The organism is Corynebacterium testudinoris (assembly GCF_001021045.1).
GTDB lineage: Bacteria > Actinomycetota > Actinomycetes > Mycobacteriales > Mycobacteriaceae > Corynebacterium > Corynebacterium testudinoris.
This window is the reverse complement of record NZ_CP011545.1, coordinates 1,661,357-1,719,027: the sequence shown is the minus strand read 5'-3', so window position 1 is coordinate 1,719,027 and position 57,671 is coordinate 1,661,357. Positions and strand designations below refer to the sequence as shown.

At 63.9% G+C, this 57,671-nt stretch carries 53 protein-coding genes and 1 pseudogene (2 of these 54 running past the window's edge); 38 read left to right on the top strand and 16 right to left on the bottom strand.

The window, feature by feature from the left end:
- Positions 1-406, top strand: partial view of a translation elongation factor Ts gene (gene tsf, locus CTEST_RS08230; protein ID WP_047253334.1) — the 3' portion only. It extends 422 nt beyond the left edge of the window; the window shows 406 of its 828 coding nt (coding positions 423-828); its start codon lies beyond the left edge, outside the window; the stop codon is at positions 404-406.
- Positions 407-478: 72 nt separating this feature from the next.
- Here tsf and CTEST_RS08225 read toward each other — a convergent pair whose 3' ends face one another.
- Genes CTEST_RS08225 through CTEST_RS08215 form a run of 3 tightly spaced genes read right to left on the bottom strand, consistent with a single transcriptional unit; the run spans position 479 to position 4,752 of the window.
- Positions 479-1,141 carry a TetR/AcrR family transcriptional regulator gene (locus tag CTEST_RS08225; protein ID WP_047253333.1) on the bottom strand — a complete coding sequence of 221 codons (663 nt, stop codon included), beginning with the start codon at positions 1,139-1,141 and terminating at the stop codon, positions 479-481.
- Between the two features lie 10 nt (positions 1,142-1,151).
- The gene (locus tag CTEST_RS08220; protein ID WP_047253332.1) at positions 1,152-2,987 is read right to left on the bottom strand and encodes an ABC transporter ATP-binding protein; all 1,836 of its coding nucleotides are present in this window, start codon (positions 2,985-2,987) and stop codon (positions 1,152-1,154) included.
- A complete protein-coding gene (locus tag CTEST_RS08215) occupies positions 2,980-4,752 on the bottom strand; it encodes an ABC transporter ATP-binding protein (RefSeq protein ID WP_047253331.1) in 1,773 nt (590 codons plus the stop codon). The genes CTEST_RS08220 and CTEST_RS08215 overlap by 8 nt, the downstream gene beginning before the upstream one ends.
- Before the next feature lie 445 nt (positions 4,753-5,197).
- Here CTEST_RS08215 and CTEST_RS08210 point away from each other — a divergent pair, with 445 nt between their 5' ends.
- Genes CTEST_RS08210 through CTEST_RS08195 form a run of 4 tightly spaced genes read left to right on the top strand, consistent with a single transcriptional unit; the run spans position 5,198 to position 9,607 of the window.
- Positions 5,198-6,643 carry an extracellular solute-binding protein gene (locus CTEST_RS08210; protein ID WP_144413317.1) on the top strand — a complete coding sequence of 482 codons (1,446 nt, stop codon included), beginning with the start codon at positions 5,198-5,200 and terminating at the stop codon, positions 6,641-6,643.
- 23 nt (positions 6,644-6,666) lie between these two features.
- Positions 6,667-7,584 carry a carbohydrate ABC transporter permease gene (locus CTEST_RS08205; protein WP_047254324.1) on the top strand — a complete coding sequence of 306 codons (918 nt, stop codon included), beginning with the start codon at positions 6,667-6,669 and terminating at the stop codon, positions 7,582-7,584.
- Positions 7,585-7,590: 6 nt separating this feature from the next.
- On the top strand, positions 7,591-8,424 hold the full coding sequence (locus CTEST_RS08200; protein WP_047253330.1) for a carbohydrate ABC transporter permease: 834 nt from the start codon (positions 7,591-7,593) through the stop codon (positions 8,422-8,424).
- A 7-nt stretch (positions 8,425-8,431) separates the two neighbouring features.
- Positions 8,432-9,607 carry an ABC transporter ATP-binding protein gene (locus tag CTEST_RS08195; RefSeq protein WP_047253329.1) on the top strand — a complete coding sequence of 392 codons (1,176 nt, stop codon included), beginning with the start codon at positions 8,432-8,434 and terminating at the stop codon, positions 9,605-9,607.
- 31 nt (positions 9,608-9,638) lie between these two features.
- Here CTEST_RS08195 and CTEST_RS08190 read toward each other — a convergent pair whose 3' ends face one another.
- Positions 9,639-10,487, bottom strand: coding sequence for a ParB N-terminal domain-containing protein (locus tag CTEST_RS08190; protein ID WP_047253328.1), 849 nt, complete (start codon positions 10,485-10,487; stop codon positions 9,639-9,641).
- Positions 10,488-10,489: 2 nt separating this feature from the next.
- Entirely contained in the window at positions 10,490-11,215 is a 726-nt protein-coding gene (locus CTEST_RS08185; protein WP_047253327.1) for a metallophosphoesterase family protein, read from the bottom strand.
- 143 nt (positions 11,216-11,358) lie between these two features.
- On the opposite strand from CTEST_RS08185, the gene pyrH reads away from it, so the two are divergent.
- The 3 genes from pyrH to CTEST_RS08170 are packed head-to-tail and all read left to right on the top strand — an operon-like array spanning position 11,359 to position 13,577.
- Positions 11,359-12,045, top strand: coding sequence for a UMP kinase (pyrH, locus tag CTEST_RS08180; RefSeq protein ID WP_047254323.1), 687 nt, complete (start codon positions 11,359-11,361; stop codon positions 12,043-12,045).
- A 55-nt stretch (positions 12,046-12,100) separates the two neighbouring features.
- Positions 12,101-12,658: a ribosome recycling factor gene (gene frr, locus CTEST_RS08175; RefSeq protein ID WP_047253326.1), complete on the top strand. Its 558-nt coding sequence runs from the start codon at positions 12,101-12,103 to the stop codon at positions 12,656-12,658.
- A 58-nt stretch (positions 12,659-12,716) separates the two neighbouring features.
- The gene (locus tag CTEST_RS08170; RefSeq protein ID WP_047253325.1) at positions 12,717-13,577 is read left to right on the top strand and encodes a phosphatidate cytidylyltransferase; all 861 of its coding nucleotides are present in this window, start codon (positions 12,717-12,719) and stop codon (positions 13,575-13,577) included.
- Between the two features lie 7 nt (positions 13,578-13,584).
- Here CTEST_RS08170 and CTEST_RS08165 read toward each other — a convergent pair whose 3' ends face one another.
- Positions 13,585-14,004: a LapA family protein gene (locus tag CTEST_RS08165; protein ID WP_083985508.1), complete on the bottom strand. Its 420-nt coding sequence runs from the start codon at positions 14,002-14,004 to the stop codon at positions 13,585-13,587.
- Positions 14,005-14,110: 106 nt separating this feature from the next.
- On the opposite strand from CTEST_RS08165, the gene rlmN reads away from it, so the two are divergent.
- From rlmN to CTEST_RS08150, 3 genes are read left to right on the top strand one after another with little or no spacing between them, the layout of a single operon-like run.
- Positions 14,111-15,208 carry a 23S rRNA (adenine(2503)-C(2))-methyltransferase RlmN gene (gene rlmN / locus CTEST_RS08160; protein WP_047253324.1) on the top strand — a complete coding sequence of 366 codons (1,098 nt, stop codon included), beginning with the start codon at positions 14,111-14,113 and terminating at the stop codon, positions 15,206-15,208.
- A gap of 19 nt (positions 15,209-15,227) precedes the next feature.
- Positions 15,228-15,986, top strand: a complete 759-nt coding sequence (locus CTEST_RS08155; protein WP_047253323.1) for an ABC transporter ATP-binding protein — start codon at positions 15,228-15,230, stop codon at positions 15,984-15,986.
- On the top strand, positions 15,983-17,500 hold the full coding sequence (locus CTEST_RS08150) for a hypothetical protein (RefSeq protein WP_052844338.1): 1,518 nt from the start codon (positions 15,983-15,985) through the stop codon (positions 17,498-17,500). Before CTEST_RS08155 ends, CTEST_RS08150 begins: the two co-directional genes overlap by 4 nt.
- An 841-nt stretch (positions 17,501-18,341) precedes the next feature.
- Here CTEST_RS08150 and CTEST_RS08145 read toward each other — a convergent pair.
- Positions 18,342-18,791, bottom strand: coding sequence for a DUF2631 domain-containing protein (locus CTEST_RS08145; protein WP_047253322.1), 450 nt, complete (start codon positions 18,789-18,791; stop codon positions 18,342-18,344).
- Between the two features lie 141 nt (positions 18,792-18,932).
- Here CTEST_RS08145 and dxr point away from each other — a divergent pair, with 141 nt between their 5' ends.
- Genes dxr through map form a run of 5 tightly spaced genes read left to right on the top strand, consistent with a single transcriptional unit; the run spans position 18,933 to position 25,234 of the window.
- Entirely contained in the window at positions 18,933-20,120 is a 1,188-nt protein-coding gene (dxr, locus tag CTEST_RS08140; RefSeq protein ID WP_047253321.1) for a 1-deoxy-D-xylulose-5-phosphate reductoisomerase, read from the top strand.
- A gap of 8 nt (positions 20,121-20,128) precedes the next feature.
- Positions 20,129-21,325, top strand: coding sequence for a M50 family metallopeptidase (locus tag CTEST_RS08135; protein ID WP_047253320.1), 1,197 nt, complete (start codon positions 20,129-20,131; stop codon positions 21,323-21,325).
- A gap of 58 nt (positions 21,326-21,383) precedes the next feature.
- Complete coding sequence (gene ispG, locus CTEST_RS08130; RefSeq protein WP_047253319.1) at positions 21,384-22,547, top strand: flavodoxin-dependent (E)-4-hydroxy-3-methylbut-2-enyl-diphosphate synthase; 1,164 nt, start codon at positions 21,384-21,386, stop codon at positions 22,545-22,547.
- Positions 22,548-22,550: 3 nt separating this feature from the next.
- Positions 22,551-24,365 carry a penicillin-binding transpeptidase domain-containing protein gene (locus tag CTEST_RS08125; RefSeq protein ID WP_047253318.1) on the top strand — a complete coding sequence of 605 codons (1,815 nt, stop codon included), beginning with the start codon at positions 22,551-22,553 and terminating at the stop codon, positions 24,363-24,365.
- 5 nt (positions 24,366-24,370) lie between these two features.
- Positions 24,371-25,234 carry a type I methionyl aminopeptidase gene (gene map, locus CTEST_RS08120; protein WP_047253317.1) on the top strand — a complete coding sequence of 288 codons (864 nt, stop codon included), beginning with the start codon at positions 24,371-24,373 and terminating at the stop codon, positions 25,232-25,234.
- A 7-nt stretch (positions 25,235-25,241) separates the two neighbouring features.
- Here the strand turns inward: map and mtr are convergent, their stop codons facing one another.
- Both mtr and CTEST_RS08110 read right to left on the bottom strand, forming a co-directional pair.
- On the bottom strand, positions 25,242-26,606 hold the full coding sequence (gene mtr, locus CTEST_RS08115) for a mycothione reductase (RefSeq protein WP_047253316.1): 1,365 nt from the start codon (positions 26,604-26,606) through the stop codon (positions 25,242-25,244).
- 19 nt (positions 26,607-26,625) lie between these two features.
- Positions 26,626-27,624 (bottom strand): alpha/beta fold hydrolase, encoded by a 999-nt coding sequence (locus tag CTEST_RS08110; RefSeq protein ID WP_047253315.1) that lies wholly within the window; start codon positions 27,622-27,624, stop codon positions 26,626-26,628.
- 254 nt (positions 27,625-27,878) lie between these two features.
- Between CTEST_RS08110 and mqo the strand changes: the two genes are divergently transcribed.
- Together mqo and CTEST_RS08100 are read left to right on the top strand one after the other, a co-directional pair.
- Positions 27,879-29,381, top strand: coding sequence for a malate dehydrogenase (quinone) (gene mqo / locus CTEST_RS08105; protein WP_269082317.1), 1,503 nt, complete (start codon positions 27,879-27,881; stop codon positions 29,379-29,381).
- A 55-nt stretch (positions 29,382-29,436) separates the two neighbouring features.
- Complete coding sequence (locus CTEST_RS08100) at positions 29,437-30,312, top strand: VOC family protein (protein ID WP_047253313.1); 876 nt, start codon at positions 29,437-29,439, stop codon at positions 30,310-30,312.
- Here the strand turns inward: CTEST_RS08100 and CTEST_RS08095 are convergent.
- Positions 30,309-31,724: a protein adenylyltransferase SelO gene (locus tag CTEST_RS08095; RefSeq protein ID WP_047253312.1), complete on the bottom strand. Its 1,416-nt coding sequence runs from the start codon at positions 31,722-31,724 to the stop codon at positions 30,309-30,311. The two genes, CTEST_RS08100 and CTEST_RS08095, sit on opposite strands and share 4 nt — an antisense overlap.
- Before the next feature lie 89 nt (positions 31,725-31,813).
- Here CTEST_RS08095 and cobA point away from each other — a divergent pair, with 89 nt between their 5' ends.
- Positions 31,814-32,554 carry a uroporphyrinogen-III C-methyltransferase gene (cobA, locus tag CTEST_RS08090; protein ID WP_083985714.1) on the top strand — a complete coding sequence of 247 codons (741 nt, stop codon included), beginning with the start codon at positions 31,814-31,816 and terminating at the stop codon, positions 32,552-32,554.
- A 7-nt stretch (positions 32,555-32,561) separates the two neighbouring features.
- Here cobA and CTEST_RS08085 read toward each other — a convergent pair whose 3' ends face one another.
- Positions 32,562-33,446, bottom strand: coding sequence for a helix-turn-helix transcriptional regulator (locus CTEST_RS08085; RefSeq protein ID WP_047253311.1), 885 nt, complete (start codon positions 33,444-33,446; stop codon positions 32,562-32,564).
- A gap of 191 nt (positions 33,447-33,637) precedes the next feature.
- On the opposite strand from CTEST_RS08085, the gene CTEST_RS08080 reads away from it, so the two are divergent.
- The 6 genes from CTEST_RS08080 to CTEST_RS08055 are packed head-to-tail and all read left to right on the top strand — an operon-like array spanning position 33,638 to position 39,043.
- The gene (locus CTEST_RS08080) at positions 33,638-34,855 is read left to right on the top strand and encodes an MFS transporter (RefSeq protein WP_052844336.1); all 1,218 of its coding nucleotides are present in this window, start codon (positions 33,638-33,640) and stop codon (positions 34,853-34,855) included.
- Between the two features lie 35 nt (positions 34,856-34,890).
- Positions 34,891-36,048: a sensor histidine kinase gene (locus CTEST_RS08075; RefSeq protein ID WP_052844335.1), complete on the top strand. Its 1,158-nt coding sequence runs from the start codon at positions 34,891-34,893 to the stop codon at positions 36,046-36,048.
- A complete protein-coding gene (locus tag CTEST_RS08070; protein ID WP_047253310.1) occupies positions 36,045-36,695 on the top strand; it encodes a response regulator in 651 nt (216 codons plus the stop codon). Before CTEST_RS08075 ends, CTEST_RS08070 begins: the two co-directional genes overlap by 4 nt.
- A 32-nt stretch (positions 36,696-36,727) precedes the next feature.
- Complete coding sequence (locus tag CTEST_RS08065) at positions 36,728-37,582, top strand: ABC transporter ATP-binding protein (protein ID WP_052844334.1); 855 nt, start codon at positions 36,728-36,730, stop codon at positions 37,580-37,582.
- Positions 37,579-38,304 (top strand): ABC transporter permease, encoded by a 726-nt coding sequence (locus CTEST_RS08060; protein ID WP_052844333.1) that lies wholly within the window; start codon positions 37,579-37,581, stop codon positions 38,302-38,304. The genes CTEST_RS08065 and CTEST_RS08060 overlap by 4 nt, the downstream gene beginning before the upstream one ends.
- Before the next feature lies 1 nt (position 38,305).
- Positions 38,306-39,043, top strand: a complete 738-nt coding sequence (locus CTEST_RS08055; protein WP_047253308.1) for an ABC transporter permease — start codon at positions 38,306-38,308, stop codon at positions 39,041-39,043.
- A gap of 53 nt (positions 39,044-39,096) precedes the next feature.
- Here the strand turns inward: CTEST_RS08055 and CTEST_RS13090 are convergent, their stop codons facing one another.
- Entirely contained in the window at positions 39,097-39,663 is a 567-nt protein-coding gene (locus tag CTEST_RS13090) for a TetR/AcrR family transcriptional regulator (protein WP_083985506.1), read from the bottom strand.
- A gap of 36 nt (positions 39,664-39,699) precedes the next feature.
- Between CTEST_RS13090 and CTEST_RS08045 the strand changes: the two genes are divergently transcribed.
- Both CTEST_RS08045 and CTEST_RS08040 read left to right on the top strand, forming a co-directional pair.
- Positions 39,700-40,680 carry an alpha/beta fold hydrolase gene (locus tag CTEST_RS08045; RefSeq protein WP_047253307.1) on the top strand — a complete coding sequence of 327 codons (981 nt, stop codon included), beginning with the start codon at positions 39,700-39,702 and terminating at the stop codon, positions 40,678-40,680.
- A gap of 86 nt (positions 40,681-40,766) precedes the next feature.
- Positions 40,767-41,495: pseudogene (locus CTEST_RS08040) on the top strand (IS481 family transposase); the annotation flags it as partial.
- On the opposite strand, the gene CTEST_RS08035 reads toward CTEST_RS08040, so the two are convergent.
- Positions 41,492-42,604, bottom strand: a complete 1,113-nt coding sequence (locus CTEST_RS08035; RefSeq protein WP_047253306.1) for an ATP-binding protein — start codon at positions 42,602-42,604, stop codon at positions 41,492-41,494. The pseudogene CTEST_RS08040 and the gene CTEST_RS08035 sit on opposite strands and share 4 nt — an antisense overlap.
- Before the next feature lie 55 nt (positions 42,605-42,659).
- On the bottom strand, positions 42,660-43,394 hold the full coding sequence (gene yaaA, locus CTEST_RS08030; protein ID WP_047253305.1) for a peroxide stress protein YaaA: 735 nt from the start codon (positions 43,392-43,394) through the stop codon (positions 42,660-42,662).
- Positions 43,395-43,426: 32 nt separating this feature from the next.
- On the opposite strand from yaaA, the gene CTEST_RS08025 reads away from it, so the two are divergent.
- On the top strand, positions 43,427-45,184 hold the full coding sequence (locus tag CTEST_RS08025; RefSeq protein WP_047253304.1) for a proline--tRNA ligase: 1,758 nt from the start codon (positions 43,427-43,429) through the stop codon (positions 45,182-45,184).
- Here the strand turns inward: CTEST_RS08025 and CTEST_RS08020 are convergent.
- Together CTEST_RS08020 and CTEST_RS08015 are read right to left on the bottom strand one after the other, a co-directional pair.
- A complete protein-coding gene (locus CTEST_RS08020; RefSeq protein ID WP_047253303.1) occupies positions 45,181-47,103 on the bottom strand; it encodes an MMPL family transporter in 1,923 nt (640 codons plus the stop codon). The two genes, CTEST_RS08025 and CTEST_RS08020, sit on opposite strands and share 4 nt — an antisense overlap.
- 32 nt (positions 47,104-47,135) lie before the next feature.
- The gene (locus CTEST_RS08015) at positions 47,136-47,879 is read right to left on the bottom strand and encodes a hypothetical protein (protein ID WP_144413251.1); all 744 of its coding nucleotides are present in this window, start codon (positions 47,877-47,879) and stop codon (positions 47,136-47,138) included.
- Positions 47,880-47,916: 37 nt separating this feature from the next.
- On the opposite strand from CTEST_RS08015, the gene rimP reads away from it, so the two are divergent.
- The 10 genes from rimP to CTEST_RS07965 form a co-directional block, all read left to right on the top strand.
- A complete protein-coding gene (gene rimP / locus CTEST_RS08010) occupies positions 47,917-48,459 on the top strand; it encodes a ribosome maturation factor RimP (RefSeq protein ID WP_047253301.1) in 543 nt (180 codons plus the stop codon).
- On the top strand, positions 48,456-49,454 hold the full coding sequence (gene nusA / locus CTEST_RS08005; RefSeq protein WP_047253300.1) for a transcription termination factor NusA: 999 nt from the start codon (positions 48,456-48,458) through the stop codon (positions 49,452-49,454). The genes rimP and nusA overlap by 4 nt, the downstream gene beginning before the upstream one ends.
- A gap of 125 nt (positions 49,455-49,579) precedes the next feature.
- Complete coding sequence (locus CTEST_RS08000; protein WP_047253299.1) at positions 49,580-49,903, top strand: YlxR family protein; 324 nt, start codon at positions 49,580-49,582, stop codon at positions 49,901-49,903.
- 107 nt (positions 49,904-50,010) lie between these two features.
- Entirely contained in the window at positions 50,011-52,872 is a 2,862-nt protein-coding gene (gene infB, locus CTEST_RS07995) for a translation initiation factor IF-2 (protein ID WP_047253298.1), read from the top strand.
- A gap of 1 nt (position 52,873) precedes the next feature.
- Positions 52,874-53,686, top strand: coding sequence for a metallophosphoesterase family protein (locus CTEST_RS07990; RefSeq protein WP_047253297.1), 813 nt, complete (start codon positions 52,874-52,876; stop codon positions 53,684-53,686).
- Positions 53,687-53,717: 31 nt separating this feature from the next.
- Positions 53,718-54,149, top strand: a complete 432-nt coding sequence (gene rbfA / locus CTEST_RS07985; protein ID WP_047253296.1) for a 30S ribosome-binding factor RbfA — start codon at positions 53,718-53,720, stop codon at positions 54,147-54,149.
- Positions 54,149-55,099 (top strand): DHH family phosphoesterase, encoded by a 951-nt coding sequence (locus CTEST_RS07980; RefSeq protein ID WP_047253295.1) that lies wholly within the window; start codon positions 54,149-54,151, stop codon positions 55,097-55,099. Before rbfA ends, CTEST_RS07980 begins: the two co-directional genes overlap by 1 nt.
- Positions 55,096-56,385: an MATE family efflux transporter gene (locus CTEST_RS07975; RefSeq protein ID WP_047253294.1), complete on the top strand. Its 1,290-nt coding sequence runs from the start codon at positions 55,096-55,098 to the stop codon at positions 56,383-56,385. Before CTEST_RS07980 ends, CTEST_RS07975 begins: the two co-directional genes overlap by 4 nt.
- A gap of 35 nt (positions 56,386-56,420) precedes the next feature.
- Positions 56,421-57,230, top strand: coding sequence for a metallophosphoesterase family protein (locus CTEST_RS07970; protein ID WP_047254315.1), 810 nt, complete (start codon positions 56,421-56,423; stop codon positions 57,228-57,230).
- On the top strand, positions 57,223-57,671 hold the 5' portion of the coding sequence (locus tag CTEST_RS07965) for a 4'-phosphopantetheinyl transferase family protein (protein WP_047253293.1). Its footprint extends 217 nt past the window's final position; the window shows 449 of its 666 coding nt (coding positions 1-449); it begins with the start codon at positions 57,223-57,225; its stop codon lies off the right edge, out of view. Before CTEST_RS07970 ends, CTEST_RS07965 begins: the two co-directional genes overlap by 8 nt.

Below are 57,671 nucleotides of genomic sequence, written 5' to 3'. Positions count from 1 at the left end.
GGGCGACAAGGTTGCCGTTTACCTGCACCACCGTTCCGCTGACCTGCCGCCGTCCGTCGGCGTGCTCGTCGCTTACACCGGTGAGGGCGCGGAGGCCGAGGCTGCTGCTAAGGCTGCTGCCATGCAGGTCGCCGCTCTCAAGGCTGGCTACCTCACCCGCGAGGATGTTCCGGCTGAGATCGTGGAGAAGGAGCGTTCCATCGCCGAGCAGATCACCCGCGAAGAGGGCAAGCCGGAGCAGGCTATCCCGAAGATCGTGGAGGGTCGCCTGGGCGGCTTCTACAAGGACGTCGTCCTGCTGGAGCAGGCCTCCGTCGCTGACTCCAAGAAGAACGTCAAGCAGCTCATGGATGAGGCTGGCGTCACCCTGACCGCTTTCAAGCGCTTCGAGGTTGGCCAGGCCTAATCGGCCCTGCTTTTCGACGACCGCCGTGCCCCGCGCACGGCGGTCGTCTTCTGCTATGCGGGTCCTACTCGCTCAGAGTCCTGCCTCGACCCCGGAGAGAATGAACTCGACTTTCGCGTCGAGGTGTCCCCGTTCCACCCAAGAGTTGTGGGGGGTGATGCGGGTGTCGCGGCCACTGGCTGCGGCTTCATCCTTGAGTTTGTCCCGTGCCTGTTCTAAGCCAGAGCGGCCCGGGGATACCTCGCGCCGCATGGCAACGATGGACAAGTGTGTGGCTATCACCGTGTCGCCGAGAAAGTCGATCACGAAATCAAGGCGCTCGACGCTGCCTGGGAAGCCGGCGGCAAGCACGGACTGGGAGAGGTCCCGGAGGTAGCCCTGCACCGCTGCATGGGCGCCGGGATAGTCCATGATGATGCGGTCGATGCCCGGGTGATTTTCCAAAGTCCCCCACATTGATTCGACATAGTCGCGCAGCTGCTCCTGCCATGACAGGTCGTTCGGGGGTGGGACCAGCGATGCCGCGACTCGGATGAGAGCTAGCTCGACGAGTTCGGCGCGCGAGGCGGCGATGCGGTACAACGATGGCGTGGATACCCCTAACTCCGCGGCTACGTCGCCGAGGGTGAAGGTGTCCAGTCCCAGTTTCAAGGCGGCGTCGACGGCGTCGTTGACCGTGAAGCGGGGCTTGGGCCCCGTGCGGCGCCCGCCGATCGCGGGGGAGGGAGTAGGCATGCCCTCAACCTTAACGTCGTTCATCCGTGCTCTCGCGTGTCGGTGCAGGTGCCAGGGCCCAGCCTGAGGCGGCGGCCCGACGATCCCAGAACCGCCGGTATGCGCCTCCGGCTGCGTGGAGTTGCTTGTGTGTCCCGCGTTCGGCGATGCGGCCGGAATCGTCGAGGACGATGATCTCGTCTGCGGCCTGCACAGTATCGAGCTTGTGCGCGATGACGAGGAAGGTCGACCGCGCGCGAAGTTTGTCGATTGACGCCACCACATTGGCCTCGTTTTCCGCATCGAGGGAGCTGGTCGCTTCGTCGAAAAGCACGATCGGCGAATCCTTAAGTAGCGCACGCGCGATGGACACCCGCTGCCGCTCACCGCCGGACAGCGACCTGCCGCCTTCGCCGACGCGGCTGGCCCAGCCGTCCGGAAGGCGCGCGGCGATCGAGGTGACGCCCGCCTGGTCTGCGGCGGCGCGAACGTCGGCGTCGGAGGCGCCTTCGCGTCCGACGCGGATGTTGGCCGCGAGGGAATCATCGAAGAGGTAGACGTCCTGGAAGACCATGGACAACTGCGCCATGAGCTGCTCGGTAGTTATCTCCCGTACGTCGGCACCACCGACCCGAACGGTGCCAGCATCGACATCCCAGAACCGGCTGATCAAGCGAGCGATGGTGGTCTTTCCTGAGCCTGAGGGGCCGACCAGCGCCGTCATGGTGCCCGGCGCGACGGTAAAGGAGATATCCGTGAGCACCGGGCGGGCCTCTTCGTAGCCGAAGGTGACCTCCTCGAACTCGATGCGGCCGGGGGAGGTGATGTCTGCGGCCAAATCTGGCGATGGCTCGGGCAGCGTGGGTGCCGAGAGGATGGACGTGATCTCTGCCAACGGCGCGCGGGCGGTATCGATGCCCAGGAATTCCGACCCGAGGTCGTCGAGAATCCGGGTGAACCGCAACGAAATTCCGATGAACGCGATGGTCTCGATGGGCCCCAGCGACCCGTCGGCGACGAGTCCCACGGCGACGGTGATCAGCACCACGATCACCGCCTGCACCACGATGCCGTTGAGCGCCAACGGCACGAGGCTCATCCACAGTTCCTTCACCCGGGCACGGTCGTTCGCCGCAGCCGCTTGCCGGAGCGGTGCGAAATCGCCGGCCCGGCCTGCCGCCCGCAACGCCGGCTGGCAGGCGGCGTATTCGACGATGCGGTTAGCCAGCTCGGTGTCCGAGGGGCGCACCCGCTCGGACGCCCTGCGCTTGAGCGACTGTGCGGCGACCATCACGGTCACGGCGACGGGTGCAGCGATGCTGAGGATCAGGCCGAGTCGGACATCCCACAACCACGTCCCGACCAGGATTACCGCCAACGCGGAAGCGTTGGCCACCACGTTGGACAAGATGTGGGCGAAGGAGGACGCCGCCGACATGAAACCGTCGGTGACCAGGCGGGAGAGACCTCCGGTGCGTTCGGGACGAAACCATCCCAGCGGCAGCGACGCCAGGGCGTCGCCGATCGCCCCATGGGCGCGCCTGATGAACACCAGCGTCGAGGCGTAGCCGTAGCCTGTGGCGAGGTAACGCGAGGTGGCGCCCACGATGGCCAACGCCGTCAGGACGATGAGCCACCCCCCGATGCCGAGGCCCCACACCGGGGTACCGGTGCCAAGAGAAGAGGTGGCGGGAAGCAGCACGATGAGCGCGCCGCCATCGCAGAGTCCCGATAGCGTAGTCCAAGCGACAGTTTTGGTGCGCAGCGAGCGACCTTGAGGCCCGAATAGCTCCGAACTGGCCTTCAGCAGGAGCGGATCCTTGAACGCAGAAAGTAGAGATGATGGTTGTAGGGTGCGCTCAGACATTTTCCGGGGCCTTTCGGTTCATCAGCTCGTGGACGGCGTCGGTCGTGACCTCGGCGCCGGCGATGGAATCGACGATCCGACCATCGACAAGGAGGACGACGTGGTCGGCGCCGCGAATGGACTCGGGCTTGTGGCCGATCACCAAGACGGTGCGGCCGACGACAAGTTGATTCAGCGCCGCCTGGATGTCGGCCTCGCAATCGGGGTCGGTGGCCGCAGTGGCCTCGTCGAGGACCAAGATCGGCGCGTCGGCCAGGAGAGCCCGGGCGATGGCGATGCGCTGACTTTGTCCGCCAGAGAGCTGGGCATCATCGCCGACGATGGCGTCGAAGCCTGCGGGCAGGTCCGCGATCTCATCGGCGATGCGGGCGGCCCGCGCGGCGGCGAGGATCTCGCCGTCGGTAGCGTCAGGCCGTGCGAGCGCAATGTTGTCCCGAATACTGATCCGTGGCAGCTGCGGGTTCTGCAGCACAAACGAGACCGTCCGGTAGAGCTCTTCGGGAGGAAGTGACCGGACATCGATGCCACCGATGGACACAGTTCCGGCATCGGGGTCTTGGAAGCGGGCGACCATCGTGGCCAACGTGGACTTGCCCGATCCCGAGGGCCCGACAAGCGCAGTGATTGACCCCGGCGCCAGGGTGAGCGTCACGTCAGACAATGCCACGTTATCGCCGTAGGCGAAGCTGACGCCCTGGAACTCGACCCCGTTGTCGCGGGGAATCGGCTCCTTCGTGGCCATTGTGGTCAATTCCGGCCCTTCGAGCATCTGCGTGATCCGCAACGCGGCGCTACCAGCCAGCTGATACGACCACGCGGTGGAACCGAGCCTCTGGATCGCGCCGGGTATGACGAGCGCGATGAGGGTGGTGGTGAGCACCTGCACCGGTGACACCACGTCCGCCCCCACCAGCGCTGCGCCGCCGGCGAGGTTGACCAGTACCAGCAGTGCCACGGAGATTGTTGACTCTGACAGCGCAGAAATCCGCAGCAGTGGTCCCACCCAGGCGTCGTAGAAATCGCTAAAGGTCCGGGCGGCGGTGCGGAAGCGACTATGCGCCTCGCCGGTGCGACCGAAGGCCTTGACCACGGCGATGCCGTCGGCGAACTCGACTGCGGTGGATGACACGTTGCCCAAGTGGGTGTCCATCTCCGATGTCTTGACCCCCATTCCCCGCATGCCGATGCCCTGGACCAGGCCGTAGATCGGCAGCGTGGCAAAGGATAGAAGCCCGAGCCGCCAATCGACGCTGAAGGCGTAACCCAGGAGCATCACCGGGGTGATGATGGCAACGGTCGTGTCCACCGGCGTATATGCCACGAGGATGTGGAGGGTGCGGGTGTCATCTTGAATGGCCTTACGCACCCGCCCCGAGGTCGTGTCTCCGAACCACGATAGCGGTGCCCGCGAAATCCGCTCGAGGATCCGACGGCGCAGGATTGACCCGAGCGCGAGGTCAGCGAAATGAGTCAGCGCGAGAGCGATGAACAGCAATACGAGCTGGCCGATGAACGTAGCTAGCAGCCATCTCACCACCGGTTCGGTCTCCGCGGCGGAGACGGGCAGGCCCGATTGGTAGGCATCGAGGAAAATCTCGCCGAGGCGCACGAGCGCGATGTATGGAGCAATGGACAGGAGTGCGGATGCGGCACCTATCACTCGGCCGGCCCACAGCCGACCCCGCACGGGCCGCAGCAGATCTCGCAGTGCGGCTTTCGCGGCACTGCGCTTGTCGACGGTGTCCGTTGGGTTGTCGTCTCTCATGATTCGTCCTTGTCCACGAGGTCGCCTATGACTGTGTGTTCTCGAATTGACATGCGTATTCCTTCCCGTTGCGGTGTCACTGGTCGTGGCCATGGAAGCGAATGGGCCAAGGTAAGGCGCGCCTAACACTGAAAGTGATTAATAGATATGGCGGATGGATCTCGGGGGCGTGGGGTCCGGGCAGCCCGCCCCAGGTGATGGCCAATGGAGAAACTGCCCGAGATAAGAAAAGCCTCAACAGACAGCTTTTCTTCTATCGAAATGTCCAGGTTGGGGCCGGTATTCATGGTGTTCGCGTAGATGCTCCATTTCGCATGTCCTCTCTCCGTGTGCCCGAGATCACGAAGTGGTTGCGTGAGAGACTTGTATCTACCGGAAAGTGAATTTACGTCGTACATTTAGGACAGGAAGTTCAACATCCACTCAAGGAGCTGATGGAATGATGATGGCTTCGCAAGGACGATCTCCCACAGGAGATTCAGAAAGGCGGGGCCCATCGCTCCGCCCGCGAACCGATTGGAAGAAAAAGACCGCCGCGCTTCTGGCGGCTCTCACAGTCGCTTCCCCGGCGCTGGTGGCCTGCGCCACCGATGACTCCGGCCCCACGGTATTGCAGTTCATGGGCCCCGCCGATGGTGTGGATCAGTACAGCGCGGCGGCGGAAAAGTGCACCGATCAGGCCAATGGCCGCTACGTCATCAACTACAGCGTGTCCGCCAAGCAGACCGATGATCAGCGTCTGCAGCTGGCCCGCCGCATTGTTGGTGGCGATGACTCCTTCGACATCATGGGCATGGACGTCACGTGGACGGCGGAGTTCGCCGAAGCCGGGTGGGCCGTCGAATTCCCCAGTGATGTCGCCGACAGGGTGAAGGAGGGCACGCTCTCCGGCCCGATGGAAACGGCCACGTGGAACGACAAGGTCTACGGTGCTCCCCTCAACACCAACACCCAGCTCATGTGGTACCGCAAGTCCTTCATGCCGCAGGGGCCCGACGGGCAGGAACAACCGCCGACCACCTGGCCGGAGATCGCCGAACTGGGCGCGTCGCTGGCGGATGAAGGCAAGCCGTCCTACATGGGCGTCCAAGGTGCGCAATATGAGGGCATCGTGGTCTGGTTCAACTCGATGTTGGAAGCGGCCGGTGGCACCATCGTCGACGAGTCTGGTCGCGAAGCCACCATCAACCAGGGTGACGCCGCACAGCGGGCACTGGAGGCCATGAAGGCTGTCGCCACCGCCAAGGGCGCCGATCCGTCGACGTCGCAACTCGACGAAAACATGGCCCGCCTGGCCTTCGACCGCGGGGCTGCGTTCGCCCAGGTCAACTACCCCTTCGTCTATGCAGGCCTGAAGGAGAAGGCTGAGGGCGGCGACGCCGCGGCGAAGGAAGCGTTCGACGACCTCGGATGGACGGTGTACCCGGGCATGGATAAGGGGCAGCCGTCACGGGCAACCATCGGCGGCCTCAACATCGCTGTTCCGTCGACCTCGAAGCATCAGGATCTCGCCTTCGAGGCGATTGAATGCCTGCGCAACGAGGAAAACCAGCGGCACAACGCACTCACGGGTGGTCTGCCGCCGACGCTGACCAGCATCTACACGGAGGCCACGCCCGAATTCATCGAGGAGTACCCGTTCTACCGGGAGATCTTCGAATCACTAAATACTCTCGATCCTGCTGACCTTGGTCCGGAGGAGCAAAGCCTCCTGCCGGCCGAACGCACCGTCTCTGTGGCGCTGCGCCCCGCCTCGCCGGCGTACCAGTCGGTATCCATTTTGCTCGCGTCGCGGCTGAGTCCACCGGCCGACATCGATCCGGATTCACTCGTCCCCGAGCTGGAGAAGGAAATCGGGCGGGCCATTAATTCTGAAGGGTTGGTGCCGTGATGAGCGAGCAACAAACCGAAACAATGGAAACGAAGAAGGAACCCGCGGCCGTCGTCAAGCACAAGTATTCCGACGGACGTAAGGCCGAGCGACGCCTGGGAATGATGCTGGTGGCACCCGCTGTCATCCTCATGCTCGCGGTGACGGCCTATCCCATCATCTACGCCGTGTGGCTGTCGATGCAGCGCTATGACCTGCGTTTCCCGGCTGATCGGGAATTCGTCGGCTTCGACAACTATGTGGCCGTTTTGTCCTCGGGCTACTGGTGGGAGTCGCTGTGGGTGACGGTTGTCATCACCGTGGTGTCCGTGGCCTTCGAGCTCGTGCTTGGCCTGGCCATCGCGATGGTGATGCACCGGGCGATGTTTGGCCGCGGGATCATCCGCACCGTCGTCCTGGTGCCCTACGGCATTGTCACCGTCGCTGCCGCCTACTCGTGGAATTACGCGTGGACGCCCGGCACGGGCTACCTGGCTAATTTGCTTCCCGACGGATCGGCACCGTTGACGGAACAGTGGCCGTCGATCTTCATCATCATTTTGGCCGAGGTCTGGAAGACCACGCCATTCATGGCTTTGCTGCTGCTCGCCGGACTGGCCCTCGTGCCCGATGACGTGCTCAAGGCCGCCTCCCTCGATGGTGCCGGATTCTGGCAGCGCCTGTTTAAGGTGACGCTGCCGCTGATGAAGCCATCGATCGTTGTTGCCCTGTTGTTCTGCACCCTCGACGCCTTCCGCGTCTTCGACAACATCTACATCCTGACGAGGGGTAACAACGGTACCGGCTCAGTGTCGATCTTGGGTTACAACAACCTGTTCAAAGCATTCAACCTGGGTATCGGCTCAGCGATCTCGGTCCTGATCTTCTTGTGCGTCGCCGTGATCGCATTCATCTTCGTCAAGGGTCTCGGCGCCTCGGCACCGGGCAATGGGAAGGGGTAAACAGCCATGAAACAAGGAACCAGTAAAGAAAAGGCGCTGTGGACCATCGCCCTCGTCCTCGTTGTCCTGTATGCGCTCGTGCCAGTGGCGTGGATCGCGTCCCTGTCTTTCAAAACCACCTCGACGCTCCACGACGGGCACTTCATTCCCCGTGAGTGGACGTTGGACAATTACAAGGGCATCTTCTCCACCTCGGAGTTCACCCGAGCCCTCATCAACTCGATTGGCATTGGCATCATCACCACGCTGATCGCCGTCATCGTTGGCACCATGGCCGCCTACGCCATCGCCCGATTGACGTTCCCCGGCAAGTCGCTGATCTTGGGAGTTTCGCTGCTCATCGCGATGTTCCCTCAGGTCTCGCTGGTCAGCCCGCTGTTCGACATTGAACGCAAGGTTGGCCTGTTCGATACCTGGCTCGGCCTGATCCTGCCGTACATCACGTTCGCGCTGCCCATGGCAATTTTCATCCTCTCCTCATTCTTCCGTGAAATCCCCTGGGAGCTGGAGAAGGCGGCGCAGATGGATGGCGCGACACCTCTCCAGGCCTTCCGCTTGGTTGTCGCCCCCTTGGCGGTGCCGGGCATCGTCACCGCGGCGATCCTGGTGTTCATTTTCGCCTGGAATGACTTCCTCCTGGCGGTGTCGTTGACATCGACGGAAGCGGCGCGCACCGCCCCGGCCGCCATGGCCAACTTCACGGGTTCGTCCCAGTTCGAAGAGCCGACGGGTTCGATCGCCGCGGCGGCGATCGTCATCACCATCCCGATCATCATCTTCGTCGTCATTTTCCAACGCCGCATCGTGGCCGGCCTGACCTCCGGCGCAGTGAAGGGATAGCACCATCATGGCTGAAATCGAACTCAAGAACCTGACCAAGCTGTTTCCCGATGGCTCGGTCGGCGTGGACAAAGCGAACCTGCACATCAAAGACGGCGAGTTCATCATCCTCGTCGGTCCCTCGGGTTCCGGAAAGTCCACCGCCCTGAACATGATCGCCGGACTGGAGGACATCTCCGACGGTGACCTCCTCATCGGCGGCACCCGCGTCAACGACGTGGCACCCAAGGATCGTGACATCGCGATGGTGTTCCAGTCCTACGCGCTGTACCCGCACATGACCGTGCGAGAGAACATCGAATTCCCCCTCAAGCTGGCGAAGACGCCGCAGAAGGAGATCGATGAGAAGGTCGCGGAAGCCGCTCGCATCCTCGACCTGGACCCGTACCTGGATCGCAAACCGTCCAACCTGTCGGGCGGCCAGCGCCAGCGCGTGGCCATGGGTCGCGCCATCGTGCGCCGGCCGAAGGTGTTCCTCATGGACGAGCCGCTGTCCAACTTGGACGCCAAGCTGCGCGTCCAGATGCGCGCGGAGATTTCGCGGCTGCAGGATCAGCTGGGCGTCACCACCGTGTACGTCACGCATGACCAGACCGAGGCGATGACCTTGGGTGACCGCGTCGTGGTGATGAAGAAGGGTGTCATCCAGCAAGTCGGCGAACCGCAGGAGCTCTACGATCACCCGCGGAACCTGTTTATCGCCGGTTTCATTGGCTCCCCGTCGATGAACTTCACCCCCGGCCAGCTCAACGCCGGCGTCGTCTCCACCGGCCTGGGCGACATCCCGCTGGTCGACGAGCTCGCGTCCGCGCTCGGTGGAACCAACGACCGCCGCGTCATCGTCGGCGTGCGGCCCGAGGCATTCGAGGATGCGTCCCTGGTTGATGTGGATCAACGCAGCAAGGGCGTGCTTGTCGACGTCGATGTCGAGGTCCTCGAGTCGATGGGGTCGGACAAGTTCGCGCACTTCCGCTCACCCCAACTGGGTGGAGGCGAAAGCGCTGGCGTCATCACCTCCGCTGCCGCGCTTGATGCCGGTTTGGGCGAGGCAGACACGGGCTCCATGGTCGCCCGACTGTCTGCGGAATCTCCCGCTCGCCGCGGCGAAAAGCTCACTCTGTGGTTTGATCCCGCGAAGGTGACGGTCTTTGACGCAGAGACCGGGGACAACCTGGGCCGCTAGCTGTCAGACCCCACCGGCCGCTTAACGGATATCACTCCGGTTCGCGGCCGGTGTCGCGTACCTGCTCAAAGACTTCGTCTGACCATTCGTGGCGGCGGATGAGCCGGTAGCGCTCCGCGGCGATCCACAGGTACAGCTCCGCGTCGGTGTGGTTGGGTGCCAGGCCGATGGCCCGGGCGGCGTCGACGACGGGCTGGAATTCGGTGGTGTACCAGCGGTTGGCTATCTCCTCACGGGGCAGGAATTCCCGCTCGGCCTGCATGATACGGAAACCCCAGGCCTCGACGTTTTCGGCGAGTTGGGCGTATTTCCACGGGTTGGACAGCGTGATCGTGGCGGCCTGGTCGGCGGGCAGCGGGACGCGCGAGAGGAAAATTCGCCGGTGATCCTTGAGCACCAAGTCCCGGTTGGACTGGATGCCCTCGGCGTCGACCTGCGTGAGAATCTCGGTGACGTAGGCCTCGATCGTGGGGGCTCCCCGGTCGCACGCTACGGAGACCCGGTGGTGGCCGTCGACGACGAAGTACATGCCACCGACCTTGCGCAGCGACACTGGGGGAACGGTCTCGCCCCGCCGCTGGGCGGCATTGAGTCGAGCCCAGCGCTCCCGCGACAGCGAGGTGGTGGGGCGGAAGCTGCGGTCGAATTGCCCGGTGCGATCCACGGAACCGACGATCGCCTCGATGGGTACGTCGATGAGGCCGAGTTCGCGGTGGCCGACCTCGCCGAGTGCCGCGACCACCTCGTCATACGGCAAGACCTGCGTGATGTCGTCGGGCTGGAGGCGGAGCCGGGCCACCGCCTTGTGGAAGAGGGCGCGGCGGCGGGCGCGCGAGAAATCGGCTTGTGCGTCGGCGTCGGGGAAACCGGTGTCTGCCATGGTCAGCGTCCTTCCAAAATAAGATCTGCGCGGGGATGGGGATCGCGCTGGATGCGCGTCAGCGTCCATCCCACCGTATTAACAATGAGAGTGCCCCCGGTAGTCCACTCGCGCCGCGACACACTTCGCCGGGCGCCGTGCGGGTGGACGTGTCCGTGGACGTGCATGGCTGGACGCAGGGCGTCGACAAGCTTATCGACGCCGGGCATCGCCCGGTGGACAGCATCATCACCGGCCCCCGCCTCGCCCGAGGCATGGGTGAGCAGAATGTCGACGGGGCTACGATGTGCCTTTTTCAGGACCCTTCGGGCCCGGCGCAGGGCCTGCCCGTCTGACCACTGATTCGGGCCGGAATTGTAGCGGGCGCACCCGCCCAAACCAGCGATCCGCAGGCCCGCGACCTCGACGATGTCCCGATCAGCGGGGAACGCGCCCTCGGGTCCCGGCCAGGCGCAGTGACGCCCGTCGCGCAACCAACCGATGGGGGAGAGCCGGAAACCCTCCAGCGAAGGATCATGGTTGCCGGGGACCATGACGCACGGCACCCCAAAGGCCTCCGCAACGGCGGCGACGTAAGCGAAATCAAGGTCGCCGGCTGAGAGCACAAGATCGGGACGGTTGCCCGGCCCGAAGTTAATGGCACCCGGAACCGTCAAGGCCGGGCGTTCCTCATCCGCGATCGACAGGACAGTGACCGGCGCTGCTGCTGAGCGACGCTGTTGTTCCATTGGTATCGACTTTAGGCGAATCTCGGGGCGCAAGACTGACCGTGGGAGAATGTAGGATGGATTCAATCTGTTACACCGACCCACAAGGAGATCTAACGGTGACCACCGCTGACAGCCCCCGGAGTCAAGGCTTCAAACGAGTGATGCTGAAGCTGGGGGGTGAGATGTTCGGAGGTGGCAACGTTGGAATTGATCCGGACGTGGTGGAAAACGTCGCCCGCCAGATCGCTGAGGTCGCCCGCACCGGCGCCGAAATCGCTGTTGTTATCGGTGGCGGCAACTTCTTCCGTGGCGCCCAGCTGCAACAACGCGGCATGGACCGCGCTCGCTCGGACTACATGGGCATGCTGGGCACGGTCATGAACTGCCTGGCCCTGCAGGATTTCCTGCAGCAGCAGGGCGTCGATTGTCGCGTGCAGACCGCCATCAACATGGCCCAGGTCGCAGAACCCTACCTCCCGCTTCGCGCCGAGCGCCACCTGGAAAAGGGCCGCGTGGTCATCTTCGGTGCGGGCATGGGCATGCCGTACTTCTCCACGGACACCACCGCCGCCCAGCGTGCCCTGGAAATCGGCTGCGATGTCCTCTTCCTGGCCAAGGGAGTCGACGGTGTGTACTCCGATGACCCGCGCACCAACCCCGAGGCGGAACTGTTCCACGAGATCTCCCCGCGCGAGGTCATTGAAAAGGGTCTCAAGGTCGCCGATGCCACGGCGTTCTCCCTCTGCATGGACAATGACATGCCGATTTTGGTGTTCAACCTGCTCACCGAGGGCAACATCGCCCGGGCGGTCGCGGGCGAGCAGATCGGGACGCTGGTCAAGTCCTAAGGGCCTGAGCTGGTAGGTTAATGCAGACAAAACTACTTAGAAAGGTGCCATGCAGATGATCGATGACATTCTCCTCGAGTCCGAGGACCGCATGACCAACTCCGTCGAGCACACCCGCGAAGACTTGATGACCATTCGCACCGGCCGCGCCAACCCGGCCATGTTTAACGGTGTGATCGCTGAGTATTACGGCGTTCCCACCCCGATTACCCAGATGGCTTCCATCTCCGTCCCGGAACCGCGGATGCTGCTGATCAAGCCCTACGAGATGTCGTCGATGGGCGCTATCGAAAACGCTATCCGCAACTCCGACCTGGGTGTCAACCCGACCAACGATGGTCAGGTCCTGCGCGTCACCATTCCTCAGCTGACGGAGGAACGCCGCCGTGACCTGGTGAAGGTGGCCAAGGCCAAGGGCGAGGACGGCAAGATCGCCATCCGCAACATCCGCCGCAAGGGGATGGAGCAGCTGAAGAAGCTGCAAAAGGACGGCGACGCTGGCGAGGACGAAGTGCAGGCAGCCGAGAAGGAACTGGACAAAGTCACCAAGACCTACGTCGAGCAGATCGATGAAGTGGTGACCAAGAAGGAAGCCGAGCTGATGGAGGTCTAGCCTCCGTTCGTTTATCCGTCTGTTCCCTCGTTCCCGAAACCACTCCAGGAGGCTCCCGGTGGGAGACCAGCGGCTGATTAAGCCGAAGAACTCCGCTGGCCGAAATCTACCGGCCGCCATTGGTGTCAGTTTGTTCCTTGGTGCCCTCGTCCTCATTGCCGTGTGGCTGGGGCCGAAGGGCTGGTACCCGCTCGTCGCGGCGGCCGTCGCCGTGGCCACGTGGGAGGTGGTCACCCGCCTCCGCGAGCACTCCTACCATCTGCCCCGACTGACCATGATCATTTTGGGCCAGGCCATGGTGTGGTTGTCGTGGCCCTTCGAAACAAAGGGCCTCGTGGCCGCGTACGTCACCGCCGTCTTGGTCATGATGTTTGGTCGGCTGTTCTACCACGGCCGCAACACTCCGCCGCAGCACTACCTCCGCGATGTCGCGGTGGCGATTTTCGTGCTTACCTGGATCCCACTGTTCGCCTCTTTCGCGGCGATGCTCTCGCTATTTTCTGCCGATGGCGTGCCGGGCTGGGCGTACATCATCACCTTCATGCTGTGCGTCATTGCGTCCGACACCGGCGGATTCATCGCCGGGGTCATGTTCGGCTCCCATCCCATGGCACCCGCCGTCAGCCCGAAGAAGTCGTGGGAGGGCTTCGCCGGTTCCGTCATTTTTGGCACGGTCACCGGCGCCCTCACCGTGCATTTTCTCTTGGGCCACGAGTGGTGGATGGGCGCCATCATGGGCGTGGGCCTCGTCTGCTGTGCGACGCTGGGTGACTTGGTGGAATCCCAGTTCAAGCGCGAACTGGGCATCAAGGACATGTCCACCCTGTTGCCCGGCCACGGCGGACTCATGGATCGCCTCGACGGGATGCTTCCCTCGGCGATGGTGACGTGGCTGGTGCTGGGAGTGCTGGTGGCCTAACCGGCCGCTAGCTGCGCTTCTTCAACTGTCGGCGCAGTTCCAGCATGCGCACGCCACCGACGAGGGCCATGATGAGCGCGCCGGTGATGGCGGAGAACAAATAGCCGATGCCCGCGGGGAAGCTAAAGCTCCACGCGAAGAGGTTGAGCTCCACAGCCTGCTGGTTTTGCAGAATGAACACGAGCAGCAGAATGAGCAACAAGGCACCGATGATGAGCGCGGCCCACGTGCTCCCGGCCAGGGAACTCTTCACCTTCTGCTTAGGCGCGTGGCCGGGGGCCGGGACTGTCTCTATCGCCGTGGCGTCGGCAGCGGTGGTTTCTTCTGCGTAGACATCTCGGTTCTCATCCAAGTGCTGGGGCAGCGGTTCGTTCTGCACGGCTGGTAGATCGTCGAAGTCATCGCGCGGCGGGTTCGGAGAAGTCATAGTTAGTATTCAACGCGTAGCGCGCATGTTTTGCCAACAATAACGAGCCCGTGGCATGTCAACAATTCGGTAACACCCGCCGTGGCATGCGAGAATGGGAGACATTATGGCTGAACCGATTGCTCTCCAGTTTTCCGCGCCCAAGCGCGGGATGCCGCCGACCCACTTTGCCGATCTCACCCCTGAGCAGCGCATCGAGCAGCTCAAGGACCTTGGCCTGCCTAAATTCCGCGCCGATCAGATCGCCCGCCACTACTACGGCCGCTTTGAAGCCGACCCCTCGACGATGACGGACCTGCCGGAGCAGGCTCGCGCGGACGTCGCCAAGCAGATGTTTCCCACCCTGCTCACACCGGTGCGCAGCATCGAAACCGATGAAGGCGACACGACGAAGTCGTTGTGGCGCCTCAACGATGGCACGCTGCTCGAGTCGGTGCTCATGCGCTACCCAGGTCGCGCGACACTGTGCATTTCCTCGCAGGCCGGTTGCGGCATGGCGTGTCCATTCTGCGCGACTGGCCAGGGCGGGCTCGACCGCAATCTCTCCACCGGCGAGATCGTCGACCAGGTACGCGCCGCGGCCGCGACGATGGAGGCGGAGGGTTCGCGCCTGAGCAACATCGTCTTCATGGGCATGGGTGAGCCGATGGCCAACTACAAGCGCGTCGTGTCGGCTGTTCGGCAGATCACGGAGCCCTCACCGCGGGGCTTCGGCATCTCTCAGCGCAACGTCGTCGTGTCCACGGTGGGGCTGGCCCCGGCCATTCGCAAGCTCGCCGACGAAGATATGTCTGTCACCCTGGCGGTCTCGCTGCATACGCCGGACGATGAACTGCGCGACACTCTCGTGCCCATCAACAATCGCTTCTCGGTCGACGAGGTCTTGGACGCGGCCCGCTACTACGCCGACAAGTCTGGCCGTCGCGTGTCCATCGAATACGCGCTCATCCGCGACATCAACGATCAAGGCTGGCGCGCGGACTTGTTGGGCAAGAAGCTGCACAAGGCGCTCGGCCCAAAGGTGCACGTCAACCTCATCCCGCTCAACCCGACGCCAGGCTCGAAGTGGGATGCCTCGCCGCGGGAGCGCCAGGACGAATTCGTTCGCCGCGTCATCGCCCAAGGTGTGACCTGTACGGTTCGCGATACTAAGGGCCAAGAAATCGCCGCGGCATGCGGCCAGCTTGCTGCAGAAGAGAAGTAGCTCGCCTAATCTCGAATGCATGACTTCGGCACTCCTCGCTCGTGATCTGACCAAACGTTTCGGCACTACCGTCGCCGTCGACCGCCTCACCCTCGAGATCCCACGTGGCTCGATTTACGGCATCGTCGGCCCGAACGGCGCCGGTAAAACAACGATGATCACCATGGCGGCCGGTTTGGCACGCCCGACGGCCGGCGAGGTTTTCATCTGCGGACACAACGTCTGGACCGATCCGCTGCCCGCCAAGCAAGCCATGGGCCTGCTCGTCGATGGCATCGCCGTCTTCGACCGACTCTCCGGCCCGGAATACCTCAGCTACCTCGGCGGCCTGCGTGGAATGGATCCGGTCCAGGTCAAGGAACGCTCCACCGAGCTTCTCGACGCCCTCGGCCTCGCCGAGGCCGGCAACAAGTACATCGTCGACTACTCCGCCGGCATGACAAAAAAGATCCTACTGGCCGGGGCCCTGCTCCACGGGCCGGAAGTGCTCATCCTCGACGAACCCCTCGAAGCCGTGGACCCCGTCTCGGGCCGCCTCATCCAGGAGATCCTGCGCAGTTTCGCTGCCCGCGGCGGCACCGTCATCCTCTCCTCGCACGTCATGGAGCTGGTGGAGGGCCTGTGCGATCACGTCGCGATCATCAACCACGGTCAGGTCGCCGTGTCCGGTCACGTGGACGAGATCCGCCAGGGACGCAGCCTCGTCGATGTCTTCATCGACGAAGTGGGCGGTGCTGCCCTGCAGGAGGGCTCCTTCGATTGGTTGAACCGCTCATGACCCAACTGATTTTCCGTCTCCAGCGCACCCTGCGTCGCCGGAATGCCGAAGCCAATCGCTCCGGGACCATCATGACCGTGCTGCTGTATGTCTACGCGGTCATCGGCATGGCCTCGATGTTCCTCTTTTCCCTAGGACAATGGACTGGGCTAGCAGGCATCACCGCCGTGGGCACCGTTGCCTTCTTGGCCGCCTCCCTCGTTCTCGCAGCGGGTGATGATGCCATCCGACCGTCCTCCCTGGCCTCGCTCCCGCTCACAGCACGGCAGGTTGTCCCAGGCTTCGCACTCTCCGCTCTGGTCTCCTCCCGAGGTATCCTCGTCATCATCTGCAGCCTCGCCACCGCGATCTTTGGCGCCATCATTCTCCCTGTTGTGTGGGCGGTTCCGTGGATCCTCGCCATGGTCCTCGCAGCACTGACCACCATCATGCTCTCCCGCATCCTGCTGGCCTTAGGTGGCGGAGGAGGGCGCCTCAAGCAGGATCGCGCCAACGTCTACGGCTCGTTCCTCATGATCGCCCTCATCCTGGGCTTCAACATGCTCAACACCATGAGCCCGGACGTGATTCGGCTTGACCTCTTGGGATCCGTGCTGGCCTGGACGCCGTTGGCAGCTGCACCCGGTGCGGTGGTGTCCGCTGCCGCGGGCAATTGGCTTGCTGCCCTCGCGCAGCTGTGCATTGCGGCCGTGACCTTGGTCGGTGGCAGTTGGCTGTGGACCCGCCAAATTGCCGGCCAAATGGACGCACCCCTCGACCAGAGTGGCACTCGGGAAGCCACCGCGAAGACCAAGGGAACGATCCTGCTCCCTGGACTCCCCGAACAGCCTTGGGCGTATGTCTACTCCCGGGCGATGCGGTATATCCGCCGCGACTCCCGACTCCTCGCCTCCCTGGTCACCATGCCAGTGTTCGTCGTCTTCTTCCTCTACCAGGGGTTCCGAGGCGACACGTTCCTCCTCACCATGGGTATCGTCGTCGCCTCACTGAGCGCCTCCATGATGGCGGTCAATGACTTCGGCTACGACGGCCCGTCGACCTGGACGCACATCACCACCGGCGTTGACGCCCGCACCCTCGTCATCGCCCGCCACGCCGCCTCCATGACCCCGCTGTCCCTCCTTCAGCTGGTCCTCGTCATCGGCGCGATCTCCCTCGGTGAGTGGAAAATCGCAGTACTGTCCATCGGACTACTCATCTCCGGCTCGGCGATCTCGCTCTTTCTCTCCACCTTCAACCCCTATCCCACCTCCCCTCCGGGGACGAATCCCTGGAACGACAAGTCGGGCTATTCTGCGGCGGCGTTCCTCGGCGTCTTCGGCATCCTGCTCATCGGCTGGATCCCCTCTCTCCCCGGCGGCCTCATTCTCTACCTGGTCAACCCCGCACTGGGCGCGATCCTTGCTATCGGTTTGCCCGTCGCCCTCTGGATCGGGTCGGCGGCACTGTCAGTGAAACGAGTGCGCGCGAATCTGCCCGAGATCTTCGACAAGGTTCGCCGCACAGTGAAGTAAGGGTTTGGGTCTTGGGTACTGATCGCGACGGGCTGATCGCGACCGGAAGACGATTTCGGCTTGGGCTTTCCGCAAAAGCCCAGGACGGTTGGCGCGGTTGGGGCTAGATATCGGGAGGAGTGGTGATCGCGACGGGCTGGTCGCGACCGGAAGACGATTTCGGCTCGGGCTGTCCGTAAAAGCCCAGGACGGTTGGCGCGGTTGGGGCTAGATGTCGGGAGGAGTCGTGATCGCGACGGGCTGATCGCGACCGGAACGCGATTTCGGCGGGGGCTGTCCGCAAAAGCCCAGGACGATTAGCGCGGTTGGCGCTGGATGTCGGGAGGAGTGGTGATCGCGACGGGCTGATCGCGACCGGAAGACGATTTCGGCTCGGGCTGTCCGTAAAAGCCCAGGACGGTTGGCGCGGTTGGGGCTAGATGTCGGGAGGAGTCGTGATCGCGACGGGCTGGTCGCGACCGGAACGCGATTTCGGCGGGGGCTTTCCGCAAAAGCCCAGGATGGCTGGCGCGATTTTGGCTAGATGTCGGGAGGAGTCGTGATCGCGACGGGCTGATCGCGACCGGAACGCGATTTCGGCTCTGGCTTTCCGCAAAAGCCCAGGACGGTTGGCGCGGTTGGGGCTAGATGTCGGGAGGAGTCGTGATCGCGACGGGCTGATCGCGACCGGAACGCGATTTCAGTCCGGAGTCGGCGAAAAAGCCCAGGACGTCCGCCGCATCAGCAGCTAGAAGTCGGGATCACACGATACAAAGCAACGCCTAGAATTAACCCCGTTACCGGGAAACGAAAAAATCGCCCGCTGAGAACAATCTCGGCGGGCGATCTCGATTCCAGCGGATTAGGCTTTTTCGACCTGACGCAGGTGAGCGACGCGGGAAGGATCGATGTTGAGCGCACGCAGCTCCGAGTCGGAGAGCTGAGCGTAGCTGCCGGACAGGGTGGCCTGGTCGTAGTCCCAGTCGGGCTCGACGTGGTTGGCTGGCTTGTTGTGGCCGGTGATGGTGCGGACCTGGGAGAGGTTCGGCTCGAAGAGGTGGATGAGCAGGCCGAGGGCGATGACGGCGGCGATGACCAGCAGCCAGATCGTCTCGACGTGGCCGGTGTGGTTACCGAAGTTGTAGGCAAGCAGGATGCCCACGGATACCCAACCGGATACCTGCACGGTGGTGCGGCTGAGCTCGCTCCAACCGAGGGCCGCGGACGGCACATCCAGGGTGGAGGTTCCCTTGTGAACCTCAGGCACGATCTCGTGGGAAGCAGCCACGTTCCTTCTCCTTCTCAAGAGCATGCCTCAACCTCGGCATGCTGAACTTTTCTCAGGTACTTGTCCAATATCTTTGCATACTCGCCCGCCTGTCGCGAGAAAACACCCCCAGCAGTGGTGGGGTCGTTCGTGGGGTTGCCCCCGTGGGGTGAAACAATAGGTGGTGTGACTACTCCCCAGCAGCCCCAGCAGCCTAAGCGCGTCCTCATTCTCGGTTCTACGGGTTCTATTGGTACCCAGGCTTTGGAGGTTATTGCGGATAATCCCGAGTTGTTCACGGTGGTGGGTATCGCTGCGGGGGGTTCGGATCCGGCGTTGGTGATTGCTCAGGCTCGGGCGTTGAAGTTGGGTCCGCAGCAGGTGTGCGTTGCGCAGCCGCAGGCCGCGGAGATGGTGGCGCGGGAGCTTGGTGGGCCGGTGGTGCGGGAGGCGGAGCAGCTGGTTCGTGATGTTCCGGCTGATACGGTGCTCAATGCTCTCGTTGGTTCTTTGGGGTTGGCGTCGACGTTGGCCACGATTGAGTTGGGTTCCACGTTGGCCTTGGCTAATAAGGAGTCCCTTGTGGCTGGCGGTGACCTGGTGATGGGTTTGGCGAAGCCGGGGCAGATTGTTCCGGTTGATTCGGAGCATTCGGCGATGGCGCAGTGTCTGCGGTCGGGGAGCAGTGAGGAGGTCGCGCGTTTGGTTCTTACTGCTAGCGGGGGTCCGTTCCGTGGTTGGACTCGGGAGCAGATGTGGGATGTGACGCCTCAGCAGGCGGCGGCGCATCCGACGTGGTCGATGGGGCAGATGAATACGTTGAATTCTGCGACGTTGGTGAACAAGGGGCTCGAGCTCATTGAGGCGACGTTGCTGTTTAACATGCCCTCCGAGCGTATCGACGTCACGGTGCATCCCCAATCGATCGTTCATTCCGCCGTCACGTTCGTGGATGGTGGCACTATCGCGCAGGCATCTCCGCCGTCGATGAAGCTGCCCATCGCCCACGCACTGCATTGGCCCCATCGCGTTGCGGGGGCGCAGCCGGCGCTCGATTTTGCGCAGGCGCATTCGTGGAGCTTTGAGCCGCTTGACGACGCCGCGTTCCCCGCGGTCCAGCTGGCGCGGGACGTCGCCACGCGACGGGGAACGTTCCCGGCCGTCTACAACGCCGCCAATGAGGAGGCCGCCGCGGCTTTCCTCGCCGGGCGCATTCGCTTCCCAAATATCGTGGATGCGGTGGCGGAGGTGCTGGCGGGCGCGGCGAGCTTTGCTGACGGTGTACCGTCAACGGTCGATGACATCCTCGAAGTAGAAGGGGAGGCCCGTAGGCGGGCCAACGCGATCGTCGATAAGCTCTCGTCGGCTTTATAAGGAGTCTCGTGGTTTCGTATTTCCTGGGCGTTTTTCTTTTTGCGCTGGGCATCGCGGTGACGATCGCGCTGCATGAGGCGGGGCACATGCTCACCGCGCGGGCCTTCGGCATGCGCGTGCGCCGGTTCTTCATCGGATTTGGGCCGACGATTTGGTCGAAAAAAATTGGGCAGACCACCTACGGTTTCGCCGCTCTGCCTTTTGGTGGTTTCTGTGACATTGCGGGGATGACGGCGCAGGATCCAGTGACGCCGGAGGAAGCTCCGCACGCCATGGTGACTAAGCCGTGGTGGCAGCGGGTCATCGTGCTCTCCGGCGGCGTGATCACCAACCTCATCATTGGGTTCATCGTCATCTATGGGGTGGCCGTGACCAGCGGAATCCCCAACCCGCACGCTGATACCCGGCCGCTGGTCGGGGAGCTGTCGTGTGTTTCTGATCAGGTCTCTGACACCACCCTCGCCCCCTGCACCGGCCCGGGACCCGCTGAGAAAGCTGGCCTGGAGGTCGGTGACCGCATCGTCGCCCTCAACGGCCAAGAAGTACAGGCGTTTACGCAGGTCCGCGACACGATTCTCACCATGCCCGGGCAGACCGTCACCTTGTCGGTGGAGCGCAATGGCAGCCCCAGGGAGATCACCATCGACGTGCCCACCGTCCTGCGCGGCGGGGTCGAGGCGGGAGCCATCGGTGTCACGAGCGCCCCGATTGCGGATGCCATCAAGACTTATGGGCCCGTCGAGGCCATCGGCGCCACTGGAGAATTCACGTGGCGGCTGCTCGACGGCACCGTCCGTGGCCTGGCGTCCTTCCCAGCCAAGATCCCCGGCGTCGTTGCCTCGATCTTCGGCGGCGAACGCGACCAAGAAGGTCCCATGAGCGTTGTCGGCGCCTCGCGGGTGGGCGGCGAGCTGGCAGAACGCTCCCTGTGGGACATTTTCTGGCTCATGCTCGCCTCGCTCAACTTCTTCCTGGCCCTGTTTAACTTGGTGCCGCTCCCGCCGCTCGACGGCGGACACATTGCGGTGGTGTTGTACGAGAAGATCCGCGACCTGTTCCGCCGCGCCCGCGGGCTGGCCCCGGGCGGACCCGCGAACTACGAAAAGCTCATGCCCATCACCTACGCCATGGCGGCGACGCTGTTGACCATTGGTGTCATCGTCATCGTGGCGGACGTGGTCAACCCGGTACGGATGTTTGGATGAGCGGGGTAGAGTTGGGACGAACTACATCCAGCATGAATTGTCAGGAGAATCTCTAACAGTGTCGACTTCCATTGGACTCGGTATCCCGGATGCTCCGCCGCCCACCCTGGCGCCTCGTCGAAAGACTCGCCAGTTGATGGTGGGCAATGTGGGCGTGGGATCTGACTACCCGATCTCGGTGCAGTCCATGACGACCACGAAGACCCACGACATCAACGCCACCTTGCAGCAGATCGCGCAGCTCACGGCCTCGGGGTGTGACATTGTGCGCGTGGCGTGCCCGAAGACGATTGACGCGGAAGCGCTGCCGATTATCGCGAAGAAGTCGCCGATCCCGGTCATCGCGGATATCCACTTCCAGCCGAAGTACATTTTCGCCGCCATCGACGCGGGGTGTGCGGCCGTGCGCGTCAACCCGGGCAACATCAAGGAATTCGATGGCCGCGTCAAAGAGGTGGCCAAGGCCGCGGGCGACGCCGGCATCCCGATTCGCATCGGCGTCAATGCCGGTTCCTTGGACAAGCGGCTCATGGAAAAGTACGGCAAGGCCACCCCGGAGGCCCTGGTCGAATCCGCTCTCTGGGAGGCCAGCCTGTTCGAGGAGCACGGCTTCGGCGATATCAAGATCTCGGTGAAGCACAATGACCCGGTCATCATGGTGGAGGCCTACCGCCAGCTGGCCGCGCAATCTGATTACCCCTTGCACCTTGGCGTCACCGAGGCCGGCCCTGCGTTCCAGGGCACCATCAAATCCTCGGTCGCGTTTGGTGCGCTGCTGTCTCAGGGGATCGGCGACACCATTCGCGTGTCCCTCTCGGCGGACCCGGTGGAGGAGATCAAGGTCGGCGACCAGATTCTGCAGTCGATGAACCTGCGCCCCCGCAAGCTGGAGATCGTCTCTTGCCCGTCCTGTGGCCGCGCTCAGGTCGACGTGTACACCCTCGCCGAGGAGGTCACCGCCGGGCTGGAGGGCATGGAATTCCCGCTGCGCGTCGCTGTGATGGGCTGTGTGGTTAATGGCCCGGGTGAGGCTCGCGACGCCGACCTCGGTGTCGCCTCGGGCAACGGCAAGGGCCAGATCTTTGTCAAGGGCGAAGTTATCAAGACGGTGCCGGAATCGAAGATCGTGGAAACTCTCATCGAAGAAGCCATGCGACTGGCCGAAGAGCAAGGTCTCGAAGAGGTCGAAGGCACTCGGGTAGAGGTCAAGGTCACCCGGTAGGACATGAAAAGGGCGACCGCGGCCTTCCTGGCCACGACATTGGTGTTCGGGCTGGCCGCATGCACGCCCAAGCCTCCCTCCGCCGAGCCCACGGCGGAGGATTTCCTCCAGGCGCTGTCCCACCGGGACGTCGATAAGCTCTCTGAATTGGTCGATGTCCCCTCCACTGCCACGGATATCATCACCACGACCTTTGATGGGCTGCAGGCCGAGGGACTCACGGCCACGCTCAACGAAGTTGATGCCCAGGACAACCTCGCCACCGCGCGGTACACCTTGGAATGGCAGCTTCCGCGCGAACGCACCCTGAGCTATGACACATCCCTCACGTTGACCAAGGCGGGGGAGGAGTGGACCGTCCGCTGGCAGCCCACGATTCTCCATCCGCGGTTGGGCGCGAACCAGCATTTGGAATTGCGTCCGGTGCCCGCGGTGAAGGCGAGCGTGGTCAGCTCTGATGGGGCGGATATTTTGCAACCCGGTGTGGCCTACCGCGTGCTCGTGGACACCGATGCGGTGAGCGATGTGCGGCCCCTGGCCGCCCAGATTGCCAGCGCCGTCAACGCCACCGAACCGCAGACCCCGGTGGATGCGTCAGCCCTGGCCAGCCGCCTCGATGGGGCACAGGGCAAGTATTCGGTGATGATGCTGGATTCGACGGTCGGCCCCATTGTGCGCGACCGGTTGGACAACGTCGAGGGCATCATCATCAACGAAGAGGCCGCGATGGTGACGGTTGATCCGGGTTTCGCCCCCGACATCATGTCGCGCGTGTCCACCATTATTGGTGATGAGCTTGATGGGGCCAACGGCTGGAAAGTCACCGCCGTGAACCAGTACGGTGCGACGATCGACGACCTTGAATACCACGCCGCCGCCCCCGCCCCGGCTGTGCGCGTGGGACTGGATTACAACATTCAACGCGCCGCCCAAGATGCGGTGAACTTACGCCCCGAATCTCAGGCGATGATTGTTGCCATCCGCCCCTCGACGGGCCAGGTCCTCGCCGTCGCGCAGACAAAGAAAGCCGACGAGGCCGGTGACCTCGCGCTGTCTGGCCAATTCCCGCCCGGCTCCGTGTTCAAGATCATCACCGCCGCCGCCGGAATCCAAGACGACGGCCTCAGCGCCGACACCATCGTGCCCTGCCCCGGCAGCATGGATATCTACGGCCGTCAGGTGGTCAACTACAACATGTTCGCCCTCGGCAATGTCCCCCTCGAACGCGCCTTCGCCAGCTCCTGCAACACCACCTTCGCCGATATTTCCACCAAGCTCGAACCCGGCCAGCTCAAGCACACGGCGAAACAATTCGGCCTCGGGGTTGACTACGATATCCCCGGCCTGGGCACCGTCACCGGCTCCGTCCCCGAGGGCGAGACCCCGCTCGAGCGCACCGAAGCCGGCTACGGCCAGGGCCTCGACCTGGCCAGCCCCTTCGGCCTGGCGTTGGTCGCCGCCACTGCCGCCCGCGGCGACACCCCGGTCCCCGTGCTTATCGACGGCCACGATACCGACGTCAGCGAGCACCTCCCGCCCCCCGACCCCGGTGCCATCAGCCAAGTGCAACGGATGATGCGCTCAGTGGTCACCTCCGGCACTGCCCGCGGCATGCAAGCCGGCGGTGAAATCTACGGCAAGACCGGCGAGGCCGAAATCAACGAGGGTTCGCACGCGTGGTTCGCAGGCTACCGCGACGACGACATTGCCTTCGCCACCCTCGTGGTCCTGGGCGGTGGTTCGGAAATCTCCGTGGCCATCACCGATCACTTCTTCCGGACCCTCGACGGCTATCGGGCCGAGCCCGGACTACGATGACCCCTATGTCTACTCGCGCACCCCTGACTCAAGGTAAAATTTCCCCGATCCGCACCGTCCCGGACGACATCGCCCGCCCCGAATACGTGTGGAAGGACGACGTCCAAGAAAACATCGGCGAGCCCTTCGTCCAGACGCCCGAGGTCATTGAGGCGATGCGCGAGGCATCCAAGATCGCCGCGAATGCCCTCAAGGTGGCGGGGGAGGCCGTAGTCCCGGGCAATACCACCGACGACCTGGACCGCATCGCCCACGAGTACATGGCCGATCACGGTGCCTACCCCTCGACGCTGGGCTACCGGGGCTTTCCCAAGTCCTCGTGCACCTCGATGAATGAGATCGTCTGCCACGGTATCCCCGACAGCACGGTGATCGAAGACGGCGACATCGTCAACATCGACGTCACCGCCTTCAAAAATGGCGTCCACGGCGACACCAACGCGACGTTCCTCGCCGGCAATGTCTCTGAGGAACACCGCCTGCTCGTCGAGCGCACCAAGGAAGCGATGATGCGCGGCATCAAGGCCGCCAAGCCCGGCCGCGAGATCAACGTCATTGGCCGAGTCATCGAGTCCTATGCCAACCGCTTCGGCTACAACGTCGTCCGCGACTTCACCGGCCACGGCGTGGGCCCCACCTTCCACAACGGACTCGTGGTGTTGCACTACGATTCCACCGTCTACCGCGACATCCTCGAGCCGGGCATGACCTTGACCGTGGAGCCGATGATCAACCTGGGCGGCCTGGATTACACCATTTGGGACAACGACTGGACGGTGCAAAACAACGATCGTCGTTTCACCGCCCAGTTCGAGCACACCATCGTCATCACCGCCGATGGCAATGAGATCCTGACGCTGGCGGACTAGCTATCAGTTAGAATTCCAGCCCCAGCAGCGCGTTCTCGGTCAGCTCCGGCAGGGCGGGGTGGATCCAGTACTGCTGGGTAGCCACCTCACGGACATCGAGGTCGAAGGCCATGACCGTGATCATCTGCTGGATAAGGGTGGCTGCCTGGGCGCCGAGGTAGTGGGCGCCCAGCAGCCGTCCGGTCTGCTTGTCGGCGATGAGCTTACAAATGCCCGTGTGGTCATCCATGGCCCAGCCGTAAGCGACGTCGCCGTAATTCTGGATCTTTACCGTGATGTCGTATCCGGCATCGATGGCCTGCTGCTCCGTCAACCCGACGGTGGCGATCTGCGGGTGGGTGAACACCGCGGACGGCACATTGGTGTGCGGCATGGCCTTGAGATCCTCGGGGTGAATGAGGTTGTGGCGCACCGCGCGCATCTCGGCGTTGGCGACGTGCTTGAGCATGTAGGGGGAGGACGCATCGCCCAATGCCCACACGCCGGGGGCGGTGGTGGAGCGGCCGAACTCATCGACCGCAACGCGGCCGTCGGCAAGCATCTCGATGCCCCCGGCGGCGAGGTCGAGGCGATCGCCGTTGGGGACGCGACCGGTGGCGACGAGGACGACGTCGGCGGTCACCGTCGAGGAGTCATCGAGGGTGACGGTCACGCCCTCAGCGCCTTCGGTGACAGCGCTGACCGTGCGGCCATAGCGGACATCGAAGCGCTCGGCGGCAATGGCGTTGACCCGGGAGGTCAGATCCGCGTCGAGCGTGCGCATGAGCGTGGTGCGCGGGACGAGGGTGACGTGCGTGCCCAAAGCGTCAAAGACATGCGCAAACTCCATGGCGATGAAGCCGCCACCGATGATGACGATCGACTGTGGCTGCTCAGGCAGGCGCATGATGTCTTCATTGGTGTAGTAGCGCGCACCCGACTCGCGGAAGACGGTGGGGACCTGCGGGCGGGATCCGGTAGCAATGACGATCTCATCGGCGCTGATCGTGTCGGCGCCGACCTGGATCGTCCGCTCGCCGACAAAGGTGGCGTGGCCACTATAGACGGTGATGTTCGGGGTCTCTGGGCCGCGGCGGTACGCCTCACCGCCGGCAGCAATCGGATCGATGCGCTGGACAAAAATCCGGTCCACAATCGCCGGCCAGTCAACGGAGTTGACCTGGGCGTTGATGCCAAGGTCTGCGGCATGCTTGGTATCAAAGGCGGTATCCGCAGCATAAACATACATTTTGGTGGGGATACAGCCGACGTTGAGGCAGGTGCCACCGAAGGTACCCTCTTCGACGATGGCGATCGACTTGTCGTTGAATTCTGGTCCCGGGATGGAGTTACCGGAGCCGGTGCCGATAATGATGAGGTCGAAATGGGTCATGCACGCATCTTAGCGCTTCTTAGAGCTTTCGAAGCCAACCCTTAGTCACGTCCAGCGCCTCCGCGAGGGGAGTGGGTGTGGAGAGGAAAACATCGTGCCGGGCCCCTTCAATCGGCCGGACCGTCACGTTCTCGCCCAGTTCCGGCGCCCACCGCTTAATCTGCTCGATGTCGAGGACGGTGTCAGCGGAATTCGAGGCGGGGGAGTACCCAGCCCCGAGGAGCGAGTGAGTCGAACACAAGGTGAGCACCGGCACCGCCACGTCTACCTCACCCTCCTGCACCTGCTTCTGGCGGCGCAGCACCTCCCGCAACCAGCCGAGATACTTGCGGTGCCCACCGACCGGCTTGAGCTCGGTGTCAAAGTCCCATTCCCCGAAGTGGTCTTTGTGCAAGGACACTCCGTAGGTACCGAGGTTGCCGCCGGGAACCTCCAGGTTCGGCAGCAGCCTGCCTGCGACGTTGATGATCGGCCGACCGATCCGCACCAGCGGGCGCGGGTACTGCATGTCTAGCCACGGGCTGTTTAACACGATGCCCTTGAGCTTGGCGTGGCGTGCGCTATCGTTGCGCGCCAAGTGATCCGCCCACAAGGGGGCGATGAGCCCGCCGGTGGAATGCGCGATGGGGGTCACGTCGGGGTGGGTTTCCGTAATAATATCCAGCGCCGCGGTGAGGTCAGGGAAGTAGTGGGCAAAGTCGAGGCTGAAGTGCCATCGCTGGCCTTCCATCCGAGCGCGACCAATCTTGCGCAGGTCCACGGCGTACACGGCGATACCCGCCTCATGCAGGTCCTTGGCCACGTGGCTGTGGAAGAAATAATCCGTCATGCCGGGCACCCACATCACCGCACTTCTGCCGGTCCACTCGTCATCGGCCGCGTCGAGGCCTTCAGGCAGGTAGCGCACCAGCGTCGCCTGCACTTCGCCTTCCCCTTCCGGGTCGGGGCCCAAAGGGATGTCGAGCGCCTGGAATCCAGGGCCGAGGATGTCGTCGTGCCAGGTTTCTGCAACAGTCATGCCGTCTAGGATATGACCTCTTGTCCAGCCACGTCGGGGGAGGGGTCAGGGGGTGGAGATTCGCCAATTGTCACATCGAAAATGGGAGTAGTGCCCACCCCCGATATGTGAAGGCGTAAGGTTGAATGGCACCGGATAATGGGCAATAGGGGTCAGGATGCAGCGCCGATGCCGATCACGCCTGACCCAGTTGCTTTGTTGAGGCAGAGACAAAGCAGCGCCCACCGCTTCGACGATGAATGAGGTACAACAAGGTGTCCACCGATAATAAGAACTCCGCACAGGTCACCGACGAGGTCGATATCGCCCTCGTCGGTGCTGGCATTATGAGCGCCACTCTCGGCGCCATGCTCCGCGAACTGGAGCCCAGCTGGTCGCAGATCATTTTCGAGCGGCTCGACGGACCCGCCCAGGAGTCTTCATCCCCGTGGAACAATGCGGGCACCGGCCACTCCGCGCTGTGCGAGCTCAACTACACCCCGGAGAAGAACGGCAAGATCGACCTCTCCAAGGCCGTCGACATCAACGAGAAGTTCCAGGTTTCCCGTCAGTTCTGGTCCCACCAGATTGACAATGGCGTGCTGGGGGATCCGACTGAGTTCATCAACCCGGTCCCGCACCTCGCCTTCGGTCAGGGCGAGGAGCAGATTGATTACCTGCGCCGCCGCTACGACGCCCTCTCCAGCAACATTTTGTTCCCCGGTATGGAGTTTGTGGAGGATGACGCGAAGTTCGCCGAGCGCCTCCCCGTCATGTCCCAGGGCCGGGACTTCGGCGCTGAGAAGGTGGCGTACTCGGGTACCGATATCGGCACCGACGTCAACTTCGGTGCGCTGACCAAGCAGTTCCTCACCGCCGCCAAGGCCTCTGGCACCGAGGTCCGTTACGGCCAGGAGGTTCGCAACCTCAAGCGCGAGGGCAACAAGTGGAAGATCACCGTTAAAAACGTTCACACCGGTGACGTCTTCGTGGTCAAGGCGAAGTTCGTCTTCGTCGGCGCCGGCGGTTACGCCCTCGACCTGCTGCGCAAGGCTGGCGTGCCTGAGGTCCGCGGCTACGCTGGCTTCCCGGTCTCCGGTATGTGGCTGCGCTGCACCAACGACGAGCTCATCGAGCAGCATTCCGCCAAGGTGTACGGCAAGGCCAAGGTCGGCGCCCCGCCGATGTCCGTCCCGCACCTGGATACCCGTGTCATTGATGGTGAGAAGGGCCTGCTGTTCGGCCCTTACGGTGGGTGGACCCCGAAGTTCCTCAAGAAGGGTTCCTACCTCGACCTGTTCAAGTCGATCCGCCCGGACAACATCCCCTCCTACCTCGGTGTCGCCGCTTCCGAGTTCGCGCTGACCAAGTACCTGGTCACCGAGGTGTTGAAGAACTTCGAGGATCGCCTCGTCGATCTGCGCGACTACGTCCCCTCCGCTAATGCTGAGGATTGGGAGACCGTCATTGCCGGTCAGCGCGTCCAGGTGATCAAGCCGACCGCCGCCCCGCGTTTCGGTTCCCTCGAGTTCGGTACCGCCTTGGTCAACTCCATCGACGGTTCCATCGCAGGTCTCCTCGGTGCGTCCCCGGGTGCCTCCATCGCCCCGGCTGCCATGGTTGAGCTCCTCGAGCGTTGCTTCGGCGAGAACCTCATCGAGTGGTCCCCGAAGCTGCACGAGATGATCCCCTCTTACGGCACCAAGCTCATCGACGATGAGACGATGTTCAACGAGCTGTGGGATTACACCCAGAAGACCCTCAAGCTGGAGCGCTAGAAACTCCGAGTTGCGGCCCCTATCCTTCGCGGATGGGGGCCGTTAGTATTTCCTCATGCAACGCATTGTGCCCAACCTCTGGTTCGATCGGAACGCCGACGAGGCCGCGTCTTTCTACGCCGCCACCTTCCCCAACACGCTTATCGACGCCCGCGTCACCTACCCGTCCGAAGGCCTGCCCGACTTTCAGTCGGACAGGGCCGGCGAGACCCTCACCGTCGATGTGGTCATCGACGGCTACCGCCTCACCCTCATCAACGGCGGCCCGATGTTCAGCCCCACTCCGGCGCTGAGCTTCTTCGTCAACTTTGATCCCTCCCGCATGGCGGATGCTAAGGAACAGCTCGACCAATTGTGGGGCAAGTTGGTCGAGGGCGGCGGGCAGATCCTCATGGATCTGGGCACCTACGATTTCTCCGAGCACTACGGCTGGATCGCCGACCAGTACGGCGTCAACTGGCAGCTCATGCTCACCGACCCGGCCGGTGAGCCCCGTCCGTTCATCATCCCCAACCTCATGTTCTGTGGACCCGCCCAGGGCAAGGCCCGGGAGGCCGTCGACCAGTACGTCGCCCTGTTCCCCGATGCCCACGTGGGCAACCGGGTGAGCTACCCGGATTCCGACGAGATCGTGTTCTCCGAATTCCAGCTCTACGGCGAATGGCTGACGGCCATGGACTCCGCCGTCCCGCAGCCGTTCACCTTCACCCCTGGCACCTCGCTCATGGTCAACGCCCACGGGCAAGCCGAGCTTGATCACCTGTGGGATGGCCTGACGGCCGTTGTTGAGGCAGAACAATGCGGCTGGCTCCAAGACCGCTTCGGTCTCAGCTGGCAGATCATTCCCGACAACATGGCCGAACTCATGGCACGCCCCGGCGCCTACGAAAAGATGATGGAGATGAAAAAGCTGGAGATAGACAAGTTCTAGGTGCCACAGAACGTGCGGTAGGGGCCAAAATCCTCCGGTGCCGGATGGGCGTAGCGCACCAGGGAGAGCTGCTCGTCGAAGGGGTTCGTCACGGCGCTGATGAGCTTGTGGAAGGGGTCGAGGTCGCCGTCGGTGGCTGCGTCGAGTGCTTCCTCGACGAGGTGATTGCGCGGGATGTAGAGGGGATGGATCTTGGCGAGAGTGGCGGCATCCGGGTGGTGGTCGCGCCAGCGGGCGAGCCACGGATCGAGATCCTCGGCCGGAATGAGCTCGCGCAGGATCGTCTCGTCGCCGTCGGCGGCGTTGACGAGGCCTCGGTGGAAACGGGTGAGGTCGGGGGAGTGGGCTAGCAGCAGGGACTCGTACCCCTCAATGACGTCGGTCGCGCTGGTGGGGATGTCGAGGGCTCGGCTCAGCTCCCGGGTTTTCGCCTTCTCCCAGCGCTCGGGAAACGTCTCCATCGCTTCGCGGGCGGCGGAAAGACCCGCGTCGTCGTCGCCATCCGGGGTGAATAGCGGGAGCATCGACTCCGCGAGTCGGGCGAAGTTCCACCCCAAGATGGCCGGTTGGTTGCGATAGGCGTAGCGGCCCTGGGTATCGATGGAGCTGTACACCGTCGCCGGATCGTAAGAGTCCATGAATGCGCAGGGGCCATAGTCGATGGTCTCGCCGCTCAGGGTGGTGTTGTCGGTGTTCATCACCCCGTGGATGAAACCGAGCCGCATCCACGCGGCGACGGTGGCGACCTGGCTATCCATGATGGCGGTGAACAGTTCAAGGGCGTTGTCGACCTCTGGGTAGTGCCGGAGTCGGACGTGCTCGGCGAGGCGGCCAGCAAGCCCCGGGGTGTCATCCTTAAGCCGGGTGTACTGCATCGTGCCAATGCGGATGTGGCTATCGGCGACCCGCACGAGCACCGCTCCTGGCACGACCCGGCCACGCTGAATTTTCCGGCCCGTGCTCAGCACTGCCAGCGAACGGGTCGTCGGCATGCCCAGGGCATGCATCGCCTCGGAGACGAGGTACTCCCGCAGCATTGGGCCGAGCGCACCGCGCCCATCGCCACCCCGGGAGAAGGGAGTGGGCCCGGAGCCTTTGATGTGGAGGTCCCGCCGGGACCCTCCTGGGGTGAGGATTTCGCCGAGTAGGAGGGCGCGACCGTCGCCAAGCTGGGGTGAGAATTGCCCGAATTGATGCCCCGAATATGCCATGGCGACAGTGCCCTCGCCGTGGCCGAGAAGGAACTCAATGCCCTCTGGACTGCGGAGCCAATCGACGTCGAGGCCGAGTTCAACAGCCAGTGGCTCATTGAGAACGAGCAGCTGGGGACTAGGTGATTCCTCGGCGGACCAGAGCATGACCAGCTCGGGGAGATCGGTGGCGAAGGTGTGCTCCAGGTGCGGGGTGCTCATGGTGCCACTGTACGTAGGGGTGGACGTGGAGAGGCGCCCCTGAATGGAATGGCATGTGGGACGCCACCCCAGTCGTAGAATCTCCGATCATGGAATCAAGCAATGTTGTGCCCGGAGTGACCTTGGTGGGCGGGGGCCCGGGAGCGTGGGACCTCATCACCGTGCGCGGGGCGAATGCGCTGCGGGAAGCAGATGTCATTCTCACCGACCACCTGGGACCGACGGATCAATTGGACCGGCTCATCGATGTGGCTGGCAAGGAGATCATCGACGTGTCCAAATTGCCGTATGAGCGGCAGGTCACGCAGGAGAGGACGAACGAGCTCATTGTTGAGCACGCGCGCGCCGGGAAAAAGGTCGTGCGGCTCAAGGGCGGTGATCCGTACGTATTTGGGCGCGGGTTCGAGGAGCTGCAGGTATGCCGCGAGGCGGGCATCCCCTGCGATGTGGTGCCTGGAGTGACCAGCGCGGTGTCCGTTCCCGGTGCCGCGGGTGTTCCCATCACCCAACGCGGGGTCGTGCATTCCTTCACTGTGGTGTCGGGGCACCTGCCACCCGGGCATCGGTCGTCGCTCGTGGACTGGTCCGCCCTCGCGCAGACCGGGGGCACGATCTCGGTGATCATGGGAGTGCGCCACGTCCGTGCCATTGCCGACGCGCTCATGGCCGCCGGACTTGGTGCGGGTACCCCGGCCGCGATCATTCAGGAAGGAACCACGGCCGGCCAGCGAAGCTTCCGCTGCACGTTGGGAACCTTGGCGGACACGATGGCGGCGGAAGACGTGCAGGCCCCGGCCGTGTACGTCATCGGCGAAGTCGCCGGGTTGTAGCCGCTGTTCAAGAGTTGAGAAGCAACTGCACGGCCGAGTGGGCGCTGCTACCGGGTTCCGCGTAATGGGTGAGGATGCGTTGGCCGTCCCCATCGGGCAGGTGGAGGACCTCGTAATCAAGATCGAGGTCGCCGACTTCGGGGTGATGCAGCCGCTTGACGCCGCTCGTGCACAGTTGGACCGTATGTTGTAGCCAGAGGCGGGCGAAGTCATCGCTGCGGACGTTGAGTTCCCCGATCAGTTCGTACATGCGACGGTCCTCCGGGAATTGCCCGGCGATATAGCGGAGGGACGCCACCGATAGCGCGGCTTCGGACTCCCAGTCGCGGTAGAGCTCGCGGGTATGGGGGTCGAGGAAGAGCATTTTCAACTGGTTGGGGCGATCGTCTTCGCAGTTGGGGGCGTTAACGTCGAGGTGCCCAGCTAAGAGGAGATGCCCGGCCCGATTCCAGGCGAGAATGTCATTCCGGCGGCCGAGGATCAGTGCAGGCACGGACTCCATGGCCTGGAGCAGCTTGGTGGCGCCTGGGGCGGGACGTTCGGGTTTGGCTGGGATGGGTCGGGTCTTCACCATGCCCGGCCGGGCGAGGGTGAAAAGATGGGCGGTCTCATCCGCATCAAGCCGCAGGGCGCGGGCCAACGACTCGATGACCGAATCGGAAGCGTTTTGGGACTGACCTTGCTCGAGCCGGGTGTAGTAGGTGACGGAGACCCCGGCGAGCTGGGCGAGTTCCTCGCGCCGCAGGCCCGCTACCCGGCGGCGACCGTAGGACGGAACTCCAACGTCGTCGGGGGTGAGCCGATCCCTCCGGGAACGGAGAAACTCTCCGAGGTCTTCGGCTCGTGATTCGTGGGTGCGTGCTGGATTGGTCACTTCTGGATAGTCCTCCATGGCTCTATGGTGCCGTGCTCGCCCGCGCTTAGCCTATCCCTGCGAGTGCTAGGCACGCCGATGCTAGGCACAACAGGGTGCTGGCTGCTTTTACTCCACGGGCTGATAGTGGCATGGCAATCGTGAACTGCTCCGGCAACCCAGCCCGGCGCAGGTCACTCACCGACCTATGGAAAGTGTGAAAACCACTCATGACCATCGACACAAAGGCAGTTGTGGGGGCCACCACCCCAGTCCGGGGCTCCCGGACCTCACTAGCCTTGCTTGCTCTCAGCGTGGGCGGCTTCGGTATCGGCTTGACCGAATTCGTCATCGCGGGCCTGCTCACGGAAGTTGCCACTGACCTCAACGTTTCTATCCCCGCCGCAGGACACCTCGTCGGCGCCTATGCCCTCGCCGTGGTGCCCGGCGCGCTCGTCCTCACCCCGTTTCTCATGCGCCGGGCGCCGAGAGTGGCCTTGGTGACACTGCTGGCGCTATTCGTCGTCGGCAATGTCCTCTCGGCGTGGTCACCTAACTACGAGGTGATGTTTGCCGGCCGGATCGTCGCAGCGCTCGCCCACGGCGGGTATTTCGGAATCGGCGCGGTCTTAGCCGGTTCGCTGGTCTCACCCGCCCGGCAGGCCTCGGCCATTTCGATCCTGTTCGCCGGGCTCACCGTCGCGAATGTGCTCGGTGTTCCTCTGGGCAGCTTCATCGGCCAGCAGTGGGGCTGGCGCGCGGTGTTCTGGCTCATCAGCGTCGTTGGCGTGATCGCCCTCATCGGCATGGCAACGCTCGTTCCCCATACGGATCCCGAGCAGAATCAACTGCCCGTCCGGCAGCAGTTTGCCTCCCTGGCCAAGCCTCAGGTGCTGTCGTCCTTGGTCACCACTGCTCTCATCTTTGGCGGCATGTTCGGGGTCTTTACCTACATCGAACCCCTCCTGCGCAATGTGACGGGCTACTCTGCCGCAGCCATCCCCTGGCTGCTGGTGCTCTTCGGTGGTGGCCTGTTCATCGGCAACGTCTTTGGTGGCCGGGCAGCCGATCGTGATCCCGATAAGGCGGTCTTGATGTTGTCGATCCTGCTTCCGATCGTCATCCTCGCCTTGGGGATTGGGGCGGAGAATCCGTGGGTGACGGCGGTCCTACTCACACTCATGGGTGCGGTTGGTTTTGCCACTGTCCCGGGGTTGCAAGCCCGCGTCATGCGCCACGCACGGGGAGCCACCACCTTGGCGTCGGCCGCGAATATTGCCGCCTTCAACCTGGGCAACACGGTGGGGGTGAGCCTCGCGGGCGCGGCTATCGGCGCTGGCTGGGGATTCCGTAGCCCCACCGTGGTGGGAGCGGGATTGACCGTCATCGGGCTCATCACTGTGAGCCTGGCCATCGCTCGGACGGTGCGCTCTCATCCCCAGGGATGAGGTGGCACGAGGGTTAGGGACTCTACGCTGGAGGTATGACCGGCAAGGCTTCTCACCTGGTGGGGCATCCCGCGCGGGTGCTCGGGATCATCGCGTGCGCCCTGCTCTTTTCCAACACGTTGGTCAGCCGGCTGGATGGGCAGATGCGGTGGTTGGCCGTGGCCCTGCTGCTGATCATCACAATCGCTGTGCTGTTTCATCCCCGGTGGGGTGACGCGTCCATTGCCGTGGTCGCGGTGTGCCTTGCTATCTGCCTCGGATTCACCGACCTTCGCCAGTCATTTGAAGTCGTTGTTCCCGTCCTCTACGTCTCCTATGTAGCCAGCGCGTATTCCCCGCCGACCTGGCGGCGGCTGTGGTTGTCACTGCTTCTGGTCGGCGTCGGGAGTGCCATGTTCACCGCCGTTTTCCGCGTGCCGGTGGAAGGGGGACTCCTCGGAGGGATGGCGGGAGTGCCCAAGGTTGGCGTGGCGATTGTCGCGACGGCGGGAACCTGGATCGTCCTCGGGTTCTTCTGGTTGTTGGGCAGGCGAACGCGCGACCGTTCCCGCGACATTGCGGTGCTCCAGGAACGCGCGGAGATGGCCCAGGTGATGGAGCGGACTCGCATTGCGCGGGAGATGCACGACATCGTCGCCCACAGCTTGTCGGGAATCATGGCGTTGTCGGATGGGGCGCGGTTTGCTGCCAAAAAGAACCCGGACGTAGCGGTGGAAATGCTCGAGGTCATCTCTGCGCAGTCGCGGGAAGCTCTCGGGCACATGCGCGGCCTGCTGACGGTCCTTCGCGCCGACTCCTCCCGCGCTGCCTTGGCCGCTCCGGGAACCGCGGACCTGCGGGCCCTGATCGCCGAGACGACCCGCGCCGGGCAGGAGATCAGCGTCCGCGGATTGGACGAAGCAGTCGAAAGCGCGGAGATGGGTGAGCTGGCTCAATTCACCGTCTACCGGGTGGTTCAGGAGATGCTGAGCAATCTCCTTCGCCACGCGGACGGCCCCGCAACGATGGAGTTCGAGGCCACGTCTCGGCGCCTGCGCATCGTCGCCTCCAATCCATCCCAGCCTTCCCCGGTGGAGGGAACCCCTGGCTACGGACTCATGGGCATGACCGAGCGCGTCCGCGCCCTCGGCGGGGTCGTCCGTGTGCAGGAAACAACGGACCATTTCACCGTCGCTGTGGAGGTGCCGTGGTGATCAGGGTCGGGCTGGTGGATGATCAGCCGTTGGTCCGGGCGGGGTTCGCCCTCCTCGTTAATTCTCAGGATGACTTGACGGTGGTGTGGCAGGCGGGCGACGGCGATGATCTGCCCACGGAACCGGCTGATGTCGTGCTCATGGACGTGCAGATGCCGCGCGTCGATGGGATCACCGCAGCCCGGGAGCTCCTCACCCGCGATGACCATGTTCGGGTCATCATGCTCACCACGTTCGACGACGAGGCGTTTGTCTCCGGGGCGATCGCCGCCGGTGCCTCCGGGTTTTTGCTCAAGGATTCCCAACCGGAGCAGTTGCTGCACGCCATCCGCACGGTCGCTGAGGGCAACGCGATTTTGTCCCCGAAGGTCACGGCGGGCGTGCTGCGCCAGCTCCAGGGCGACGTGAAACAGGAGGAGCTCGACCTCACTGCCCGCGAGCGCGACATTCTCCGGCTCATCGCCCTGGGATACAACAATGAGGAGATCGCCGCGCAGGAGTTCGTGTCTATGTCCACGGTGAAGACCCACGTGCGTCACATCTTGCTCAAAACCGGGTCGCGGGACCGCGTCCATGCCGTGCTGCGGGCGTATCGCAGCGGGTTGGTTCGCGTCGATGAGCTGCTGATTCATCCCCAGGGTGGATGAAAAGCAGGAATCCGGGCTGCGACATTGAGGGCATGAGAGACACTGCCATCGTGACGCAAGGATTGACCAAAACCTACGGGAGGGTGGGCGTCGTCAAGCATCTTGACCTCTGCGTGCCCACCGGATCGATTTATGGATTCCTCGGGCCGAACGGCTCGGGGAAAACGACGACCATGAAGATGATCCTCGGGTTGACCCGGCCGACGGCGGGGCAGGTGACGGTTATGGGCATGGAGATGAATGATGTCAATCGGGGAAAGATCCTGCCGCACGTGGGCTCGCTCATTGAGAACCCGGCTGGGTATGGGCATCTGACGGGCCAGGAAAACCTGGATATCCAGCGTCATCTGCTCGGCCTCGACGAGAAAGCGTGCGCGCGTGCGCTGGAGTTGGTTGGCCTGACTCGCCACCGGGACAAGGTGGTGCGCGGCTACTCCCTGGGCATGAAACAACGCTTGGGGATCGCGCTAGCGCTTGCCCGGCAGCCACAACTGCTCGTGCTTGATGAGCCGATCAACGGATTGGATCCGGCTGGGATCGAGGAGATCCGGCACCTCATTGTGAAGCTCGCGGCTGAGGGCGTGACCATCATGATTTCCTCGCACATCCTCGATGAAATCGAACGCATCGCCACCCGCATCGGCATCATCGCGCAAGGCACCCTCCTCTTCGAAGGATCACGCGAAGAACTCATGCGCCACAGCATCCCCGACACCGTCTTTGTCACCTCCCGCGGCACGACGACGGTTCCCGGTCTCACCGCCGAGGCGGTGGCCCGCCGCGTCACAGAGCTTGTCGACGCCCGTGAGGACATCTTCGAGGTCAGGCGCGAGGTCCAGCGGTTGGAAGACGTCTTCATGAACCTCACCAAGGGGGCACAGCTATGACCGTGGTGCGGGTGGAGTTGCAGAAAATGCGGCGGCTCAAGGTCGGCTGGCTCCTGGCACTCATGGTGCTCATCGTCGTCGGCTGGACCCAGGCAGCATCGGCGGCCTCCGCTCAGGAAGCAGATTCGGCGACCATTCTCCTGGGGTTGGGGATGATCGCCAGCCTCGTGGGCCCGCTGTTCATGGCGATCATCGCCAGCCGCGTCGTCGATATGGAGCACACTGCTGCGGGGTGGACCATGTATGGCACGATCGGCACCGGATTCAGCCGCCTGCTCCTGGCCAAGATGGCCGCTCTCGCCCCACTCGTGGCCGTGGCTGTCGTGGTCGAAGTGGCTTTCGTCGCTCTGTTGGTTCCGGGCGGTATTGGCGCGCCGGGCTATTGGCTTATGTACCTCGCGGGCTTGATCTTGGTCAATGGTGTCTTCCTGGCTGGTCACGTGGTGCTGGCCGCCGTGACCGACAACCAGCTGATCAGTATCGGAGCAGGCGCGCTCGGCTCTTTCATCGCCTTGTTCTGCCTATTCCTACCGGTGTGGATGGCCAGGCTTGTGCCGTGGGGCTACTACGCCATGATCATCCCGGCCACTATCTCGGAAGGCGACGAGGCCGGGATCCACTACGTCATGCCCGATTGGCTGACAATTCTCGGTGCCGCCGCCCTGTCGCTCGTGGTGCTCACTGTCGTCCTGTGGCGCCTGAATTCCACTAAGGAGAACTGACATGAAACATGCTCTTGCTGCCGAGCTGCTGAAGCTCAAGCGCTCCTCGACCTGGCTGGTCGCTGTCATCCTGCCGGTGCTCGCGGTCCTCACCGGCTCGATGAACTATCACAGCAACACAGAAGTATTGACCTCCGGTTGGCAATCCCTCGCCTCCCAGGTGGTGTTGTTCTACGGTCTCTTCTTCTATTCCGTGGGGGTGTCCTTGCTGGTGGCGGTGGCCTGGCGAGCGGAAACGACCTCCTGGAACCTCACAGCGACGTCGGTAAGCATGCGTCGGCTGCTGGTGGCCAAGACCCTGGCCGTTGTGCCACTACTGGCGACGATGCAGGCGATCATGTTCGCGGGCATCGTGGCCGCCGGGTTGCTCCTCCAGGTGCCGGGGACTGTTTCACCTTCGTTGGCGGTAGTGGCGGTGCTTGGTGTCTTGTGCGCGATTCCCCTAGTGGTGTTGCAGTCGGTCATCTCAGCCCTCATCCCCAGTTTCGCCGCCTCCGCCGCGCTCGGGTTTGTGGGCGTGTTCATTGCACTGGGGATTAGTTCGAGTCAGTCGGTATCCGCGTTGGCGTGGGTCGTCCCACAGGCGTTGATTACCCGGGCCGTGTCACTCGGTTCCACCGCGATCTCCACTGCCGGCGGACTAAGTGATGTGGTGCCGTTGACTGGTGCCGCCATTGCCGTGACGGTTGTTCTCACCCTTGTGGGGTCGTGGCTCATGCAGCGCCGCTTGTTCCGCTAGTTGTACTGACCGGAGACGTTGATCGAGGTGTGCTTCCTTGTGACACCCTGCTTCTATCCGTCCTGCGGCAGGCCACGTTCCTGCAGTGCCGATGCAATGATTTGGCGAGCTTTGTCGGCATCGAGTGCTCCGAGGAAGACTGCCTGAACGGCGCCGTCGGCAAGAAGGGCGAGTTCGCACGCGACGTCAGCAGGCTTCGACAGCTCGGGGAGCTGGGCGGAAAGGCACCGTTCGACCTGGCTGATGAGCGCGACCTTGGTCTCGGCGAGCATGTTCGCAATCCAGGGGTCAGCGACGCTGGCCGCGATGTAGGAGTAGTAGATGCTGGTGCCGGGGCGGGATGTGCCTGCCGGGCCAAGCCCATGTAGCAGCAGCGCCTGGAGGGTCTTGGGGTCACTCGCGTCTCCGGTCGCAGCCGGTGTTGCCTCCGCAGCTGCTTCGATCAGTTCGGCCGCGCTGGCACGGATGAGTTCTTGCTTGGACGCGAAATAGTGCTGCACGCGCCCCGCTGATACCCCCGCCGCGCCCGCGACCGACCGGAAGCTAACAGCCCCCAGCCCACTCTCGGCGATGACACGCCACACACCCCGAACGATCTGCTGTCTCTTGTCGTCATTCACCCCCTAATCGTACCGATACGCGTGTATCGTTTAAGTATGCGATACAAACGTATTGGACGAATGGTCTATCGGGCAGCTTTCGCGGTAGTACTTGTACTGGCCGCGTGGAAGGTCCTTGACGTAGCCACAACCGGACCCGGCGTGGGCCACTGGCGCGACGCCGGGGCGAAGCAGAGTTACACTCGCGCCTACGCGGACGTCATGGCCGGGCTGGCCAAGCCCACACAGACCAGCGACATTGCGACCTCGTTCGGGACCGTGCGGGTCCTCGGCTGGAGCGGGAGCCAAGATGACGTGCCGGTGCTGCTGCTGCCGGGGCACAGTAGCGGGGCGCCGATGTGGGCAGAGAACCTGCCCGACTGGATCGGCAAGCGCACGGTGTACGCGCTCGACCCGCTCGGCGATGCCGGATTCTCCCTGCAGGACACGCCGATGGCCAGCCCTCAGGAGCAGTCCCGCGTCATCTCCGAAGTCATCAATGGTCTGGGGTTGGGCAAAGTGCACGTCGTGGGGCACAGCTTCGGCGGCGCGGTCGCTGCCCAGTTCGCAGTTGACCATCCCGACCAGGTGGCGAGCCTAGCCCTGCTTGAGCCGGTCTTTGTGTTGAAGGGCGTGCCAGCCTCGGTGTACGCCTGGTCAGCCGTCCTAACACTACCCACCCCGCAAGCCTGGAAAGACCACGCGCTGGCGGCAATAGGGGGAACAAGCGTCGAGGACGTCCGCAAGCGAACCCCGATGTCAGCCATGATCGACGCTGCCAGCACGGGCTACTCCACCGCGCTGCCCACCCCGAAAACACTGACCGATGAGCAGTGGCAGTCGCTTCACATGCCGATCCGTCTCGATATCGGTGGCGAATCCAACCTCGCCGGCGGCCAGGAGGCCGCAGACCGGCTCAAATCCTTGCAGCCAAGCGCGGCTATCACCGTCTGGCCCGGCGGCACCCACTCCCTCCCCATGGACCGTCACGCCAACCTTGACCCTGACCTACTCCGCTTCTGGAACAGCGTGCACTGAACTCCCGCACACGCTCGATCGCAATCCTCGGGGCTGGCAGCATTCAAGTGATCAGCAGTGGACCCCAACCACACGACCCGGCGGGCGACCACGGGTGGCCGATCAGTGAGGTCGCCGCCCGAGTCCAGGTCTCCTGGCTCACCGTGAAGCGGTGGGTCGACCGCTACCTCGTAGGCGAAGCGATGCGTCAGCTTGAGAATGCGAGTGCGGGAAGGGCCGGTTCAGCACGCGACCCGACTCGGCATCGCCCCGTCAACGATCCACCGTGTCCCCACGACGGCACGCCGGAACCGGCTGTTGTACCTGGATCGGGCGACGGGTGAGGAGGTTTGCAGATATGAGTATCCCCGACGGTGGCGGCTGGCGTTTTGTCGGCCGCCGCGAAGGGAAGAAGAACCGCACAGCTACCCCAGCAAGCCGAAAAGCAGGTGGCACAACCCCTACTCCTGCGTGGCGTACGCCGAGATCCACGGTGACGAGACCGCCATCATCGCCGTCACCGTTCTGCACCGTGCAGTCGAGTGGTTCGGTGAGCGTGGCGTCTCCGTCGAGCTGGTTCTGACGGAAAACGGTGGGGGCGTACCGGTCCTATCCGTGGCGGGACACGTCCAGGGCCCTGTCGATTGCGCCGAAGCGGACCCGCCCGTACCACCGGGAAAGTCAAGCGCTTTCAGTGGGTGATGGCAGACGGGTGGGCCTACGCAAGCTACTACCGCAGCGAGCAGGAACGTCGCGACGCACTCAAGGACTGGCTGCATCACTACAACCAGCCACCGGTCTCACGATTGGCCAACGTGCCCGGTCAGTACAGTTAGTTCACCCGCACCGAGCGCGGGTGCGCCTGGAGATAGTCCGCGAAGTAGGGGAGGGTGAACGTCACTTTCCCCCAGGTGGGGGCCTCGATGAGCCCGCGTTCGAGTAGTTTGGCCCGCGTATCGGTGGCTTCGTTGGGTTTCTTGCCGACGGCCGCGGCCACCTCCGTCGAGGCGACATCCGCCTGTCCATCAATGAGGGAGGCCATCGCCCGGAGGTAGGCCACTTGAGCGGGAGGCACACCCATGAGCGAGGGGGCGTGCACCTGGGTTCCCATGGTGGCGATGGCATCGGCGTCGATTGTGCTCACGTCGGCGGCGGTGATCGTCCCGTCGGAGCTATTCCACGCGAGGTAACCCACGAGCTGCACCAGGTAGGGATAGCCCTGGGCGAGCTGCACGGCGGCGTCAACCCCGGCGTTGTCGAAGGGTCGGCCGGAGCCCTCGGCGGTAGCGAGGAGGGTGGCGCGGGCATCGTCGTCGGTGAGCGGGCCGAGCTCAAACCGGCGGGCCCGGCGCAGGAACGTAGTGCCCGGTAGATCGAGGAGCCGGTTGACCCCGTGGGTGAGGCCTGCCATAGCGAGTGAGACCTCGAGATTGTCGCGGATGAGATCTTGGTAGGCCACGGCTAGGTGGCTGAGGTTATCGGGATCGGCATCCTGGACCTCGTCGACGGTGATGAGGATGCCAGCGCCGCTGAGCAGCCCAAGCAGGTCGCGCAATCGGGAGGATAGCGTGGGAGTGGGATCGACGCCGGGGGTGAGTTCGGTGTCCACGCTGCCCAGGCCGGTGATGCTCACACCCGTGACTTTGCGGCCGGGTGGGGGAGCGAGCTCGCGGATTTTCATAGGGATGGTGGATTCGACGAGAGTGCGGACCATGTCGTGGCGGCCGGTGGCGCGCAGGACGATCCAGCCTTGTTGGGCGGCGATGTCCTCTAGCTCGGTGAGGAGGACCGTCTTGCCGATGCCGCGGGCGCCATCAATGATGAGGCTGCGGGTGGGGTCTCCGGGGTGGCCGTCGATGGCGCGGGCGAATTCATCGAGAATGACGCGGCGTCCGGCCCAGTAGTACGGGCTGGCGCCGAATGTTGGGCGGAAAGGGTTCTTCACAGCGACTCCTTGATAAATTGATAAATTCCACCCTAGCGGCACGCCGCGGCGAAGACTAGACCACGACGGTGAGCACCGTCGCCGAAGTGTGCTCCATCTCCATGCCAGCCGCCCGAACAATCGCCAGGATGTCGTCCACTGACTCCGGCTCCTCCGGCGCCAACGCCAACACCCGGGCCAGCTCGCCCTTGTAGTGCTTATTAAAGTGGCTGACCACCTTCCGCGAACCATCCGGCTGAGTCGATACCACCCGCACCGTCACCGCACCGGGAACTCGACCCAATTGCTGGTAAGCGCCTGACCTCAAGTCCACAAGCAAGTTTTCCGACGCGAGAGCCTCGGTGATCGCGGTGCCCCAGCGGGCTTTCATGGTGACGTCCCTGCCATTGGGGCCGGCCAACTTCGTGCCCGCCGACAAGCGATAATGCGGGATGAGATCACCTGCCCGGACGACCCCGAACAGTGCCGAGCCGACGGCGAGGCGCTGCCACGCGGAGGGTGGCAGGGACGGGGCATCGAGGGCGTCGAAAAGCACTCCGGTGTAGCGCTGCAGTGCCGGCATGGTGGGGGACGTGCGCAACGACCGGTTGGATTCGGCTTCCGGCCGAAGCTTCTCCGAGATGCCGAGCACGCGCATGGCTGTGTCAAGGTCACTGCACAGGTCTTCGAGGCGGGCGATGAGTTCGGGCCGTTGTGAATTCAAGCTCGGAAACGACAGAGAATCCAGGTTCAAAGGCGGATGGGACCCACCGTGAGCTTTGGTTTCCGAAGGGGGCAGCACAATCAGCATGACGATCAGGCTACCGGGTAGAGTTACCGTTCATGATCACACGCCTGTCCTCGCTGTTCCTGCGCACCCTGCGCGAAGATCCTTCCGACGCCGAGGTACCCAGCCACAAACTCCTCGTCCGGGCCGGATACGTTCGCCGCGCCGCCCCCGGCGTTTACTCCTGGCTGCCGCTGGGCCTGCGCACTCTGCGCAAGATCGAGAACGTCGTCCGCGAGGAAATGGACAATATTGGGGGCCAGGAGTTGCTGTTCCCCGCGCTCCTGCCGCGTGATCCTTATGAGAAGACGGGTCGGTGGACCGAGTATGGCCCCGCGCTGTTCCGCCTGCAGGATCGCAAGGGCAATGACATGCTCCTCGGCCCGACGCACGAGGAAATGTTCGCCACCGCGGTGAAGGATCTGTACAGCTCTTATAAGGATTTCCCCGTCACGCTGTACCAAATCCAAACCAAGTACCGCGATGAGGAACGTCCCCGCGCGGGCATTCTCCGCGGGCGCGAATTCATCATGAAGGATTCCTACTCCTTCGATATGACCGACTCCGGATTGGAGCAGTCCTACCAGGTGCATCGTGGTGCTTACCAGGCAATTTTTAACCGCCTGGGCATTGAGTACGCCATCTGCGAAGCAACCTCGGGTGCCATGGGCGGATCGGCCTCGGAGGAGTTCTTAGCGCTCAGCCCCAACGGCGAGGACACGTTCGTGCGCGCCACCGAGGGCGATTACGCCGCCAACGTGGAGGCCGTGGTGACCCAGCCGGGGATCGAGCGGCCCATTGAAGGCCTGGCTGAGGCAGTCGAACATGAGACCCCGGATTCGGAGACCATCGCCACCCTCGTGGACTGGGCTAACAGCATCGGCGTGGAGATTGAGGGCCGCCCGGTCACGGCCGCTGACACCCTCAAATGCCTGGTGGTGACCATCCTGGAGCCGGGCGCGGAGGAGCGCGAACTGCTCGGCGTCCTGGTCCCGGGCGATCGCGAAGTGGATATGAAGCGCCTCGAAGCCTCCCTGGAACCCGCGGAGGTGGCATTGGCCGAAGAAAAGGACTTCAAGCGCAATCCCTTCCTGGTCAAAGGCTACGTCGGGCCGCGCGGCCTCGCCGCCAACGGGGTCCGCGTGCTCGCCGATCCCCGCGTGGTCCATGGCACCGCCTGGATCACGGGCGCTGATGCGCCCAACCGCCACGTCGTTGGCCTCGTCGCCGGCCGCGATTTCGAGGTGGATGGCTTCATCGAGGCCGCCGAAATCCTCGAAGGTGATCCCGCCCCGAATGGTATGGGCACGCTGACCCTCGAGCGCGGCATTGAAATCGGCCACATTTTCCAGCTGGGCCGCAAGTACACCGAGGCGTTCGATGTGCAAATCCTCGACGAAAATGGCAAGCGCGCCATCCCGACCATGGGGTCCTACGGCATCGGCGTCTCCCGCCTCATGGCCGTGCTCGCCGAGCAGCGCCATGATGACAAGGGGCTGAACTGGCCCGTTGAAATTGCGCCGTACCAGGTCCATGTTGTTGTTGCGAACAAGGATTCCGCGGCCCTGGAGGCGGGCGATGCCATCGTCGCCGAACTCGACGCCGCTGGCCTCGAGGTGCTTTTCGACGACCGCCCCAAGGTCAGCCCCGGCGTCAAGTTCAAGGATGCCGAACTGCTGGGTATTCCCTTCGCCATCGTCCTCGGCCGTTCCTTCGCCGAGGGCATCGTCGAGGTGCGGGTCCGCGGTGGCGAGACCTTTGAGGTTCCCGCCACCGAGGCGGTTGCCCGCGTGGTGGAGCTGATTCGCGGCTAGCGGCTGGGCCACCAGAACTTGTCGCCCACCATCTGCACGATGGCGGGCAGCAAGATGGTGCGCACGATGAGGGTGTCCAGGAGGACGCCGATGAAGATGACGATGCCCACCTGAGCGAGTACCACCAGCGGCAGGACTCCCAAGGCCGCGAACACTGCGGCCAGGAGAATGCCGGCGGAGGTGATCACCCCACCGGTGGAGGACAGTGCCTTGAGCACTCCTTCCTTCGTGCCGTGGACCTTGGCCTCTTCCTGCGTGCGGGTGATGAGGAAGATGGAGTAATCAATGCCCAACGCCACGAGGAAGACGTAGGCGTAGAGGGGAGTGGCGCCGTCGAAACGCTCGAAGCCGAAGAGCCCGGTGGATACCCACCAACCCAGGCCCAGGGCCGCGATGTTGGTGAGCAACACCGACGCGGTCATGATGAGCGGGGCGAGGACCGAACGCAAGAGAACCATGAGCGCGACGAAAATGAGCGCCAGGATGAGCGGGAAGATGATCAGGCGATCGTCCGCCGCGGACTGCTCCTGGTCGTAGAGTTCAGCGTTTTGGCCGCCGACGAGGGTATCGGTGCCGGAGAGAATCTCGCGCAGCTCCGCGGTGTCCGGCCCGGACACCTGCAGGATGTCCCACCCGGCCACGGAGTCCTGCGGAGCCACGTTGGCGCCTGCGGACTCGAGCGCGGAGGTAGCCGCCGTCGCGTCGTGAGTAGCCACGATCGCCGGCGTGGCCTGCTGATCGGGGAATGCCTGCTCTAATTGTTCGGCCGCCGCAATGGACTCAGGCTTATCAATGAACTGATCCGACTGGGTCAAACCCGTTTGGATCTGCAGCGCACCCAGGCAGGCGATACCGAGCACGGCCAGCGCTCCCACCGCGACCGGCAGCGGCCGACGGCGCACCACACCACCGATCCGGTCCCAGAACTTGTGCTGGGTTTCCTCCCCGACCACCGGCGCTTTGGGCCAGAAAATCCACCGGTTGAACAGCACGAGGGCTCCGGGAAGAGCGAACATGGCAAAGAGCATGGCGATGGTCACGCCGATCATCGACGCCATTCCCAAGCCCCGGGTGGTGGGCACCGCGGACAGCAGCAGGCAGGCCACGCCGATAATGACGGTGGTGCCGGAGGCAAAGACCGTCTTCACGGTGGGCAGCCACGCCGCCGCCATGGCTTGGAAGCGATCGTCGGTCTTTGTCAGCTCATCCCGGTAGCGGGAGATGAGCAACAGCGCGTAGTTGGTGCCCGCGCCGAAAACGAGCACGGAGAGGATGCCGCCGGTGGATTCGTTCCAGCTGGCTCCCACGGCGTCGAGAATCCACGTGTAGGCGGTGGCCGCCACGCGGTCGGCGATGCCGATGACCAGGATCGGGATGAGCCACAGGATCGGGGAGCGGTAGGTGACGATGAGCAAGACGGCGACGATGATGCCGGTGACGGCCAGCAACATGACATTCGCGCCCTCGAACACCCCGGACAGGTCGGCGTCGATGGCAGCAGGCCCGGTGACCTGGGCACTGATGGAATCCGGCAGGCCCTCGGCGGCTGCCGCGCGCAGGTCGGTCACCGCGGCGACGTTGTCGAGCAAGCTGTCGGAGGAGACTTCCACCGGCACCAACGCGGCAGTGAGATCCTCATTGGGGATCAGGGGCCCGCCGAGCGCTTCCGCCTTCGGGGCGAGCTCCGCCAGATCGATGCGGGCGCCATCGGCGGCAGTGAAGACGACGATGGCCTCATTGCCGTTGTCGCCGGGACGTTCGGCGAGGATCTGGGCGACCTGCGTCGAATCGGCGTCGTCGGGAAGCATCGCCGTGGGGGAGGACGGTTGCTGTGCGGCCCCCAGGGCGATGACGCCCATTCCGAGGACGAGCAGGAGGAGGGTGAGCCAGCGGAAAGCGCGGGCAGTGGAAGAAGTCACCCTCGGGACTGTACCCGCGCACTACGGCGAACTTATGAATCCTGTACTGACAACCTCGTGCTGGCTGCGCCGCGAACTGCCCAGTCCCGCCACGCGTTCGTCTGAGCGTCCACAGCCGAGGCCATCCACTCGAGTTCGAGGTTGCGCTCGATGTCCTTGATCGACGGCAAGGACTCGCCATTGGCCAGCTCGTAGCCCGGCTCGGCGACGGGCACGACACTGTGGGGTGCCAGCAATTCTTGCAGGCGAAGGATCCTCAGCTGGTGGGCCTCGCGAAGCTTATCGACGTCCGCGGGGTCACCGAAGGCATTCGCCACCCCGATGGCGTATTCCGCGGCGTATTCCTGTTCGAGCATCTCCCGTACGAGGTCGACATCGGCCTTGATGTCCACGTCCACTGGAAACTCGTTCCCAGCCGGCTGCTCGATCGCCTGGTCAACGGCGAGCCCGACGAGGAGGGGGCGGGACTCGGCGGGGGCCTTCCCCGTTCCCTCAATGAGTACTGATAGGTCATCGCCGCCCGGTGCCTTCTCCGGCTCCGGTTCCCAGGCACAGGACTGCGGGGCCGATCCGTCGGCGTGGGTCCCGCAGAGACGGGCGATCTCAGCCTCTAGTGCTGCTAGTTCCTCCGTGCGGTGATCGGCGGCGGCGCGGTTGGCAATCTTCACCAACTCCGCATTGGGGGAGGGACCAAACGCCATCGCGATGTCATCGACGGTGCAGGAGGCGAGCAAGGGCACACTCATGACGAGGGCGAGAGTCAAGCGATGGTTCACATCCGACAACTTACCGCCTCGCGATAGGGTGTAGCTCATGGCATTCCCCGGTATTGATCAACTCCGCACTTTAATCACCCCGATTGCGCAGCGACACGGCCTCGACGTCGAGGACATCAAGGTCACGCGCGCCGGCAAGAAGTCGGTCGTGGGGATCCGTCTTGATGCCGACAACCACCCCGATCTCGACCTGTTGGAAGTGGTCTCGCAGGAAGTGTCGGTGCTTCTCGACGCCGCCGAGGACCGCGGCGAGATCAAGCTCGGCGCCGGTTACACGCTGGAGGTCTCGACGCCCGGTGTTGATACGCCGTTGACCGCACCGCGGCATTGGCGGCGCAACCGCCACCGCCTCGTCTCTCTCGAGGGTCAGACATGGCGCATTGGCGCGCTCAACGATGCCGAGGACGAAGTGGTTCTCGTCCGCACCGTGAAGAAGCAACCGGAGATGCGCGTGTGGCAATTGGATGAAACGGTGGCCGCGGTGGTAGAAATTGAATTCGCGAAAGCGCCGGAAGCCGAACTTGAGCTCACCGGTTTGGACAGTGAACAGGCCAACGCCTGGCGAGAGGATAACAAGTGAATATTGATCTGCGAGCACTCGAGGCCATCGAGAAGGACAAAGGCATTGCGGTCCAGGAATTGCTGCAGACCATCGGCGGAGCACTCATTCACGCCTACCGTGAATACCGCGGCGAGGACGAAAAGTCCCGCGCCCGCGTCGACATCGACACCGCCACCGGATCCGTCACCATCATCGTCAGCGAACTGGATGACAACGGTGACGTCGTTTCCGAGCACGACGACACCCCCGACAACTTTGCCCGATTGGGCGCACCTGCGGTGCGCGACGCGATCGTCGCAAAGCTGAGGGAGGCCGAAGCCGGACGAGTTTTTGACGAATACCAAGAGTTCGAAGGCCGCGTGGTCTCCGGAGTCGTTCAACGCGACGTCACCGCCAACTCCCGCGGCATCGTCATCGTCCAATTGGGCACCGACACCGACCCCCAGGACGGCATCCTCCTGCCCGCCGAACAGATCCCCGGCGAGAAGCTCGAGCACGGCGACCGCATCAAGGCCTACATCGTCGGCGTGAACAAGGGACCCCGCAACGTGCAGGTCAACCTGTCGCGCACCCACCCCGAGCTGGTCCGAGGCCTCTTCGAACTCGAAGTCCCCGAGGTTGCCGACGGCTCCGTCGAGATCATCAACATCGCCCGCGAAGCCGGACACCGCTCCAAGGTCGCCGTCTCCGGCACGGTCAAGGGCCTCAACGCCAAGGGTGCCTGCATCGGCCCGCGCGGCCAACGCGTGACCAACATCATGAACGAACTCGCCGGAGAAAAGATCGACATCATCGACTACTCCACGGACCCCGCCACCTACGTCGGGAATGCATTGGCCCCGTCGAAGGTTGTACGAGTCGAGGTCACCGATGAGGAGGCCCAAACGGCCAAGGTGACTGTTCCCGATTACCAACTGTCGCTGGCCATCGGCCGCGAAGGCCAAAACGCACGCCTCGCCGCCCGCCTCACGGGTTGGAAGATCGACATCCACTCCGACGCCGACATCGACTAACGGAGCCTCAAGGATCAAAGAGTTCAATTCCGGGAGAAAATGGCGTAAGCTACTCGTTGGCCTAAGTGCAGCCCTGAATGTCGACATCTGTCGACGGGGTACAGCCAGCGATGTGAAGGAGACGAATGACGGAGAACCGCGATCCCCGCGTGATCCGTATCCGTACCTGCATCGCTACCCGAGAGCGCAAGCCCGACACCGAATTGCTTCGCATCGTCCTCGATCCAGAGGATGAGAAACGGCGCCGGCTCGTGGCGGACCCCTCTCGTCGACTCCCCGGCCGGGGAGCCTGGATCACGCCCAGCGTGATCGCACTAGAGCTGGCGGAACAGCGTCGCGCTTTCGGGCGGGCGTTCCGGATGTCCACGGCCGTGGACACAGGTCACGTAAGTGCGTACCTCGCAGCAACCGCTGCCGGACCCGACATTGTAAGGAAGACCGAACACTGATGAGCACCCTGTAATGAAGCATCAGCGATGAACGTCACAGACATCATCTAGGGTTCGAGCTCACCCCCCGGGGCTTGCTCGTTCTCTAGAAAACCAAGAGGAGAGAAGTGCCCGGAAAGCTACGCGTACACGAGCTGGCAAAACAGCTCGGCGTAACCAGTAAGGAACTGCTTGCCACGCTCAAGGAGCAAGGCGAGTTCGTCAAAACCGCATCATCGACCATCGAACCCCCGGTGGTGAAGAAGATGCGCGCTCACTACGACAACAACAGTGGCGGCGCAGAAGCTGCCCCCAAGACATCGGCCGACGCCGCTCCCGCAGCCGCGCCGTCCGCACCCAAGCCGGGCACGAGCGGCCCCAAGCCCGGCGCCCCGAAGCCGGCTGCAGCTAAGCCTGCCGCTGCCAAGCCCGCAGCACCTGCCGCTAAGCCGGCTGCTCCGGAAGCACCGGCAGCCCAGGCTGCCCCCAAGCCGGCCACCAAGCCCGCTCAGCCGACCTTCAAGGAGGCCGGAACTCCGGCCGCCCAGAAGCCTGCCGCTCCCAAGCCTGCTTCCCCGAAGCCCGCGTCTCCGGCACCTGCCGAGGGCAGCGCTCCGAAGCCGGCCGCTCCGACCCCGGGTTCGGCCATGCCGCGCCCGATGCCGAAGCCGGGTGGCCGCCCCCGCGTGGCCAACAACCCGTTCTCGTCCGGCACCGACCGTCCCGCTCCCCGTCCGGGTGGCGGACGCAGCCAGGGCCCGGGCCAGGGTGGCCCCCGCCCCGGTGGCGGCGCCAAGGGCGGACAGCCCGGCGGCCGTGGCCAGCAAGGCGGCCGCGGTGGTCAGCAGGGCGCTGATCGCGCTGATCGTCCGGCACAGGGCGGCGGACGCCGTCCGAGCCCGGCCATGATGCCGAACCATCCGAGCCCCGGCCAGATGCCGCAGAAGTCTGCCGGCACCGGTGGCCGTGGCGGACGTGGTGGCGCTGGCGGCGGCCAGGGTGGCCAAGGTGGCGGTTTCCGTCCCGGTGGCGGCGGTGGCGGCGCAGGCCGTGGCGGTCGTCGCGGCGGTACCGCTGGTGCATTCGGCCGTCCGGGTGGCGCACCGCGTCGCGGACGTAAGTCGAAGCGTCAGAAGCGTTCCGAGTACGAGGCAATGCAGGCACCGAACGTCATTGGTGGCGTTCGTCTGCCCGACGGCAATGGTGCCACCGTGCGCCTGCGCCGCGGCGCCTCCCTGTCCGACTTCGCTGAGAAGATCAACGCCGATCCGGCCGCATTGGTCCAGGCATTGTTCAACCTCGGTGAGATGATCACCGCTACCGCGGCTGTGCCGGAGGAGACTCTGCAGCTGCTCGGCGCGGAGATCAACTACGTCGTGGACGTTGTCTCCCCCGAGGACGAGGACCGCGAGCTGCTCGAGTCCTTCGACCTGCAGTTCGGCGAGGATGACGGCGACGAGGACGATCTGGCCAAGCGCCCGCCGGTGGTCACCGTCATGGGTCACGTCGACCACGGTAAGACCCGCTTGCTCGACACCATCCGTAAGGCTGAGGTCGGCGCGGGCGAGGCCGGTGGCATCACCCAGGGCATCGGTGCGTACCAGATCAAGCGCGAGGTCGATGGCCGCGAACGTAAGATCACCTTCCTGGATACCCCGGGCCACGAGGCGTTTACCGCCATGCGTGCCCGTGGTGCCAAGTCCACGGATATTGCGATCCTCGTGGTCGCCGCCGACGACGGTGTCATGCCGCAGACGGTGGAGGCTATCAACCACGCGAAGGCCGCCGATGTGCCGATCGTGGTTGCCGTGAACAAGATCGATAAGCCGGAGGCTCAGCCGGACAAGATCCGCGGCCAGCTCACCGAGTACGGCCTCGTCGCCGAGGAGTACGGCGGAGAAACCATGTTCGTCGACATCTCCGCCAAGCAGGGCATCAACATTGATGAGCTGCTGGAGGCTGTCGTCCTCACCGCCGATGCTTCCCTGGATCTGCGGGCGAACCCGGACATGGACGCCCAGGGTGTGGCCATCGAAGCCCACCTTGACCGTGGTCGTGGCCCCGTGGCCACCGTCCTGGTTCAGCGCGGTACCCTCCGCGTCGGTGACTCCATCGTCGTCGGTGACACCTATGGTCGCGTGCGTCGCATGATCGACGAGATGGGTCACGATGTCGAAGAGGCGGGTCCGTCCCGTCCCGTCCAGATGCAGGGCCTCAATGGCGTCCCCGGCGCTGGCGACAACCTGCTCGTGGTTGAAGATGACCGTGTTGCCCGTCAGATCGCTGCTCAGCGTGACGCCCGTAAGCGTGCCGCCATGCAGGCCAAGACCCGCAAGCGCGTGTCCCTGGAGGATCTGGATGCTGTGCTCAAGGAGACCAGTGTTCTTAACCTCATCCTCAAGGGCGACAACGCTGGCTCCGTCGAGGCGCTGGAAGAGTCCTTGCTCAAGATCGAGATGGACGACGAGGTCGAGCTCAACATCATCGACCGCGGCGTCGGTGCGGTCACCCAGACCAACGTGTCGCTGGCTTCGGCCTCCGACGCGGTGATCATCGCCTTCAACGTTCGCGCTGAGGGCAAGGCGACTGAGGAAGCCAACGCTGAGGGCGTTGACATCCGCTACTACACCGTCATCTACCGCGCCATCGAAGAGGTGGAGGCTGCTCTCAAGGGCATGCTCAAGCCGATCTACGAGGAGCGCGAGGTCGGTACCGCCGAGATCCGTGCCATCTTCAAGGCTTCTTCCGTCGGCCTCATCGCAGGTTGCATGGTCGAAAGCGGGAAGGTGCGCCGTAACGCCACTGTCCGCATCACTCGTGATGGTGCAGTCGTGACCGATAGCGCCACGATCAACTCGCTGCGTCGTGAAAAGGACGACGTGACTGAGGTCGCGGCTGGTTACGAGTGCGGTATGGTCCTGTCCTACCCGAACATTGAGGTAGGGGACAAGATCACCGTCATCGAGCAGGTTGAGGTTCCGCGCGACTAATATGCCGCGCACCCTCTGGGTGGTCTCGGACCTCCATGTCACCTGGCCCGCCAACCGCGATCGCGTTGAGCGATTGCGGCCGGCGGAGCCCGGTGACTGGCTGATCGTCGCAGGAGATGTGGCAGAGGCTATCGACGTCGTCGTCGATACGCTTGTTGCCCTCCGGCGGCGATTTTCGCGTGTCATCTGGACCCCCGGCAACCACGAGCTATTCGCCCGTAGCTCCGACCGCTTCCGCGGGCGCGAGCGCTACCGGGTGCTGGTTGACCTGCTGCGGGAGGTGGGCGTCGACACGCCCGAGGACCCCTATCCCGTCTTCGGGGACGTCACCGTCGCACCATTATTTACCCTCTACGATTATTCTTTCCGCCCGCCGGGACTCACCGCCGAGCAGGCCCTCGCCGCTGCGGCCAAGGCGCGTGCCACGCTTGACGACGTCCTGTTCATCGCCCCCTACGTCAACATTCCGGAGTGGTGCCGCGAAAGGGTGGATTACTCCCGTCGGAGACTCGATGCCGTTGAAGGCAAGACCTTCCTCGTCAACCACTGGCCGCTTGCCGTCGAACCCACCCAAGCGATGTTCCACCCCGAGATGGCGTTGTGGTGCGGTACCACGTTGACCAGGGATTTCCCCCGGACCTACCAGGCGGTGGCCGTCGCCCACGGCCACCTGCACATGCCGCGGGAGCTAACAATTGACGGCGTCCCTCACTTCGACGTTTCCCTCGGCTATCCCTTTGAACAGGCGCATCACCCTCGACGTCCCTGGCCGCTGCCGGGCCTGAGGATCGCACAGGTAGACTCAAGTACCTAAAACATCCCTCGACTCAAGGAGCCAGATAACCATGGCCGATCACGCCCGCGCCGCCCGAATGGCCAAGCGCATTCAGACCATCGTGGCCTCCGCTATTGAGCGTGAAGTCAAAGATCGTCGCCTGGAACTGGTCACGGTCACTGACACCCGCGTTACCGGCGATCTGCATGATGCGACCGTCTTCTACACCGTCCGTGGCCGCACGCTGGACGAGAAGCCCGACCTCGACGCCGCCGCCGAGGCCCTTCACCGTGCCCGTGGCCAGCTGCGCAAGATCGTCGGCGACGAGCTCGGCGTCCGCTTCACCCCGACCCTGTCCTTCGAATACGACGCCGTTCCGGAGGCCTCGGCCCACATGGAGGAGCTGCTCGCCCGCGCCAAGGCCCGCGATGAGGAGTTGGCTCGTCTCAAGGAGAACGCTCAGCCCGCCGGCGATGCGAACCCGTACCGGACGGAAGATTAGTGTCCCTCTACGCCGAGTCCGCGGCGCTCATTGCACCGGCGCGCACCGTCGCCGTCGTCGGCCATATCCGCCCGGATGCCGATGCCATTGGTTCGGTATGCGCGACGGTCGCCGCCCTCCGCCAACTGGGTAAAGAGGCCACTGGCGTCATCGGCCAGCCGCATCCCTTCGCCGATAACCTGCTGAGCATCCCGGGCGCCGACGAGGTCGTGCTTGCTGGTGAGCTCCCCGACGTCGACCTCATCATCACCGTCGACTGCGGGGCGCTCGATCGCACCGGCGCCCTGGCCGAGGAGATTGGCCGCCGCGCGGAGACCACTTTGGTCATTGACCACCACTCGTCCAACGCCGGATTTGGGGCCGTCAACCTCATCGTCCGCGATGCCGAATCCACGACGACGATTCTTGGTCGGCTTTTTGATGAGCTCGAAGTGCAAATCGACAAGCACATCGCGCACTGCCTCTACGCCGGGTTGCTCACCGACACCGGAGGCTTCCGGTGGGGAAGCGCCGCCATGCACACGTTCGCGGCACAGCTGATGAGAACTGGCATTGACATCCGGGAGATCTCGACCGACCTCCTCGATTCAGGCTCCGTGCACGACCTACGCATGATCGGCCAGGCCCTGTCTCGCGTCGAGGTCCACCAGGCGGGCGAGCACCGCGTGGCGATCATCGTCGCCGATCATGCCCTCCTCTCCAGCGCGTCGATCTCCGCTGCTGAGGGGCTCGTCGACTTTGTTCGCTCCCTCGATGACACCGACCTCGGAGTCGTGTTCAAGGAATCCGCTCCTGGGCTCTGGCACGCCTCCCTGCGATCGAATACGGTCGACGTCTCCCACATCGCCGTGGCAATGGGCGGCGGCGGCCACATCCCCGCCGCCGGATACACCGCGCGCGGGAACGCTGAAGAGGTGGTCGCCGCCCTGCTGAACCAGGTGGGCCGGTGAAAGACGTTTCCGCCCGGCAAATCTTCGGGTTAGCGTTCCCCGCGCTCGGCGTGCTCGCGGCGACACCGCTGTATTTGCTTCTCGACACCGCCGTCATCGGCCGCCTCGGCGCCTTTGAGCTCGCAGCCCTCGCCGTGGGGACGACCGTGCAGTCGACCGTCACCACCCAACTGACGTTCCTCTCCTACGGCACGACTGCCCGCTCAGCCCGGTTGTACGGTGCGGGCAAGCGTGACGAGGCCGTCGCGGAAGGCGTCCAAGCCACCTGGGTAGGGCTCGGCGTCGGACTAGTCATCGCCTCACTGGTGTGGCTGTTCGCCGAACGCATCGCGCTCGCCATCACTGGCAACCCCGACACCGCCTCAGCCGCCGCAGCGTGGATGCACGTCGCAGCATTGGCCATTCCGCTCACGCTCATCGACATGGCCGGCAACGGCTGGCTACGAGGAGTACAAAACACCCGCTGGCCGTTGTACTTTACCCTCGCCGGGGTCATTCCTGGAGCGATCCTCATCCCGATCCTCGTGTCCCGCTACGGGCTCGTGGGATCCGCGTGGGCCAACGTCATCGGCATTGGCATCAGCTCCATCTGCTTCCTCGCCGCCCTGCGTCACGAGCACACCGGCAGCTGGGCCCCACGCTGGTCCATCATGCGCCGCCAGCTGGTCATGGGCCGCGACCTCATCCTCCGCTCCCTATCCTTCCAAGTGGCATTCGTCTCCGCCGCGGCCGTGGCAGCCCGCTTCGGCACCGCCTCCCTCGCCGCGCACCAAATCCTCCTCCAACTGTGGAACTTCATCACCCTCGTCCTCGACTCACTCGCCATCGCCGCGCAAGCCCTGACAGGGGCGGCGCTTGGCCGGGGAGCAGTGGACGTCGCCAAGCATGTAGGCAAACGTGTCACCCTCTACTCCATGATCTTCGCCATGGGCCTGGGCTTGGTGTTTGCCCTGCTCGCGGGCGTGATACCCCGGATCTTCACCACCGACCAGTCGGTGCTGGACGCCATCGCCGCGCCATGGTGGCTGATGATCTGCATGATCATCCTCGGCGGCGTCGTCTTCGCCCTCGACGGCGTCCTCCTCGGCGCCGGTGACGCCGCCTACCTGCGCACCATCACCATCGGAGCCGTCCTCCTCGGATTCCTGCCCGGCGTATGGATCTCCTACGCCATCGACGGCGGACTCACCGGAATCTGGATCGGACTACTCGCCTTCATCGTCCTGCGCATGCTGGCGGTGATCTGGCGTTTCCAATCAATGAAGTGGGCTGTGATAGACAATTGAGGACATAAGATGACGAAAGGAAGGAGGTGTCCACCGTGACCACCACGTTGTGGGCCGTCAGCGACCTGCACGCAGCCGTCAAGGCCAACGCCGTTCGCATCGACGAAATCCAGCCGACCGACCCCTCCGACTGGCTCATCGTCGCCGGCGACGTCGCCGAACGCACCGACCTCGTCCTGCGAATTCTCAAACAACTGCGCTCCCGCTTCGCCCACGTCATCTGGGTACCGGGCAACCACGAGCTCTTCTCCCGCTCAACCGAACGCTTCCAAGGGCGCGACAAATACACCGAACTTGTCGAAGGCTGCCGAGCCCTGGACATCTTCACCCCCGAAGACCCCTACCCGGTATTCCACGGAGTGACAGTCGTCCCGCTCTTCACCCTCTACGACTACAGCTTCCGCCGACCCGGCCTCACCGTCGAGCAAGCCATCGACGCAGCCCGGGCCAAGCAAATCATGATGACCGACGAATTCGCCATCGCCCCCTTCGTCGACATCCGCGCCTGGTGCTGGGACCGCCTCGCCTACTCAATCAAGCGACTCTCGCGCATCGAAGGCCCCACCATCCTCATCAACCACTGGCCGCTCGTCCAAGAACCCACCCTGGACATGCGCATCCCCGAAATCGGACTCTGGTGCGGCACCCGACACACCCGCACCTGGCCCGAACGCTACAACGCCCAAGCCGTCATCTACGGACACCTCCACATGCCCGGCGAACGCCAGGTCGACGGCGTCCCCCACGTCGAAGTCTCCCTCGGGTACCCCCGCGAATGGGAACGCCACGGACACCTCAACCCCTGGCCCTACCCAGTAATGACAGTGGGTGAGAACGATGCTTGATTCCTCACTCTTCCCCGACTCCGCCAAATACTGCTACGTCATCACCGACCGCGAACGCCCCGACCTCCAAAACTTCCAAGGCCTCCACCCACTTGAGCAAGCCCTGGTCTACCACTCCGTCGACCTGCGCAAAGCCGAATTCGGTGACGCCCGCTGGTGCGCCCACCAAGCCCTCCGCGACCTCGGCCTCGGCGAAGCCGAACCCATCCTCCGCGGCGAACGCGGCATGCCCCTCTGGCCCCCGCACATCACCGGCTCCATGACCCACACCGAGGGATTCCGCGCAGCCGTCGTCGCCCCCCAAACCCACGTCCGATCCATGGGCCTCGACGCCGAACCCGCCGAACCCCTTCCCTGCGAAGTCGTCAGCTCCATCGCCCGCCCCGGAGAAATGGCCCAACTCGACCGCCTCGCCGCCAACGGGATCGACTGCGCCGACCG

Coding starts and splice junctions, on each gene's coding strand:
- cobA (WP_083985714.1), top strand. CDS start 31,814: ATGGAATCAAGCAATGTTGTGCCCGGAGTGACCTTGGTGGGCGGGGGC.
- CTEST_RS08205 (WP_047254324.1), top strand. CDS start 6,667: ATGGAAACGAAGAAGGAACCCGCGGCCGTCGTCAAGCACAAGTATTCC.
- CTEST_RS08095 (WP_047253312.1), bottom strand. CDS start 31,724: ATGAGCACCCCGCACCTGGAGCACACCTTCGCCACCGATCTCCCCGAG.
- CTEST_RS08150 (WP_052844338.1), top strand. CDS start 15,983: ATGACCCAACTGATTTTCCGTCTCCAGCGCACCCTGCGTCGCCGGAAT.
- CTEST_RS08080 (WP_052844336.1), top strand. CDS start 33,638: ATGACCATCGACACAAAGGCAGTTGTGGGGGCCACCACCCCAGTCCGG.
- CTEST_RS08100 (WP_047253313.1), top strand. CDS start 29,437: ATGCAACGCATTGTGCCCAACCTCTGGTTCGATCGGAACGCCGACGAG.
- CTEST_RS08125 (WP_047253318.1), top strand. CDS start 22,551: ATGAAAAGGGCGACCGCGGCCTTCCTGGCCACGACATTGGTGTTCGGG.
- CTEST_RS08195 (WP_047253329.1), top strand. CDS start 8,432: ATGGCTGAAATCGAACTCAAGAACCTGACCAAGCTGTTTCCCGATGGC.
- CTEST_RS08225 (WP_047253333.1), bottom strand. CDS start 1,141: ATGCCTACTCCCTCCCCCGCGATCGGCGGGCGCCGCACGGGGCCCAAG.
- pyrH (WP_047254323.1), top strand. CDS start 11,359: ATGCTGAAGCTGGGGGGTGAGATGTTCGGAGGTGGCAACGTTGGAATT.
- rlmN (WP_047253324.1), top strand. CDS start 14,111: ATGGCTGAACCGATTGCTCTCCAGTTTTCCGCGCCCAAGCGCGGGATG.
- CTEST_RS08200 (WP_047253330.1), top strand. CDS start 7,591: ATGAAACAAGGAACCAGTAAAGAAAAGGCGCTGTGGACCATCGCCCTC.
- CTEST_RS07990 (WP_047253297.1), top strand. CDS start 52,874: ATGCCGCGCACCCTCTGGGTGGTCTCGGACCTCCATGTCACCTGGCCC.
- CTEST_RS08085 (WP_047253311.1), bottom strand. CDS start 33,446: ATGGAGGACTATCCAGAAGTGACCAATCCAGCACGCACCCACGAATCA.
- CTEST_RS08075 (WP_052844335.1), top strand. CDS start 34,891: ATGACCGGCAAGGCTTCTCACCTGGTGGGGCATCCCGCGCGGGTGCTC.
- CTEST_RS08220 (WP_047253332.1), bottom strand. CDS start 2,987: ATGTCTGAGCGCACCCTACAACCATCATCTCTACTTTCTGCGTTCAAG.
- CTEST_RS08110 (WP_047253315.1), bottom strand. CDS start 27,624: ATGACTGTTGCAGAAACCTGGCACGACGACATCCTCGGCCCTGGATTC.
- CTEST_RS08045 (WP_047253307.1), top strand. CDS start 39,700: ATGCGATACAAACGTATTGGACGAATGGTCTATCGGGCAGCTTTCGCG.
- map (WP_047253317.1), top strand. CDS start 24,371: ATGTCTACTCGCGCACCCCTGACTCAAGGTAAAATTTCCCCGATCCGC.
- frr (WP_047253326.1), top strand. CDS start 12,101: ATGATCGATGACATTCTCCTCGAGTCCGAGGACCGCATGACCAACTCC.
- CTEST_RS08025 (WP_047253304.1), top strand. CDS start 43,427: ATGATCACACGCCTGTCCTCGCTGTTCCTGCGCACCCTGCGCGAAGAT.
- CTEST_RS08210 (WP_144413317.1), top strand. CDS start 5,198: ATGGCTTCGCAAGGACGATCTCCCACAGGAGATTCAGAAAGGCGGGGC.
- CTEST_RS08065 (WP_052844334.1), top strand. CDS start 36,728: ATGAGAGACACTGCCATCGTGACGCAAGGATTGACCAAAACCTACGGG.
- CTEST_RS08215 (WP_047253331.1), bottom strand. CDS start 4,752: ATGAGAGACGACAACCCAACGGACACCGTCGACAAGCGCAGTGCCGCG.
- CTEST_RS08155 (WP_047253323.1), top strand. CDS start 15,228: ATGACTTCGGCACTCCTCGCTCGTGATCTGACCAAACGTTTCGGCACT.
- CTEST_RS08185 (WP_047253327.1), bottom strand. CDS start 11,215: ATGGAACAACAGCGTCGCTCAGCAGCAGCGCCGGTCACTGTCCTGTCG.
- rbfA (WP_047253296.1), top strand. CDS start 53,718: ATGGCCGATCACGCCCGCGCCGCCCGAATGGCCAAGCGCATTCAGACC.
- yaaA (WP_047253305.1), bottom strand. CDS start 43,394: ATGCTGATTGTGCTGCCCCCTTCGGAAACCAAAGCTCACGGTGGGTCC.
- rimP (WP_047253301.1), top strand. CDS start 47,917: ATGGCATTCCCCGGTATTGATCAACTCCGCACTTTAATCACCCCGATT.
- CTEST_RS08055 (WP_047253308.1), top strand. CDS start 38,306: ATGAAACATGCTCTTGCTGCCGAGCTGCTGAAGCTCAAGCGCTCCTCG.
- CTEST_RS08000 (WP_047253299.1), top strand. CDS start 49,580: ATGACGGAGAACCGCGATCCCCGCGTGATCCGTATCCGTACCTGCATC.
- CTEST_RS08060 (WP_052844333.1), top strand. CDS start 37,579: ATGACCGTGGTGCGGGTGGAGTTGCAGAAAATGCGGCGGCTCAAGGTC.
- CTEST_RS08165 (WP_083985508.1), bottom strand. CDS start 14,004: ATGACTTCTCCGAACCCGCCGCGCGATGACTTCGACGATCTACCAGCC.
- CTEST_RS08190 (WP_047253328.1), bottom strand. CDS start 10,487: ATGGCAGACACCGGTTTCCCCGACGCCGACGCACAAGCCGATTTCTCG.
- mtr (WP_047253316.1), bottom strand. CDS start 26,606: ATGACCCATTTCGACCTCATCATTATCGGCACCGGCTCCGGTAACTCC.
- CTEST_RS08145 (WP_047253322.1), bottom strand. CDS start 18,791: ATGCTCTTGAGAAGGAGAAGGAACGTGGCTGCTTCCCACGAGATCGTG.